Annotated in this window: 54 protein-coding genes and 1 tRNA gene (2 of these 55 cut by a window edge); 32 read left to right on the top strand and 23 right to left on the bottom strand. The window is 54.5% G+C overall.

Annotated features, from left to right (window positions below; genetic code table 11):
- The 4 genes in view from AB1724_09490 to AB1724_09505 are tightly spaced (at most 60 nt apart) and all read left to right on the top strand, a layout consistent with a single transcriptional unit that may run on beyond the window.
- Positions 1-267, top strand: the 3' portion of a protein-coding gene (locus AB1724_09490; protein MEW6078032.1) for an NUDIX hydrolase. 267 nt of this gene lie to the left of the window's left edge; 267 of the gene's 534 nt are visible here — the last part of the coding sequence; its start codon lies beyond the left edge, outside the window; the stop codon is at positions 265-267.
- A gap of 10 nt (positions 268-277) precedes the next feature.
- Positions 278-1,096, top strand: a complete 819-nt coding sequence (locus AB1724_09495) for an SDR family oxidoreductase (protein MEW6078033.1) — start codon at positions 278-280, stop codon at positions 1,094-1,096.
- Between the two features lie 29 nt (positions 1,097-1,125).
- Entirely contained in the window at positions 1,126-1,578 is a 453-nt protein-coding gene (locus tag AB1724_09500; GenBank protein MEW6078034.1) for a DsrE/DsrF/DrsH-like family protein, read from the top strand.
- Between the two features lie 60 nt (positions 1,579-1,638).
- Complete coding sequence (locus AB1724_09505; GenBank protein ID MEW6078035.1) at positions 1,639-1,836, top strand: hypothetical protein; 198 nt, start codon at positions 1,639-1,641, stop codon at positions 1,834-1,836.
- Positions 1,837-2,583: 747 nt separating this feature from the next.
- On the opposite strand, the gene hgcB is transcribed toward AB1724_09505, so the two are convergent.
- The 5 genes from hgcB to AB1724_09530 all read right to left on the bottom strand — a co-directional run bounded on the left by hgcB (position 2,584) and on the right by AB1724_09530 (position 7,264).
- A complete protein-coding gene (gene hgcB / locus AB1724_09510; GenBank protein MEW6078036.1) occupies positions 2,584-2,904 on the bottom strand; it encodes a mercury methylation ferredoxin HgcB in 321 nt (106 codons plus the stop codon).
- 39 nt (positions 2,905-2,943) lie between these two features.
- Positions 2,944-4,032 carry a mercury methylation corrinoid protein HgcA gene (gene hgcA / locus AB1724_09515; GenBank protein MEW6078037.1) on the bottom strand — a complete coding sequence of 363 codons (1,089 nt, stop codon included), beginning with the start codon at positions 4,030-4,032 and terminating at the stop codon, positions 2,944-2,946.
- 106 nt (positions 4,033-4,138) lie between these two features.
- A complete protein-coding gene (locus AB1724_09520; protein MEW6078038.1) occupies positions 4,139-5,329 on the bottom strand; it encodes a hypothetical protein in 1,191 nt (396 codons plus the stop codon).
- 8 nt (positions 5,330-5,337) lie between these two features.
- The gene (locus AB1724_09525) at positions 5,338-6,180 is read right to left on the bottom strand and encodes a MoxR family ATPase (GenBank protein MEW6078039.1); all 843 of its coding nucleotides are present in this window, start codon (positions 6,178-6,180) and stop codon (positions 5,338-5,340) included.
- Between the two features lie 40 nt (positions 6,181-6,220).
- Entirely contained in the window at positions 6,221-7,264 is a 1,044-nt protein-coding gene (locus AB1724_09530; protein MEW6078040.1) for a hypothetical protein, read from the bottom strand.
- A 307-nt stretch (positions 7,265-7,571) separates the two neighbouring features.
- Here AB1724_09530 and tatA point away from each other — a divergent pair, with 307 nt between their 5' ends.
- Complete coding sequence (tatA, locus tag AB1724_09535; GenBank protein MEW6078041.1) at positions 7,572-7,769, top strand: twin-arginine translocase TatA/TatE family subunit; 198 nt, start codon at positions 7,572-7,574, stop codon at positions 7,767-7,769.
- Positions 7,770-7,980: 211 nt separating this feature from the next.
- Here the strand turns inward: tatA and ssb are convergent, their stop codons facing one another.
- A complete protein-coding gene (gene ssb, locus AB1724_09540) occupies positions 7,981-8,403 on the bottom strand; it encodes a single-stranded DNA-binding protein (protein ID MEW6078042.1) in 423 nt (140 codons plus the stop codon).
- A 188-nt stretch (positions 8,404-8,591) separates the two neighbouring features.
- Positions 8,592-10,856, bottom strand: a complete 2,265-nt coding sequence (locus AB1724_09545; protein MEW6078043.1) for a hypothetical protein — start codon at positions 10,854-10,856, stop codon at positions 8,592-8,594.
- 815 nt (positions 10,857-11,671) lie between these two features.
- Between AB1724_09545 and AB1724_09550 the strand changes: the two genes are divergently transcribed.
- The 8 genes from AB1724_09550 (at position 11,672) to AB1724_09585 (ending at position 22,094) form a co-directional block, all read left to right on the top strand.
- Positions 11,672-12,547, top strand: coding sequence for a methylenetetrahydrofolate reductase (locus AB1724_09550; protein ID MEW6078044.1), 876 nt, complete (start codon positions 11,672-11,674; stop codon positions 12,545-12,547).
- Between the two features lie 68 nt (positions 12,548-12,615).
- On the top strand, positions 12,616-15,651 hold the full coding sequence (locus AB1724_09555; protein ID MEW6078045.1) for an FAD-dependent oxidoreductase: 3,036 nt from the start codon (positions 12,616-12,618) through the stop codon (positions 15,649-15,651).
- A 52-nt stretch (positions 15,652-15,703) separates the two neighbouring features.
- The gene (locus tag AB1724_09560) at positions 15,704-16,465 is read left to right on the top strand and encodes a hydrogenase iron-sulfur subunit (protein ID MEW6078046.1); all 762 of its coding nucleotides are present in this window, start codon (positions 15,704-15,706) and stop codon (positions 16,463-16,465) included.
- 68 nt (positions 16,466-16,533) lie between these two features.
- Positions 16,534-19,563 (top strand): FAD-dependent oxidoreductase, encoded by a 3,030-nt coding sequence (locus AB1724_09565; protein MEW6078047.1) that lies wholly within the window; start codon positions 16,534-16,536, stop codon positions 19,561-19,563.
- Positions 19,553-20,002 carry a hydrogenase iron-sulfur subunit gene (locus AB1724_09570; protein MEW6078048.1) on the top strand — a complete coding sequence of 150 codons (450 nt, stop codon included), beginning with the start codon at positions 19,553-19,555 and terminating at the stop codon, positions 20,000-20,002. The genes AB1724_09565 and AB1724_09570 overlap by 11 nt, the downstream gene beginning before the upstream one ends.
- Before the next feature lie 32 nt (positions 20,003-20,034).
- The gene (locus tag AB1724_09575) at positions 20,035-20,703 is read left to right on the top strand and encodes a methylenetetrahydrofolate reductase C-terminal domain-containing protein (protein MEW6078049.1); all 669 of its coding nucleotides are present in this window, start codon (positions 20,035-20,037) and stop codon (positions 20,701-20,703) included.
- Positions 20,700-21,632 (top strand): methylenetetrahydrofolate reductase, encoded by a 933-nt coding sequence (locus tag AB1724_09580; GenBank protein ID MEW6078050.1) that lies wholly within the window; start codon positions 20,700-20,702, stop codon positions 21,630-21,632. Before AB1724_09575 ends, AB1724_09580 begins: the two co-directional genes overlap by 4 nt.
- 78 nt (positions 21,633-21,710) lie before the next feature.
- Positions 21,711-22,094 (top strand): response regulator, encoded by a 384-nt coding sequence (locus AB1724_09585; protein ID MEW6078051.1) that lies wholly within the window; start codon positions 21,711-21,713, stop codon positions 22,092-22,094.
- A 63-nt stretch (positions 22,095-22,157) separates the two neighbouring features.
- On the opposite strand, the gene AB1724_09590 is transcribed toward AB1724_09585, so the two are convergent.
- The gene (locus AB1724_09590; protein MEW6078052.1) at positions 22,158-23,654 is read right to left on the bottom strand and encodes an ATP-binding protein; all 1,497 of its coding nucleotides are present in this window, start codon (positions 23,652-23,654) and stop codon (positions 22,158-22,160) included.
- Positions 23,647-25,134 (bottom strand): ATP-binding protein, encoded by a 1,488-nt coding sequence (locus tag AB1724_09595; protein MEW6078053.1) that lies wholly within the window; start codon positions 25,132-25,134, stop codon positions 23,647-23,649. Before AB1724_09595 ends, AB1724_09590 begins: the two co-directional genes overlap by 8 nt.
- A 139-nt stretch (positions 25,135-25,273) precedes the next feature.
- Between AB1724_09595 and serA the strand changes: the two genes are divergently transcribed.
- The 11 genes from serA to AB1724_09650 all read left to right on the top strand — a co-directional run bounded on the left by serA (position 25,274) and on the right by AB1724_09650 (position 36,026).
- Positions 25,274-26,866, top strand: a complete 1,593-nt coding sequence (serA, locus tag AB1724_09600) for a phosphoglycerate dehydrogenase (protein ID MEW6078054.1) — start codon at positions 25,274-25,276, stop codon at positions 26,864-26,866.
- A gap of 60 nt (positions 26,867-26,926) precedes the next feature.
- Positions 26,927-27,250 (top strand): DUF1844 domain-containing protein, encoded by a 324-nt coding sequence (locus AB1724_09605; GenBank protein ID MEW6078055.1) that lies wholly within the window; start codon positions 26,927-26,929, stop codon positions 27,248-27,250.
- Between the two features lie 86 nt (positions 27,251-27,336).
- Positions 27,337-28,713: a DegQ family serine endoprotease gene (locus AB1724_09610; GenBank protein ID MEW6078056.1), complete on the top strand. Its 1,377-nt coding sequence runs from the start codon at positions 27,337-27,339 to the stop codon at positions 28,711-28,713.
- 45 nt (positions 28,714-28,758) lie between these two features.
- Positions 28,759-29,622, top strand: coding sequence for a 4-(cytidine 5'-diphospho)-2-C-methyl-D-erythritol kinase (gene ispE / locus AB1724_09615; GenBank protein MEW6078057.1), 864 nt, complete (start codon positions 28,759-28,761; stop codon positions 29,620-29,622).
- Between the two features lie 24 nt (positions 29,623-29,646).
- Positions 29,647-29,722, top strand: a tRNA-Gln gene (locus AB1724_09620).
- Between the two features lie 62 nt (positions 29,723-29,784).
- Positions 29,785-30,738 carry a ribose-phosphate pyrophosphokinase gene (locus AB1724_09625; GenBank protein MEW6078058.1) on the top strand — a complete coding sequence of 318 codons (954 nt, stop codon included), beginning with the start codon at positions 29,785-29,787 and terminating at the stop codon, positions 30,736-30,738.
- 51 nt (positions 30,739-30,789) lie between these two features.
- The gene (locus AB1724_09630; GenBank protein ID MEW6078059.1) at positions 30,790-31,452 is read left to right on the top strand and encodes a 50S ribosomal protein L25; all 663 of its coding nucleotides are present in this window, start codon (positions 30,790-30,792) and stop codon (positions 31,450-31,452) included.
- Positions 31,453-31,518: 66 nt separating this feature from the next.
- Positions 31,519-32,112 (top strand): aminoacyl-tRNA hydrolase, encoded by a 594-nt coding sequence (pth, locus tag AB1724_09635; GenBank protein ID MEW6078060.1) that lies wholly within the window; start codon positions 31,519-31,521, stop codon positions 32,110-32,112.
- A gap of 37 nt (positions 32,113-32,149) precedes the next feature.
- A complete protein-coding gene (locus AB1724_09640; protein MEW6078061.1) occupies positions 32,150-34,231 on the top strand; it encodes a sodium-translocating pyrophosphatase in 2,082 nt (693 codons plus the stop codon).
- Between the two features lie 255 nt (positions 34,232-34,486).
- Positions 34,487-35,074: a CarD family transcriptional regulator gene (locus AB1724_09645; GenBank protein ID MEW6078062.1), complete on the top strand. Its 588-nt coding sequence runs from the start codon at positions 34,487-34,489 to the stop codon at positions 35,072-35,074.
- Positions 35,055-36,026 carry an RluA family pseudouridine synthase gene (locus AB1724_09650; GenBank protein ID MEW6078063.1) on the top strand — a complete coding sequence of 324 codons (972 nt, stop codon included), beginning with the start codon at positions 35,055-35,057 and terminating at the stop codon, positions 36,024-36,026. The genes AB1724_09645 and AB1724_09650 overlap by 20 nt, the downstream gene beginning before the upstream one ends.
- Here the strand turns inward: AB1724_09650 and AB1724_09655 are convergent.
- The 9 genes from AB1724_09655 to AB1724_09695 form a co-directional block, all read right to left on the bottom strand.
- Positions 36,023-38,113 (bottom strand): FAD-dependent oxidoreductase, encoded by a 2,091-nt coding sequence (locus tag AB1724_09655; protein ID MEW6078064.1) that lies wholly within the window; start codon positions 38,111-38,113, stop codon positions 36,023-36,025. The two genes, AB1724_09650 and AB1724_09655, sit on opposite strands and share 4 nt — an antisense overlap.
- A gap of 35 nt (positions 38,114-38,148) precedes the next feature.
- A complete protein-coding gene (locus tag AB1724_09660; GenBank protein ID MEW6078065.1) occupies positions 38,149-38,724 on the bottom strand; it encodes an RnfABCDGE type electron transport complex subunit A in 576 nt (191 codons plus the stop codon).
- A 10-nt stretch (positions 38,725-38,734) separates the two neighbouring features.
- On the bottom strand, positions 38,735-39,337 hold the full coding sequence (locus AB1724_09665) for an electron transport complex subunit E (protein ID MEW6078066.1): 603 nt from the start codon (positions 39,335-39,337) through the stop codon (positions 38,735-38,737).
- 19 nt (positions 39,338-39,356) lie between these two features.
- Positions 39,357-39,947 (bottom strand): RnfABCDGE type electron transport complex subunit G, encoded by a 591-nt coding sequence (gene rnfG / locus AB1724_09670; protein MEW6078067.1) that lies wholly within the window; start codon positions 39,945-39,947, stop codon positions 39,357-39,359.
- Positions 39,947-40,906 carry an RnfABCDGE type electron transport complex subunit D gene (locus AB1724_09675; protein MEW6078068.1) on the bottom strand — a complete coding sequence of 320 codons (960 nt, stop codon included), beginning with the start codon at positions 40,904-40,906 and terminating at the stop codon, positions 39,947-39,949. The genes rnfG and AB1724_09675 overlap by 1 nt, the downstream gene beginning before the upstream one ends.
- A complete protein-coding gene (locus AB1724_09680) occupies positions 40,899-42,110 on the bottom strand; it encodes a 4Fe-4S dicluster domain-containing protein (GenBank protein ID MEW6078069.1) in 1,212 nt (403 codons plus the stop codon). The genes AB1724_09675 and AB1724_09680 overlap by 8 nt, the downstream gene beginning before the upstream one ends.
- Positions 42,111-42,234: 124 nt before the next feature.
- The gene (locus tag AB1724_09685) at positions 42,235-42,813 is read right to left on the bottom strand and encodes a cytochrome c3 family protein (GenBank protein MEW6078070.1); all 579 of its coding nucleotides are present in this window, start codon (positions 42,811-42,813) and stop codon (positions 42,235-42,237) included.
- Between the two features lie 231 nt (positions 42,814-43,044).
- The gene (locus AB1724_09690) at positions 43,045-44,046 is read right to left on the bottom strand and encodes a GGDEF domain-containing protein (GenBank protein ID MEW6078071.1); all 1,002 of its coding nucleotides are present in this window, start codon (positions 44,044-44,046) and stop codon (positions 43,045-43,047) included.
- Positions 44,047-44,394: 348 nt separating this feature from the next.
- On the bottom strand, positions 44,395-44,673 hold the full coding sequence (locus tag AB1724_09695; protein ID MEW6078072.1) for a PxxKW family cysteine-rich protein: 279 nt from the start codon (positions 44,671-44,673) through the stop codon (positions 44,395-44,397).
- A gap of 239 nt (positions 44,674-44,912) precedes the next feature.
- On the opposite strand from AB1724_09695, the gene AB1724_09700 reads away from it, so the two are divergent.
- A complete protein-coding gene (locus tag AB1724_09700; GenBank protein MEW6078073.1) occupies positions 44,913-45,812 on the top strand; it encodes an exopolyphosphatase in 900 nt (299 codons plus the stop codon).
- A gap of 45 nt (positions 45,813-45,857) precedes the next feature.
- On the opposite strand, the gene AB1724_09705 is transcribed toward AB1724_09700, so the two are convergent.
- Positions 45,858-46,919, bottom strand: a complete 1,062-nt coding sequence (locus tag AB1724_09705) for a branched-chain amino acid aminotransferase (GenBank protein MEW6078074.1) — start codon at positions 46,917-46,919, stop codon at positions 45,858-45,860.
- Positions 46,920-46,960: 41 nt separating this feature from the next.
- Positions 46,961-47,407, bottom strand: coding sequence for a PPC domain-containing DNA-binding protein (locus AB1724_09710; GenBank protein MEW6078075.1), 447 nt, complete (start codon positions 47,405-47,407; stop codon positions 46,961-46,963).
- A 195-nt stretch (positions 47,408-47,602) separates the two neighbouring features.
- Here AB1724_09710 and AB1724_09715 point away from each other — a divergent pair, with 195 nt between their 5' ends.
- Positions 47,603-48,394, top strand: coding sequence for a YkgJ family cysteine cluster protein (locus AB1724_09715; GenBank protein ID MEW6078076.1), 792 nt, complete (start codon positions 47,603-47,605; stop codon positions 48,392-48,394).
- 99 nt (positions 48,395-48,493) lie between these two features.
- On the opposite strand, the gene dapA is transcribed toward AB1724_09715, so the two are convergent.
- Positions 48,494-49,528: a 4-hydroxy-tetrahydrodipicolinate synthase gene (gene dapA / locus AB1724_09720; GenBank protein ID MEW6078077.1), complete on the bottom strand. Its 1,035-nt coding sequence runs from the start codon at positions 49,526-49,528 to the stop codon at positions 48,494-48,496.
- A 171-nt stretch (positions 49,529-49,699) separates the two neighbouring features.
- Between dapA and AB1724_09725 the strand changes: the two genes are divergently transcribed.
- From AB1724_09725 to AB1724_09750, 6 genes are all read left to right on the top strand, one after another.
- The gene (locus AB1724_09725) at positions 49,700-51,013 is read left to right on the top strand and encodes a YcaO-like family protein (GenBank protein ID MEW6078078.1); all 1,314 of its coding nucleotides are present in this window, start codon (positions 49,700-49,702) and stop codon (positions 51,011-51,013) included.
- Between the two features lie 149 nt (positions 51,014-51,162).
- Positions 51,163-51,783 carry a tetratricopeptide repeat protein gene (locus AB1724_09730; GenBank protein MEW6078079.1) on the top strand — a complete coding sequence of 207 codons (621 nt, stop codon included), beginning with the start codon at positions 51,163-51,165 and terminating at the stop codon, positions 51,781-51,783.
- A gap of 122 nt (positions 51,784-51,905) precedes the next feature.
- Positions 51,906-53,225, top strand: coding sequence for a dissimilatory-type sulfite reductase subunit alpha (gene dsrA, locus AB1724_09735; protein MEW6078080.1), 1,320 nt, complete (start codon positions 51,906-51,908; stop codon positions 53,223-53,225).
- A gap of 12 nt (positions 53,226-53,237) precedes the next feature.
- Positions 53,238-54,398, top strand: a complete 1,161-nt coding sequence (gene dsrB / locus AB1724_09740) for a dissimilatory-type sulfite reductase subunit beta (protein ID MEW6078081.1) — start codon at positions 53,238-53,240, stop codon at positions 54,396-54,398.
- 92 nt (positions 54,399-54,490) lie between these two features.
- Entirely contained in the window at positions 54,491-54,730 is a 240-nt protein-coding gene (locus tag AB1724_09745) for a dissimilatory sulfite reductase D family protein (protein ID MEW6078082.1), read from the top strand.
- Positions 54,731-54,783: 53 nt separating this feature from the next.
- A complete protein-coding gene (locus AB1724_09750) occupies positions 54,784-56,193 on the top strand; it encodes a cobyrinate a,c-diamide synthase (GenBank protein ID MEW6078083.1) in 1,410 nt (469 codons plus the stop codon).
- 47 nt (positions 56,194-56,240) lie between these two features.
- Here AB1724_09750 and AB1724_09755 read toward each other — a convergent pair whose 3' ends face one another.
- Together AB1724_09755 and tatC are read right to left on the bottom strand one after the other, a co-directional pair.
- Positions 56,241-56,729 (bottom strand): cytochrome c3 family protein, encoded by a 489-nt coding sequence (locus AB1724_09755; GenBank protein ID MEW6078084.1) that lies wholly within the window; start codon positions 56,727-56,729, stop codon positions 56,241-56,243.
- A gap of 110 nt (positions 56,730-56,839) precedes the next feature.
- Positions 56,840-57,671, bottom strand: the 3' portion of a protein-coding gene (gene tatC, locus AB1724_09760; GenBank protein ID MEW6078085.1) for a twin-arginine translocase subunit TatC. The gene runs 23 nt beyond the window's last position; 832 of the gene's 855 nt are visible here — the last part of the coding sequence; its start codon lies beyond the right edge, outside the window — the gene reads right to left on this strand; the stop codon is at positions 56,840-56,842.

Genomic DNA, 57,671 nt, shown 5'->3' on the forward strand with positions numbered 1-57,671 from the left:
CTGATTGAAGAGACCGGCTTTCGCGCCGGAACGTTCACTGCCATCGGCCCGATTTTCCCCGCGCCCGGGTATTCGGACGAACAGATTCATCTGTTCCTGGCCGGCGACCTGGCGCCCGACGTTCAGAACCTGGAGCCGGACGAGGTCATTCACGTTCGCCGGGTCCCTTTGCTCCAGGCACTGGGAATGATTGACAGCGGCGAGATCCGCGATGCCAAAACCATTGCCGGTCTGTTGCTGGCCGGCCGTCACAAACAAAGCATATAAGGATGGCGCGATGAACCGGTTTGTCGGGAAGGTCACGATCATCACCGGAGCCGGCTCCGGCATCGGTCGGGCACTGGCGGAAAAACTGGCGGCCCGGGGCGCGATTTTGGTGCTGGCCGACATCAACGGACCGCAGGTGACGCAGGTCGTAGACCAAATAAAAAAAACCGGGCGCCAGGCCCGGGCGGTCGTGCTGGATGTGACAGAACGGGAGGCGGTCCGGGAGGTGGTGGAAGCCACGGTGGCCGAACACGGCCGCCTGGATTATCTGTTCAACAACGCCGGCATCGCTGTCGGCGGCGAAGCCCGGGACGTTTCCTGCGACGACTGGAAGCGCGTCATCGACGTGGACCTGTACGGCGTGATCCACGGTGTTTGCGCGGCTTACCCGATCATGGCCGCGCAGGGCTTCGGGCACATCGTCAACACCGCGTCGATGGCCGGCCTGGCGCCCTTTCCGGGCGAGCTGTCCTACACGGCCGGCAAGTACGGAGTAGTCGGCCTGACTTTGGGCTTGAGAATCGAAGGCGCCGATCTGGGCGTCAAGGCCAGCGTGGTCTGCCCGGGTATCATCGACACGCCGATTTACCGGGTGAGCAAGGCCGTCAGATTCGACAAGGAGAACGCCCTGGCCGAACTGCCCCGGGGCATGACGCCGCAACGATGCGCTGAAGAGATCCTGCGGGGAGTGGAGAAGAACCGGGCGGTCATCGTGGTGACGTTCATGGCCAAATGCATGTACCTGATCCAGAGACTCAGCCCCGGACTGATGTTGTGGCTGTTCAGGCAGTATATGAAAAAAATGCGACGGTTTCGGATAGAAGCATAACAGTAACCGTAAAGGAAAGGAGACAGACCATGAACGAAATTCAAGGGCAGAAACAATCGGCCGCGTTTATCACCTCCAAAGACACCCTGGACGGCGTCTATCCGGGACTGATCTTAAGCATCAACGCCAGGCGCCTGGGAATGGAGGCCACCGTATTCTATACCTTCATGGGGCTCAACGTCCTGCGCAAGGGGTGGGTGGAAAAAGCCAAGTTCCAGCCTCCGGGATTCATGGGCGCCATCCCCGGCATGGCCGCCGTGGCCACCTGGATGATGAAGGGGAAAATGGAAGAGGCCAACGTGCCCACGCTGCCAGATCTTCAGGAAATGGCCCAGGCCGAAGGCGTCCGCTTCGTCGCTTGCAAAATGACGGTCGACATGATGAAATTCACGCAAAAGGACTTCATCGACGGCGTCATCATCCAGACGGCGGAAGATTTCTTAAAATATGCCATGAACTGCAAGATACTGCTTTATACTTAGTCTCCATCGGAAACGGTTTGGTTATGCTTTATACTGGACATTTAATTTAGGAGATCAATCATGACACACGGCAAAACCACTCACGCGCTGGCGGACTTCTGCAAAGACACCTGCCCGATCTGCACCCGGGCCCGGGAAAAGGGCGAGGGGTTGCTGCACAGTTTTGTCAAGCTGGAAGAGGGGATCTGCCCGGCCTGCCGCTCCTACAAGAAGGTATATGGCGTGCCGGCGCATGAGAAAATTCAGGAGAAAGAATAGCGAACTATTCTTTCTCTTAATCTTTAATAAGGTATTTTTTTATTTATATATACTTTTCTTTGGTGCAAAGAAAAGTACCAAAAGAAACATTTCCCGGCACCGCGGCTGATCCTGGTTGCGACCGTTTTTTCGGCGTGGGCAGGAACTCGCTTGGGAATCGGCTCTGGGAATAAATTTCCGGTGCTCTGTTGTTTTCCTTTTTTTCGTATTGCCCAAGGAATTTGGCGCTCAAACAGCCTGCCCACTGTTGCCGAAAAAACCTGGCCGCAACCAGGGCCGCGCTGCAACGGGCAAAAAATGTTCTGCTTTTCGAACGCCGACGTCAAGCGCGTCCATTATAAATGAAAGGCCTTGATTCGATTTCTGTTTGAAATGGCATCTGCAATCCGGAGATATGATGAATTTAGGGCAAAAGCCATCATTCTACCCGTACAATCAATAAAACCTTCCGCTAATTTTTAAAGGCAGTGGGCCTCCCCCTGCCCGTTGCAGCGCAGCCGAGCGCAGGCGGTTTTTTCGGAAACAGCGGGCAGACTGTTTGAGCGCCGAGCCCTGATGAATAGCTTCGAGGGGGGAATAATCAATTTCCGGAAAACCAACGTCGAGGGTGATTCCCGAGCGAGTTTCTGCCCGCGCCGAAAAAACCGCCCGCGCGAGGGAAGCCACGCCGGTGGCGTGGCCAAGCTGCCGGACAATGTTTCTTTTGGTCCTTTTCTTTGCGCCAAAGAAAAGGACATTATAACCAGGCTAAAGATTTTGATCGGCAGCCGGGCACGACTTGCCCGGCTCAATCACGCAGCAACAGTCGCCCCCGGTCCTGCCCAGCATGGAATTGATGACGGCGGCGGCGCAGCCCACGCCGCTCTGGACGGTGATGGCGCCGGCCGGGCAATTCATGGCGCAGGCGCCGCATTCCATGCAGGCGTCCCGGTCAATTATCGCCGCCCGGCCGTTATCCAGCGACAGCACCCCGCGGGGGCAGACGTCGGCGCACAGGCCGCAGCCGACGCAGCGTTCCGCGTCCAGCGCCAGGGTGACCACGTCCTTCAGATAACGCAGTTTTTCCATAACGTCTCCTAACCCGAATATTTTCATGAAATATCCGGGCTAACCCACCAATAAGGCGACCAGCCAGCCGACGACGCCGACGATAGCGGCGATGATCTGCAGGGGAACCGCCCATTTCATCTCCGCTTTGACCCCGGAAAGGGAAGTATAGGTCGAAGCGCCGGTAAAATTCATCCCCAGATACGACGAAAACGCAGCCGAAACCGGAAGCAGCGGCAGGTATTTCCCCATTCCAACCGGCTCGGGCCAGGAGATGACGATCAGGACGGCTGTCAGCAGGCCGGCGACGGCGCCTTTGATGGAAAAAGACCGCCCCGGCAGCCAGGGCAGCAGCAGCGGCGTCAGCACCGCCCCGGCAATGATGGCGCCGGCCATAATCGCCGCGGCAAAAAGCCCGTTGGAAAGCACACCGGTCAGAAACGGCGCTCCCTTCTCAAGACCGCCCGCCAGGAAAGCGACCAGAAAGATAACCGGCGCCCATTTCAACGCCGGGATCAGTTCCATGGGCACCAGGGCGGCCCGGTCCCGCAGGGGAAACCGTTTCTGGCGCATTTCTTTCGTGGCCTTCAGGCCCGAGTCAAGAAACGCCGGCAGGTCTTCTGCTTCCACCGGGCCATAAACAGCCGAGAACCCGGTCTGTTTCCTGACCAGATGCGCGGCGACTCCCGGAGCGCCGAGCTGAGGCAGAATCAGCTGCCGTCCGGAAACGACCTGCTCCAGACGGCTGGACCCGATCCTTGTCACCAGTTCCCCGGTGCCGAAAGTCCCCTTACCGGCCGCGCACCAGACGTTCACGCCTTTGGTGTCCAGGACCAGAATCCAGGCATCCCGGCCCGGCAGGGCGGAACGGAGGCAATCAAAACTCATTTTATAATTGGCCGTCACCAGCACCGGAGCCTTTTCCGTGGGTGTTCCCAGCGCATAGAGCCCGGGGGAAACGGTATAATTCATCCGTCCGATTCCCCATCTGGCTTTTATGGTTCCCAGATAATCGGCCGCCGTCAGCATGGATGTGACTTGAGGGATCCCGCCCGGTTTCGTCTGAAGGGTGCCTTTGACAAAGGGCTGTCCGGAATCGGGGATTTCTATCTTTCCGGGGAAGGCCGCCGGCAGGCAGGACGGGGGCATGGACGGCAGGATTTCAATCCCGGCTCCGGCCGCCCGGACTTCTCCGGGTATTTTTTTCCGGCTTCTCATTGTTCTGCGATATGACTCCCCGTGCAGCTTGATAAAATCATTTGGCCATCAGGTGACTGACCGCTTCTTCCAGTCCGTCCAGAGACAGCTCGAACATGGGGAAAATCTGCTGTATAACCTGGATCGTGTGGGTGTAATTCCACATGCGTCCGGGAACGGGATTCAGCCAGGCCCGATGGGGGAAAAGATTGGCCAGAAACTTCAACTGGTCGATGCTGGCGTGGCGGCTCCTTTCATCCATGTAAATGGAGCCGTCCCGGGCCATGAGTTCATAGGGCGCCATGCTGGCGTCACCGACCAGAATCAGACGGGTGTCCGGATCCAGGCGGATAAAGTCGGAGACCTTGTGCGGCTCCTTGTACCGGGTATGATCCTTCCATAAATTATCGTAAATGGTGTTGTGGAAGAAGTAGGTCTTCACGTCCTTGAACTGGGCCTTGGCATAATCAAACAGGGTCTGGACCACCTCCACATAGGGGTCCATGGACCAGCCGCCGTTGTCGATGGCGAGGATCACCTTGAGCCGGTCCTTGAGGTTGCGGTCGAAGACGATTTCGATCTCCCCGCCGTTTCTTACCGTCTGGTAGATGCTCTTGTCCACGTTGACCTGGTCCATGGGGCCGGAGGGGATCAGGTTCCGCAGCCGTTTCAGGGCCTCGCCCACCTGGGCCTGGGTCAGGGGGCCGGTGCGGGAATAGTCCTTGTAACGCCGTTCCAGGGCGACTTTGACCGCGGACTTGCCGCCCGAGGCACCGCCCACGCGCATGCCGCCGGGGAAGCGGCCGGAATGGCCGACCGGCGAAGTTCCGCCCGTCCCGATCCAGCGGTTGCCGCCGTCATGACGCTCGGTCTGATCCTTCAACCGCTGCTTAAAATATTCGACCACCTCTTCCGGCGTCATTTTGGCCAGTTCGCCGGGATCCATGCCCAGCATGTCGGCCAGTTCCCTGGGGTCCTTCAGCCACTCCTCCAGCAGGCCGCGGATAATCTCATCCATCTGCCAGTCATCGGCATCCGGCAGATCGGCGCCCTTGAAATAATGGGCGAACATCTGATCAAACAGGTCAAAATACCGCTCGCTCTTGATCAGAATCGTCCGGCTGGTGGTATAGAACTCATCAAGTGAATTGACTAGACCGGCCGCAAAGGCCCGGTGCAGGGTCATAAAGGACGTGGGCGTCACCGGCACGTTGATTTCCTTGAGCCGGTAAAAAAAGTCGATAAACATGGCCTTGCCTAATAGGAGCGGGACCGGTCGACGGTTTCAGCCGCTCTTTCATAATCCCGGCTCTTCTTGAAGAGAATCCCCAGGAAAGGAATTTCCCCTTTGAGCAGCTGTTTGGGCTTAAAGTCCGGATCGGCCTTCAGGGACCGGATCCAGTTGATCAGCTCCCGGGTAGCCGGTTTCTTTTCAATGGCCTCCAGTTTGCGCAGCTTGTAAAACGTATCCACGGCGTTGTTCATGAGGTCGTCACTGATATCGGGAAAGTGAACGCCGAGGATCTTTCGCATCATCTTGGGATCCGGAAAGGCGATGTGATGGAAATTGCACCGGCCCAGGAAAGGGTCGGACAGGTCCTTCTTGGCGTTGGAGGTGATAATGATGACCGGCCGGTGACGGGCTTTAATGGTCCGGTCGATCTCCACGATATCAAAGGTCATCTGATCCAGAACATCCAGCATGTCATCCTGGAAATCGCTGTCGGCCTTGTCGATCTCGTCGATCAACAGAATGGTGCGTTCTTCGGCGGTAAAGGCCTGACCGATCTTGCCCATGCGGATATAGTCCTCGATCCGGCTGACATCCCGGGAAGAGTCCCCGAACCGGGCATCGTTGAGGCGGGTCAGGGTGTCATACTGGTAAAGGGCTTCCACCAGTTTCATGCTGGACTTGACGTTGAGCACGATCAGCGGCATGCCCAGGCTTTCGGCAATGGCGTACGCCAGCATGGTTTTACCCGTTCCGGGTTCGCCCTTCAACAGCAGCGGCATCTCCAGGGTCATGGATACATTGACGATGCTGGCCAGCTCGGCATCCAGAACGTATCGTGAAGCGCCTGTAAAGCGGTTATTGCTCATGATTCACCTCAACTTTTCTTTGTTTTGTTCTAATGCAAAGTTATTGTGCAAATTTCTTTGAATCTTCTCTATTCACTTCTCGAAGCCGACGTGACAATCCGGTCGTCAGCTCCAGCACCCGCCTGGCCGAATCCAGGTCAAGGGAACCGGTGCCGCAACTGGGGGTTATCAGAGATTGAGTGTTGATCCTCTCCCGGCCGATCCCCAGCGACGCCAATCGGCCTGCCTGTTCCCGCCATCTGGCAGCCAGGGAGTCCACGGTTTCGTTCCGGATCATTTCGGCATCCGAGGTGGGCACGATACCCCAGGCCAGAACACCGCCCCGTTGCAGGAACCGTTTTAGCGAATCGGCGTACAGCAGCAGTTTATCGAAAAAAGAATAGGCGTCAAAGCTGACGATATCGGCGGTGGAATCCAGCAGGACCGACCATTCCGCGTTGGCGCACACATGAACCCCGGCCAGGGCATTCTCGGCATGGACGGCCTCAAAGACTTCGTCGAAACAGGCCATGACGTCCTCCCGGGAGATGCTGATAAACGACGAGGACCCGAACGCCGTCAAACCCGGTTCGTCAAAAAAGATCATCACCGGTTTGCCCAGTTCAGCAAGACGACGGGCCTGCCAGCGGGCTTTCATGGCGATAAGCTTGACGGCGATGTCCCGCAACTGGTCATCATAAAAAACAACACGGTCGGCGGCATCGACCAGACCGGTCGTAAACGTAAACGGCCCGGTGATCTGTCCCTTGACGGCAAACAAGTCCGCCGCATGGTCCGGCGCCTGGCGCAGGAACTCGAAAAAGCCTCCGGCGCTTTCCAGGCCCAATGCAAACCGGGAGGGGATGAGGTCGGCTTTACCTTCCAGAACGGCCAGGTATTCTTCGTAGAACGCCACCACGTCGGCGTCAAAGGTCGCATGAGCGGTGTCAATATATGTCCGGCCCGCGTTATTGACTATACCGGGGAAACCGGGCAGGAATTGAGGGATCATACCCTCTTCCCTGAACACGGGCAACTGGACCCATAACGGAATTTCCGGCGCATATTCAAACATCAGCCGGGTGGCGGCCTGATGATCGTCCATCGGCAGGCTTCCGATTAACGCCGGTCGTAAAACGGGACAAAACGTATTTTTCATGTCGGCACCATCCTGAAAACGCATACTATATAATTTCCGCCAACGCGACAAGGCATTTGTCCCGGCTGGTTCCGGTAAGGCCCTATCACAGGATGCAGAGCAGCAAACCGGACATTGACTTTCAAAACCGGGGTGTGATAGTTTTAATAAAACTGTAAGGGTGACTTTTCCAGCTTAAACGATAAAACACACCCGGTAAGTTCAAGATCCAACTTCAGAATGAAAACCGCGTCATCCGCGGAAAGGAGGCATCATGTTTGGACTCGGCCTGCCAGAACTGATCATTATCCTGATAATTGTGCTTATTATATTCGGCGCTAAGAAACTGCCCGAAATCGGCGGCGGCCTCGGTCAGGGCATCCGCAACTTCAGAGATGCCACGTCCAAAGTGGACAAGGAAGATCAGAAAAAGATCGAAAAAGAGCAAACGACCGACAGCGAGAAGAAATAACTTTCCCGTCACTCCCTTGACGTTAGGCCAAAACAACAGAAACGGAACGCTGCGTCTCTTTGCCGTCAACAGCCAGGCATCTGCTTGTAAAACCGCGACTCAATTCATCTCACCCGGATGCATCATGCCGACGGATCACGAATGAAATCTTCTCAAATGGTTTGCTGACCGTTTTCCGACAGCGCCTGGCGGCAACAAATCGGATCTGCTTTTAGAAAGGGATATCATCATTGCCCGGACCGGCATCGCCCGGGATTGAATCGTCTGTCGGCGGCATATAGTAGTCACTCGCACCGGCTGAAGATTTTGATTCCAGCATTTGCATATTGGAAGCCACAATCTCGGTCGTATACCGCGTCACATTGTCTTTTTCCCAGGATCTTGTCTGCAACCGCCCTTCGATATATACCTGCCGTCCTTTGGCTAAATATTCACCGCATATTTCTCCCAGCCGGCCGAAAGCCACGACCCGATGCCATTCCGTCCGTTCTTTCTTCTCACCCGACTCCTTGTCTTTCCACTCCTCGGAAGTTGCCACGCTGAAATTAGCAATCGCACGACCGTCCTGCGTATAACGCACCTCCGGATCTCTGCCCAGCCTGCCGATAATAATCACCTTGTTGACGCCTGCCATAATTCCCCCATTCCGTGTGGATGTTAAACAAATGATTGCAAATTAAATAACGCCCTTCACTCATTTGCCTGTTTTCTTAACAAAAGAAAAAACAGAAGTCAAAAACTACAAAAGGCCCGCCTCCTGCAGGCCCTGGCAGAACTCATACACCGTATTGTTGTGAACAATATTATAAAATCTGTGCGGTTTCAATGCACTTTTGAGATCCAGCGCAAAATCGTATCCGTAACACTGGAAAACAGCGTCCCGACAAAACACCCCGAATCCTTGCCGTTATGATGAATGTTTACCGGAACCACATCATCGTCCCAGGAAGGGTCTTCGTCGTCACCACCGCCTTCATAGACGGTCAACGCCTGGAAGCCACCGGCACCGTCGGCAATATAGGAATAATCGCCAACCACAAAGATATCCTTAACCTCTCCGGCGCTGTGATAAGCACCGCTGCGCTGCGGAGGCACAGTCGCTGGCTTAATAAAAAAGCCCATATTCTCGTCCGGCATGGTGCCATTCGCCATCCATATCAAATCGACGCCTTCGCTGACGTCGGAACGGGCGGCATATATGCTCTGAACTTGCTCATAAGGTTGGGCGCTGTAATTCGCCAGCCATGACGGATTGGTCGTATCCAGAACATTAAGTATATAGAACCCTTCATTACCTGCGGCGACATAGGCCAACGTCCCGACGATACTGACATCGTAGGCACAGCCAGGAATATCATCCAGGTCATCGCCGTCTTCGATGTAATATTGTCCCGTCAGCACCGGCCGGCTCTTATCCGAAATGTCCACCACCTTCAAGCCGTTCCAGCCGTCAGCGACAAAGGCATAATCGGCCCTGACAATAACCTTCCTCGCGTCTGAAACATCTGTCCCGGCGATCTCACCGACGACTGTCGGTAGTGCCGGATCCGACACATCTACCACCTTCAGCCCGCCGGTCCCGGAGGCCACATAAGCATAACCGTCGATGACAAAAACGCCGTTGGCGTTACCTCCGGTAATCGGACAGCTGCCTTTTAATACCGGATTTACGGGGCCGGCCGTATCGGCAGAGAGCCCGGGATCGATGATCTTCAGTCCGGCACTGCCATCTGCTACAAACAGGTAGCCATTCAGATAGTAAATATCTGAAGCCTCCCCGTTGGTGGGGAACATCCCCTTGAGCAGGAAAGTGACATAGTCTTCCGAAACAACCGCAAAGAAAATCCGTACGCCCTCACTCATGCCCCCGGATGAAGGATCATCATCCACGGCAAACACATAACTGGAAGCCGCATCAACAAACACCGCTTCCGCGTCGGCGGGTGTCCCGGTATCATTAACCCCGGCAAGAAAATTCAGCGAAGCTGGATTCGACACGTCAACCTTCTGCAGGCCCTTTCTGCAATCGCCCACATACACAGTCTGGTTTGCTGAATCCAGGTATAAACGATAAGTACCCTGCGCATCATTGAAATACTGTCCTACCAGGCTGTTGTTGTTTATATCTTCAGGAGAAGAAATATCGGCGACCAGCAGCCCCAGGTCCACGTCTCCGATGTAAGCATAATTGGCACTGACTTCAACTGAAATGGCCTTGGTCAGGCTGCCGTCATACTGACAATAAGCAACGATAGGCAGAGAGTCCCTCTCCGGCGTGAAGGTCTCCGGGTTGATATTTACTACCTGCAAACCATATCCGGCGCAGACAAGATAGGCATAGTTTCCTGAAACAGCGACATCCAGTGCCGACGGGATATAACAAACCGCCTCAATTTCCGGCGTCGCCGGATTGCTGATATCAAACACGACCATACCGTTATAAAGATCCGCCACATAAACATAATCTCCGGCCAGCGTGAGGCTCTGCACCCTTTTCAGGTCCGCAAACGTGGGGGGAAGTTCAGCCTGACCGGCCATGAGAGGATTGGCAGGGTCTGAAACATCAATAACCTGGAGTCCGCTGTCATACCCCTCCTCGGTAAGCCAGTAATAGCCTATATAGGCAAGGCTACCGGACACGACCACATCTCTGACAACGGCCCGGCCATCCTCCTTTAAAACCAGGTAAGTGCCCTTCAGATTATCGGCTGAAAAAGTTGTAAGGTCAGCCGGGAGTTCATAAATCTGAAGCCCTTCATTGCCACAGGCCACGTAAAGAAAACCCCCGGCATAAAACACGCCCGAGATCCCTTCGGTACCCGAGACCTGACTATCTACAAGGTTTTCCTTTTCAGTCAAATGGATACTGACTTTAGCCACCAGCGTCAGAGCCGGATCAGCGGTCGTATCGTAAATGCTTATACATTCCCCGTCTCCGTAAATAACGTAGTTACCAACCTTGGTCATTACATTTGGCGCTGCCGTGGGCCAGCGGTTAATGTAGGTAATTTCAGCGTTGCCGGCCGCAAAAACGCAAGTAACCGGCAGAATAAGAAGGATGAATAGAAGTCTAATAAAAATTTTCATTACAGCCTCACTGAAAATAGAATCATTTTATAATAATTTGAGGAAAGACGATTTTTACCCGGTGCCCCGTACACATGTTTTTATTCTTTTTGGACGATAGATATAATTTCAATTACGCCAGGCACTTTTCAAACCCGTGCAATTAAAATTTCACCGCCTTCGGTCAGAAGTTCTCTGCGCTTGAGTGATTTTAGGTGTGATGAAGTCATTAAACATTATTTGTTAATTTAATAAAATTTTTCGGAAAAGTCAAGGTCAAAGCGCCCTCCAATACGTCCTGAGATATTATGGTTCCGGGACATACCACAATTCTCTACAAACATTATATGAAAACCTTGACATGTAAATAAAAAACCAATACACCTAAAAAAACCGGGCGGCGTGTTTTTTAAAGGATTCCCTGAACAACGGGTATCGTAGTATCAAAAAGAAAAAATAACGCCTTTGACGTATGAATAAAAATCCGGGTGAATGCGTTCGCGGTTGTTGATTATGCTGAGGGTGCGATATCGAATCATTAATTATTCTTCGGGATAGAGAATAATTATTGACATGATCCGAATGATCCTCTTATAAAATGATGTGCTGCTGAAAAAGGGGAGCGGTTTTCAGATCAAACAGAACCGTATTGCTGGCCGGAATCTGACCAGGAAATTTTCAGTGTCTTACTTATTCCGATATTCCAATAATCATCACTGCCAAACGTTTTCGCCTTTCGCCTGGAGTACGCTTTTCTATTCTATCTTATTTGTATTCAATATCGACCTGTATATGCTCGGCGCAGTCACCACCCATAACCATACGGAGGATTACGGATGCGATTAAAGGACAGGCTGGACGCTGGAGACTTCGCCATTCTCGCTGAAATGGAGCCCCCGAAAGGGGCTGACGCATCGAGAATGGTAACGATGGCCACCAGGGTAAAAGGGGCGGTTGACGCCTTTCTGGTCCCTGAAATGAGTAATGCCGTTATGCGCATGAGTTCTCTCGGGGGTGCTCTGGTTCTGCAGCAAAGGGGACTGGAGACCATCCTTCAGGCGAACTGCCGGGATCGAAACCGTCTCGCCCTGCAGGCCGATCTACTGGCTGCTTATGCCTGCGGCATTCATAATGTCATGGTCGTCGCCGGGGACGATCCCAGCGTCGGTGATCACCATCAGACGAAGCCGGTATACGACATTGATCTCCACCAGCTTCTGGATATGATCCAGCAGATCCAGAACGGCCATGACATGGCCGGCATCGAACTTTACGGGGCACCCCACTTTCTTGTCGGTTCAACCGTTACCCCGGCGGTGAAGGAATACCACCTGGATAAAGAAATCGAAGAGATGGAAAACAAAAAGGAACACGGCGTCCGGTTTTTCATTACGCCTCCCGTCTTCGATCTGGCCGCCATCAGGCCTTTTCTCAATGCCATTGACACCAGCAAAACTCACATTATCCCGACCGTTCTCCTGCTGAAGTCCGCAGGCATGGCCAGATATATCAATAAAAACATGGACCACATCAAAATACCTCCGGACATGATCAACCGGATTATGAAAGCCGGTGACAAGACCCGGGAATGTGTGTTGATCGCCAAAGAAATTGTTGCCACCCTGAAAAAAGAGAATTTTTCCGGAGTCTGCATATCCACTATTGGATGGGAAGACAAGCTCCCTGAAATTTTGGGAACCATCAGCGGATAGCCCGTAACCGGAAATACCCGTGTTACACTAAGCGCGGCGGAAGGTAATATTATACGAGGGAGAAATATATGGGCAGGGAGAATCAGGCAGAAAACATCACCAGCGGCGGAACGGATGTTTCGGGGGCGGTTATGGTTATCGGCGGCGGCATTACCGGAATGCAATCCGCTCTGGACCTGGCCAATGCCGGATACCGGGTTTACCTGGTTGAAGCTTCGCCGGCCATCGGCGGCGTCATGGCCCAGTTGGACAAGACCTTTCCAACCAACGACTGCGCCATGTGAATTATTTCACCCAAGCTGGTCGAGGTCGGCCGGCATCTGAACATCCAGTTGCTCACCTTGTCTGAAGTCCAGTCCATTGAAGGGGAAGCAGGCAATTTTACCGTGACGGTCAAGCAGTCTCCCCGTTTTGTAGACATGGACAAATGCATTGCCTGCGGCGCCTGCGCGGAAAAATGCCCCAAAAAAGTGGCCGATAAATATAATGAAGGTATCAGCGTCCGCAAGGCTATCTATGTCCCCTACCCCCAAGCGGTGCCCCTAAAATACGCGATCGACGCGAAAAACTGCATCTATTTTAAAAACGGCAAATGCCGGGCCTGTGAAAAATTCTGCCCGACAGAAGCGATCCGACTGGACGACACCGAAAAAGAAATCCGGCTGAATGTCGGGGCAATTGTTTTGACCACCGGACTGAAAACATTTGATCCGTCCAATTTGGATAATTACCAGTATGCCCAGTACGCCAACGTTGTGACCAGCATTGAATTCGAGCGGTTGCTGTCCGCCGGGGGCCCGACCAGAGGGGCGATCAAAAGGGTTTCCGACGGCAAAAAACCTTCGAAAATAGCCTGGCTGCAATGTGTCGGCTCCCGCGACCTGAATCGGTGCGACAACCCGTATTGTTCTTCGGTCTGCTGCATGTATGCGCTCAAGGAAGCCATGCTCGCCAAGGAACACGTCGGGGGTGATTTCCAGGCGACCATCTTTCTGATGGATATGAGGACCTACGGCAAAGACTTTGAAAAGTATTACGAACGCGCCAGGGCCGAAGGGGTCCGCTTTGTGCGTTCCAGAGTCCATACCATCACCGAGAAAGCGGATGGCACGCTCCTGTTCCGCTATGCTACCGAATCCGGACAAATCGTTGAAGAGGAGTTTGACCTGGCGGTTCTGTCCGTGGGAATGGAACCGGCGGCCGCGACCGGCAAACTGGCGGCAACCCTCGGGATCGAAGTCAACGCCTCCGGATTTATCAATACCGATCCGCTATTGCCGACCGCGACCTCCCGGTCCGGAATTTACGTCGCCGGTGTTGCCCGGGGATGCAAAGATATCCCCGAGTCGGTGGTGGAAGCCAGCGCCGCCGCGGAAAGCGCCGCCCGTCTGCTGGCCGGCGCCCGCGGATCTCTGACGCAACAGAAAGCGTTTCCCCCCGAAACCGACGTGGCCGGAAAGGAGGCCCGCATCGGGGTCTTCGTCTGCAACTGCGGTTCCAATATCGGCGGCATCGCCGATGTGCCGCAGATTGTCGAGTTCGCCAAAACACTTCCCGGGGTAACCTATGCCCAGGAAAACCTGTTCACCTGCAGCCAGGACACTCAGAACACGATGGCTCAGCTCATCCGCGAGCACAACCTGAACCGGGTCGTCGTGGCCGCCTGCACGCCGCGCACACACGAACCGTTGTTCCAGGAAACGATCCGGAACGCGGGTCTCAACCCCTTCCTTTTCGACATGGCCAACATCCGCAACCAGTGTACCTGGGTCCATTCAGAGCAAAAGGAAACGGCCACGGGAAAAGCCAAGGACCTGCTGGCCATGTCGGTTGCCCGCGCCAACCGGCTGGAGCCCCTGCCCGCCGCCCGGGTTGAAATCGACAAGCATGTCATCGTCATCGGCGGCGGCGTGGCGGGCATGACAGCGGCCATGTGCCTGGCCGACCAGGGCTTCCCGGCCATTATCATAGAAAAATCAGATAAATTGGGAGGGGTAGCCGCAAGCAGCTGCGACGAGGCCGTGGTGGCTCATGTGAAACGGCTGACCGAAAAGATTTCAACCCACCCCGGCATCGAAGTGCTTGCCTCGGCCCGGGTAACCGGCGTTTCCGGATTTCTGGGCAATTTTGACACGGAAGTGACGGCCGCCGGCCAGGCAAAAACGATCCGTCACGGTGCCGTCGTTATTGCCACCGGCGGTGCGGCGGCGGATACCGATGAATATCTCTACCATACCAGCGAACGGGTTACCCGCTGGCACGACCTCCGCAAGCACCCGTCCATCGACCAGGCCGGCAGCGTGGTCTTTATTCAGTGCGTCGGGTCCAGAGACGAAAAAAGACCTTACTGTTCCAAAATCTGCTGTACGGCGTCCATTGAAAACGCGATCTTTTTAAAAGAAAAGAACCCGGCAACGCAGGTCTTTATTCTCTACCGGGATATCCGGACCTACGGAGACAAAGAACTGTTGTACAAGAAAGCCAGAGAGCTGGGCGTCATTTTTATCCGCTACACCCCGGACCGGAAGCCCCGCCTGGAAGAAATCGCGGGAGGATTGTCGGTAACGGTATTTGACCCGGTTCTGGACATGGAGGTAGCCATCGAGGCGGATCTGGTCAACCTGGCCACCGCCATTGTGCCGGCCGATCATTCGGACGTTGCCCGGATGTTCAAAGTCTCCGCCAACGCCGAAAACTTCCTGACCGAAGCCCATGCCAAGCTTCGTCCAGTGGATTGCGCCACGGATGGCGTGTTTATCTGCGGGCTGGCGCATTATCCCAAATTTCTGGGAGAATCCATCGCCCAGGCCCAGGCGGCGGCGGCCCGAGCTGCCACCGTTCTGTCCCGGGAGCATATGGAAATCATGCCGATCGTATCGGAAGTCAATGAGGACCTGTGTATCGGCTGCGGATTGTGCGAAATTTCCTGCCCCTTCGGCGCCATACGGCTGAAAAAGGTCGAAGGCCGCGGATACCGGGCGGAGAATATTTCCGCCCTCTGCAAGGGGTGCGGCATATGTGCGGCGTCCTGCCCGCAGAAAGCAATCGATATGAAACATTTCCGGGACCGCCAGATCATGGCGGCCGTCGCTGCCGTGAGTTAGCCCGGGGCAACATCGGAAACGGATGAACCAACCCTTAATGGAAGAGAAGATTATGAGCGAAACTTATCAGCCCAGAATACTGGCCTTCCTCTGCAACTGGTGCGCTTATGCCGGAGCGGACCTGGCAGGGGTGTCTCGATTCCAGTATCCCGCCGCTATCCGCCCGGTTCGGGTCATGTGCTCCGGAAGAATCGATCCGCTGTTCATTGTCGATGGACTGGCCAAGGGATACGACGGCGCTCTGGTGGCGGGGTGACATCCCGGTGAATGTCATTACCAGGATGGTAATCTTTATGCTCAGAAACGAATAGCGGCTCTGTCCTTTCTTTTGGATCTATCGGGTATCGGTCACCACCGGCTGCAATTGAGATGGGTCAGTTCAGCCGAAGGCAAACTCTTTGCCGATTATGTCGGAGACGTCACGGACACCATCACGGGCCTTGGAAAATTCGACGTTGCGGCTCATCGGCTGCCGCTGGCGGCCATCCGCCGCACGCTTGAGACCCCCCGGGTCCGCTGGCTCACCGGCATGGAAAAGGAGTTGGTGGAGCACAAAAATGTGTACGGAGAAAAAATCGACCCGTCACGGTATCAGGATGTGCTCCACGGCGCCATTACCCATGAATACAATAAATCCCTGGTGCTGGTATCGCTGGCCGAAACCGAGGGCCAGGAGGTCAGGCAGCTGGCTGAAAAGACGGGTCTTGATCTGCTCACCGTATCCAACTGCCTGGTCGAACTAGAAAAGATTGGCCTGGCGGAACTGGAAGGATATGAGGGGCAGCACCCCAAATTCATCCGCACGGCCGCTTAACCCGGGTGCTTTACGGAAATTGATTTAGAACAGGTGTAAACAAACTTATCTTAACAGACAGGATGGTTATGGCAGACAGGATCGAAACCAAAGGCAGCGCGGTCGTGGTTGGCGCGGGTATCGCCGGTATGCAGGCCGCTCTTGATCTGGCCAATGCCGGATTTTATGTTTATCTGGTTGACCGCTTACCCACCGTCGGCGGATTGATGGCGCAGCTGGACAAGACCTTTCCGACCAATGACTGTACCATGTGAGTGATCTCACCCAAACTGGTCGAGGTCGGCCGGCATCTGAACATCAAGATCATCACCAACACCGAAGTGGATTCCATATCCGGCGAACCGGGAAATTTCCGGGTCACCCTGATCAATCGCCCGCGGTTTATCGATCCCGCCAAATGTACCGGCTGCGGTGAATGCAGCCGGGCCTGCCCCGTCAAGGGAGCGGATGAGTTCAACTGCAGCTTGTCCAAAAAATCGGCCACTTACATCAGGTACGCCCAGTCAGTGCCGCTCTCCTATGCCATTGATCCCGCCCTGTGCATCGGCTGCGGGCTATGTGAAAAAGTCTGTATCGCCGAAGCCATCACATACAGTGACGCCGTCAGGCAGACGGAAGTGGAGGCGGGAGCGGTCATCCTGGCCGCCGGCACCACCCCTTTCGATCCATCTCAACTGGATTTTTACGGCTACGGAAAATCACCGAACATCCTCACCAGTCTGGAATTTGAGCGGATCTTAAGTGCCACCGGCCCCTATCAGGGCCATCTGCAGCGCCCGCTGGACCTGAAGCTGCCGAAAAAAATCGCCTGGCTGCAATGCGTCGGATCAAGGGACAGGAACCGCTGCGGCAACGGCTATTGTTCGTCGGTCTGCTGCATGTACGCGACCAAAGATGCCATGATCGCCAAAGAACATGCCAAAGGCGATCTGGAATGCACCGTCTTTAACATGGATATGCGAACCTTCGGCAAGGAGTACGAGGCCTATTACAACCGGGCCAAAAGAGAGGGGATCCGCTTCGAACGGGCGAGGGTCCATACGGTCGACCCCATCGATGACAGCGGCGATCTCAGGATGCGCTATTCCACCGAAGCCGGAGAGGTCCGGGAGGAGGATTTTGACATTGTGGTCCTGTCCGTCGGGCTGCAGCCATCTGAAACCACCGTGGCAATGGCCAATCGACTGGGCATCGACCTGAATTCCTATAGATTCGCCGCCACCGGCCAGTTTACGCCGGTGGAGACATCCCGCCCGGGGATTTACGTCTGTGGCGCCTTCCAGGGGCCTAAGGATATCCCTGATTCCGTAACCCAGGCCAGCGCCGCCGCCTGCCGCGCCGCCATGCGTCTGGCGGAAGCCCGCAACACCTGCACCGTGACCCCGAAAACGCCGGATGAAATGGACATCGCCGGCCAGGAACCGAGGATCGGCGTCTTTGTCTGCAAATGCGGCATCAATATCGCCGGGGTGGTGGACGTCCCCCGGGTGGTGGCGTACGCGAAGCAACTTCCCTATGTGGCCTATTGCGACACCAATCTGTTCACCTGCTCCCAGGACGTGCAGGACAAAATGAAGGAGATCATCCTGGAAAACCGGTTAAACCGGGTGGTGGTGGCCTCCTGTTCACCCAAAACCCACGAACCGATATTCATGGAAACCCTGGAAGCCTGCGGACTGAACCGGTACCTGTTTGAAATGGCTAACATCCGCAATCAGAATTCATGGGCCCATACCGATACGCCGGAAAAGGCCACCCGGAAAGCCATCGATCTTGTCCGTATGGCCGTGGCCCGGGCGAGCCGGCTTTATCCGCTCCATGACAAGCAGATCCCGGTTACCCCCGCCGGTTTAGTGGTGGGTGGTGGTATCGCCGGAATGAACGCGGCCCTGGCCCTGGCCGACCAGGGGTTTGAAACCATTCTGGTGGAACAGGAAAGCCAGCTCGGCGGCATGGCCCGCAACCTTACCCATACCATTGACGGCTCCGATATCGGCGCTTATCTGAATGGCCTGATCGAAAAAGTGACCGGCCACCCCAATATCCAGGTATTGACCAACGCGCTGATCGTCGGCTTCTCCGGATTCAAAGGCAACTTTGAAACCGAAGTGCTCATCGGGCCGGCCATGTATGAAAGAAAAATCAAGCACGGCGTGGTAATTCTGGCCACCGGCGCCGGGGAATACCAGCCGACGGAATACTGCTATGGGCAAAGCCCGGTCGTCATCACCCAGACGGAACTGTCCCGGCGTCTGGAAGAAACTGGCGCCGACAAACTGGAACAGGTGGTCATGATCCAGTGCGTCGGTTCCCGGAACGACGAGCATCCCAATTGCTCCCGTTACTGTTGCCAGGCTGCGGTGAAAAACGCCCTGGCCATCAAAAAACGCAACCCGGACACCGATGTTTATATCCTCTATCGTGACATGAGAACCTTTGGTTTTATGGAGGATTATTTCACGGAAGCCCGTCAGAAAGGCGTTCTGTTCTTCCGCTACACCCCGGAGGATTTGCCTCTGGTGGAAAAAGCGGGAGGCGGGGTAGCGGTTACCTTCAGGGATCATGTACTCGGCCGACCGCTCCAGGTGACGCCGGATCTTCTGGTCTTAAGCGCCGGGATGAGGCCCACGGACACGCAGGAACTGGGATCTATCATGAAACTCGGTCGCAACCGGGAAGGCTATATGATAGAGGCCCATGTCAAACTTCGCCCGGTGGAAATGGCCACGGAAGGGATTTACGTCTGCGGGACCGCTCACAGCCCGCGGCTGATCCCGGAAACCATTTCCCAGGCCCTGGCGGCCGCGTCCCGTGCCGCCACCCTGCTCTCCAAAACCAGCCTGAAACTTTCGGCGGTCATCGCCCAGGTGGACCAGGACAGATGCGCGTCATGCCTCATCTGTGTCCGCAACTGCCCGTACAATGTACCGAAAATCAACAAAGAAGGGGTCAGTGAGATTGACCCGGCCTCATGCCAGGGTTGCGGCGTGTGCGCCTCGGAGTGCCCCGCCAAGGCCATACACCTGAACTGGTACGAGGATTCCCAGATAATCAGCAAAATTGAGGCCCTGCTGGAGGAGACGGCTTATGACGGATAGTTTTGAACCGGTAATCATCGCGTTCTGCTGCAACTACTGAGGGTACTCCGCCGCGGACCTGGCAGGTTCGATGCGACTGCGGTACCCGACCAGCGTTAAGATCGTTCGCGTTCCCTGCACCGGGAAAGTGGATATCATTCATATTTTGAGGGCGTTTGAGAAGGGAGCGGACGGCGTCTATTTGGTCGGCTGCATGGAAGGGGATTGCCATTATATCCAGGGTAATCTGAAAGCCAAAAGAAGAGTCCGGCAGGCCCAGAAAATACTCGAATCCATCGGTATCGAAGGCGAACGGGCGCAAATGTACAACCTCTCTTCCGGTGAGGGCCCCCTTTTCGCCCAGTTCGCCCAGGAGATGCATGACCGCGTCCTCAAGCTGGGGCCCAATCCTGTGAAGAAGAATAAAATCCGGGAAACGGCCGCGGCCGCGGAACGATAACCATCGTCACCAACCAATTAAGGATGATCAAAATGATTGTTGCCAGTAAAAAACCGATCGAGGAAATCATCGGCTATGTCAGTGGATCTCCCCGCATTCTTGTCCTGGGATGCAATGAATGCGTGACAGTCTGCGAGGCAGGCGGAAAAAAAGAAGTGGAGATACTGGCCTCGACGCTGCGAATGTACTTCCAGAAAGAGAGCGCCCAGGTAACTATTAATGAGATTACCCTGGAGCGTCAATGCGACCATGAATACCTGGAGGAAATCCGTGACCGCGTAGACGGTTATGACGCCATCCTCTCTCTGGCCTGCGGCGTCGGCATCCAGTTCACGGCGGAAAAATACCAGAACACCCCTGTTTTCCCGGGCGTCAACACCTGTTTTCTCGGAGCCACCGAAGAACGGGGCGTGTGGGGAGAGCGCTGCCAGGCCTGCGGGCAGTGCGTTCTGGCCCTGACCGGCGGCATCTGCCCCGTGTCCAGATGCGCCAAACGCCTGTTCAACGGGCCCTGCGGCGGATCCAGCAAGGGCAAGTGCGAAATCAGCAAAGACGTCCCCTGCGCCTGGCAGCTGATTATCGACCGCCTGAAAGCGCTCAACAGGCTGGAAGACTACGAGAAACTATTTTCCATCAAAGACTGGTCCACCGATCGCGCCGGTGGCCCCAGAAAAGTCATCAGGGAGGACCTACAGGGATGAATATAAAGACACCGAGCAGACTGGAAAAGATTATGGCCTCAGGTCAACTGGCCGTCACCTCCGAATGCGGCCCTCCCCGGGGAAGCGACCCGGAAGTGATTACCAGAAAAGGTGAGCTGTTGAGAGGGGTTGTGGACGCGGTGAATATCACCGACAACCAGACCTCGGTTACCCGCATGTGCAGCCTGGCGGCCTGTATCCGGCTCAAGCAAATGGGGCTGGAGCCGGTGCTTCAAATGGTTACACGGGACCGCAACCGCATCGCCATGCAAAGCGATATCCTGGGAGCCGCCTCCTTTGATATCCATAACATCCTCTGCCTGTCCGGAGACCACCAGAGTTTCGGGGACAATCGCACCGGCCAGAACGTGCATGACATTGACTCCATGCAGTTGATTCAGACCGTGCGGCGGATGAGAGACGAAGGAAAATTCCTGGGCGGAGACGCCATCTCCCGCCCTCCGGCCATGTTTGTCGGCGCCGCCGCCAATCCGTTTGCCGACCCGTTTGAAATCAGGGTTCCGCGCCTGGCCAAAAAAATCGCCGCCGGCGCGGAATTTATTCAAACCCAGTGCATTTACAACCTGGATAAATTCGAATTGTGGATGCAAGGCGTCAGGGACCGCGGCCTTCATGAAAAAGTTTATATTATGGCCGGAATAACGCCCATGAAATCCGCCGGCATGGCCAAATTCATGAAAAACCGTGTGCCCGGCATGGATGTACCGGATGAAGTCGTCAAACGGCTGTCGGACACACCCAAGGAAAAACAGGCCGAGGAAGGGATCAAAATCTGTATCGAATCCATCCAGCGGCTGAAAGAGGTGGAAGGTGTCCGCGGTTTTCATATCATGGCCATCGAATGGGAAGAAAAAGTACCGGAAATTGTGAAAAGTGCTGGCCTTTTACCCCGGCCTGAGGTAGCATAAATAAAAATTCATATTTTGCTGATGTCATCATCTCCATAACCATTTTGAATATTTATTTTATTTAAGGAGAACCCGCACATGTCGAGAAAAAGAGTTCTTGTAGTTGATGACGAACCGGATCTGGTGGTTGTAATTAAAAAATATCTGGAAGATGAAGGCTTTGCGGTGGAAACCGCCTACAACGGCGTTGAAGCCATTGCTAAAGTCAAGGCCAGCCCGCCGGATGCGATTGTGCTGGACGTGATGATGCCGGAAAAAGACGGATACGCGACCTGCGCGGAACTGAAAAACGACGAAAAGTATTCCGGCATTCCGATCATCCTGCTGACCGCCGTGGCCGACCATGTCAGTTCCACTCGTTATTCACACTTTGACGGCATGTCTACCCAGGCGGACGACTATCTGCCGAAACCGGCTTCCGCCCAGGCCATCTGCGAAAGCGTTAAAAGCCTTATCGGATAAAAAACACGCGGGCCAAAACCTGTTGTTTTGGCCCGCGTTATTTCCACAAAAAATTAACGGCAACTATTTATCAAAGGGGAGAAGGACGGTAAAGGTGGTCCCTTTCCCCGGTGCACTGACCAGTTTAATCTCACCGTTCATCTGATCCACTAGCCCCTTCACAATGGGTAGCCCCAACCCCGTCCCGGTGACAAACCGGGTGTTTTCATCCTTGACGCGGTAAAATTTCTCAAAGATCTTGTCGTGGTGCCGCTCTTCGATACCAAAGCCGTTGTCGGCGACATTAACCCGCAGATAGTTATTTTCCACATCCATGGATACCTCAATCCGCCCTCCCTGCCCGGTATAATTGATGGCATTGGTAATAAGATTACCAAAGATGCTTTCCAGGGCGAGGGGGTCGGCCGTCAACGGCGGAAATGACTCCCTGGCCAGGGTCAGAGAAAGGATCTGCTCCTTGGCCTTGGCCCGGGCCCCGAGGAAATCGACGATGCTGGTCAGCAGTTCATCCAGCGGAACCTTCTTGATGTTATGAGTCACGCCGCCGGCCTCGATGCGGGACAGATCCAGAAGGTCACCGATGAGTGAGATCAGGCCGCTGGTTTTCTCTTTAGCGCGGGAAAGGATATATTGCTCTTCATGGGATTCTTCATCCCGCCCCAGATCCTTGAGGACGACGCCCAACTGTTCATGAATCGTAGATAGCGGAGACCGAAGCTCATGAGAAACTTTGGCGACGAATTCCGATTTGAGTTGATCCAGTATCCTCAGGGATGAAATATCGCTCAACGTAACCACAGCGCCCAGACAGTCCCCGGACTCACCCAGCACGGGCCGCCCTCTGGCCATGAGAAATTTGTTGCTTCCGATCACCAGTTCATAGGTCGACTCCTCGCTTTTCTCGGAAAAATCGCAGCGGGAGATTTCATTGACCAGATCACAGAATCCCCTATCCTTTACATAAGTCGAGATATCCTCTCCGGCCGCTGCATCCGGGTCCAGCTCCAGGAGGAGTTTGAAGGCCGGATTCATCAGTACCACCTGACCGGAATTATTCGTGACCACGACGCCACTGGGCAGGGATTCCACGATGGCGCTGATACGGCTCTTTTCCGTATCCAGGTCGGCCAGCGTTTTCTGCCGCTCCTGCGCCAGAAGTTCCGCTTCTCTTTTAAGGCGAATCTTGTCCAGGGCTCGTTCGACGACCATCCGCAGCTGGGTCGGATCAAACGGTTTGGGGATAAAGTCATAGGCCCCGTGTTTCATGGCCTCAATGGCCGTTTCCACGGTGGCAAACCCGGTGATGATAATCACCAGAATTTCTTTTCCCTCCATCAGCTTGATTTCACGCAGCACATCCATCCCGTCCATGCCGGGCATTTTCAGGTCCAGCAGGACCACGGGGAAAAATTCCTTCCGAAGTACTTCAAGCCCCTCTATCCCGTTCGGAGCGGAAGAGACTTCGCATCCTTTTATCCGCTTAAGAACGCGGACACATCCTTCCCGGATATCCTTTTCATCGTCAATCACAAGGATTTTCATCGTCTCAAAGTCATCCACTATATTCCTCTCCTTTCCCCGATTGCGCGGGAAGTTCAATTATAAAATACGCTCCCTTATCAGGATTATTGCCTGCGGAAACGATCCCGCCATGCTCATCTATAATACTGTATACCAGGCTCAACCCCAGCCCCGTGCCCTTTCCCTCGTCCTTGGTCGTAAAGAACGGTTCAAAAATGTGAGAGATAATCTCTTTCGGGATTCCTGGCCCGGTGTCAGCGATCCGGATGAACACCCGATCCCCGGATGGCGTCAAGCCTGTCTGGATCGTCAGGCAGCCCTTTCCTTCCATGGCCTGGGCGGCATTAAGAATAATATTCATGAACACATGATTCAACTGCTGGGTATCGGCGCTGACAAAAAGCGGTTTTTCATAAAATGATTTTTTGATCTCAATATCATAAAACAAGGCCTGATTCTCAAGAAGAAACAGGGTCCTGGACACCGCCTGGTTGATATCCACCGGGATCCTTTTCAGCTGGGTCTGGCGGGCGAACTCCAGGAGTTCCTTGACGGTTTCGCTGCCTCTCTGCGCGTCCCGGATAATCCGGTTCACGTCTTCCCTGGCCTCTTCACTCAAGTCGTAATCTTCCAGCAGCAGTTTTGAATACAACATAATCCCGCCCAGGGGATTGTTCAACTGGTGGGCAACTCCCGCCGCCAGTTTCCCCAGCGACGACATCTTTTCCGCCTGAAGCAGCTGGGTCTGAGTCTTCTGCAAGTCGGCCTTCATCTTCAGTTCTTCCGTCAGATCATGGAAAAATCCGATGGAGGCAATTTCCTTTTCTCCTTCATAAACAACCGCGGCGTTCAGCCGAATCGGCGTCAGCCCGCCGTCTTTTCGCTTTGTTTTCACCTCGTAGGATTTCAGTTTTCCCTTTCCGCCATACTCTTCGCTCCTCAACTTCTTCATAATCTCGCGGGCGCCGTCTCCGGGATAGATATCTCTGATATCCAGTTGATTGAGGGCTTCCTCAACGCTGTAGCCGGTAATTTCCGCAGCGGCCTCGTTGAAGACGATAATTTTCCCGGTCATATCGGCGGCAATAACGCCATCCACGGAGCTCAAAATCAGGTTTCTCAAAAACGCATTGGAACGGTCAATCCGCCCCAGCATTTCGCTGACCGCGTCCAGGTCAAGGTCAAGCGTCACCATCGCCTCGATCTCTTTGCCGTTGAGAATCGGGTAGGAGTAATAGCACGAAGCGCCGCCGGAACCTTCAAACATTCCTTTTTTAAAGCTGGTCATGGCCTGCCGGCGGGTTTTTAACACACGTGCGGCGGCGCAACCATCGCAGGGTGACTGACGGCCATGGAACGCCTCATAGCAATATGCTCCCTTGACATCCGCTCTTCCCGCCAGTTGACGCGTATAGTCATTAGCGGCCAGGATGACAAATTCGGGAGAAATAATGAAAAACTTTCTCCTGGACGCATCCACCGCCTTGATCAGCAACTCTCTGCCCTGTTCGGTTCTCATGCCTCCCCCCTGTTCCCGATGCCTTGTATTCAGTCGTACTCCCATTATTATATTGTTTGACTTTCTATCCTAATCTTGCCATGTTTTCAATTACATTTTTCCCTTGAATTTTTAATATGCATCATATAAGGATGCCGGTATGAAAATTTTAATCGCAGACAATATTGATGCCATCGGGATCCAGTTGATCAACGGCGAGCCGGGTTTTGAAGCGGATGTCAAGACAGGCCTGGCTCCGGATGAACTGAAAAACATTATCGGCGGTTACGACGCGGTCATCATCAGAAGCGCCACCAAAATAACCGAAGAAATCATAAAAGCCGGCGCCCCCCGGGTGAAAGCCGTGGCCCGGGCCGGAATCGGCCTGGACAATGTCGATATCCCCGCCGCCACCCGACACGGCATCGCCGTCATGAATACGCCCCAGGGCAACACGGTTACAACCGCCGAACACGCCATCTCCATGATGATGGCCCTGGCCCGGAATATTCCCCAGGCGACGGCCTCCATGAAATCCGGCCAATGGGAGAAAAAGAAACTCCAGGGAGTCGAGATCTTCAACAAAACCCTCGGGCTCATCGGATTCGGGAAAATCGGCAGTATCGTCGCCGACCGGGCGCGCCAGTTTAAAATGCATGTCATTGTCGCCGATCCTAACATCCCGCCAGCGACGGTTGAAAACGAAGGACACGAATACGTCACACTGGACGAGCTGTTCCGCCGCGCGGATTTTATCACGGTTCATGTGCCCAAAATGAAACAGACCATGGGGCTTCTGAACAAAGACGCTTTCGCTAAAATGAAAGACGGCGTCATGGTCATCAATTGCGCCAGGGGCGGAATCATTAATGAAGCCGATCTCTATGAGGCGCTTGTTTCCGGAAAAGTGGCCGGCGCCGCGCTGGATGTCTTTGAAACCGAACCGCCGGGGGATTCGCCGCTCCTGAAGCTGCCCAACGTCATTGCCACCCCCCATCTGGGCGCCTCCACCAAGGAAGCCCAGGTAAACGTCGCCGAGGCAGCCGCCCGACAGATCATCGAATATCTGAAAAACGACACCATCATCAACGCCGTGAATGTGCCGGCCGTGTCCGGTGAACTGCTCTCGAAGCTGTCTCCTTTCACCACACTGGCTGAACGGATGGGCACCCTGCTGGCCCAATTCGCATCGGGTCATTTACAGGAAGTAACCGTCGAATATACCGGCGACTTCATGAACCTGGATCTGGAACCGGTGACAACCGCCGCGATAAAAGGGATTCTCACCCCCTTTGTTCAACACACGATCAACTTTGTCAATGCCACCGCCTTTGCGGCTGAAAGAGGCCTGAAAATAACGACCCGGATCGATCAGACGCCCACTGATTTCATTAATCTGATTACGATCATCCTGGCGTCAAGCTCGGGAACGAACACCATCGCCGGAACTATTTTCGGGAAAAAAGAGCCCCGCGTTATCCGCATCAATGACTTCCGTCTGGAAATGATCCCCACCCGGGGGTACTTTGCCATTATCCACAACCTCGACAAGCCTGGCGCGATCGGAAGCATCGGCGTGCTGCTGGGTGAGCACAACATCAATATCGAGCGGATGCAGGTCGGTCAAAAAGGCGATAATCAACGAAATGTTATTTTTGTGAGAACAAACCAGAAAATTTCCGGTAACGTCCTGTCCGCCCTGAAAAACCTCCCCGCAGTAAAAGACGTCACGGTGTTCGAGCTAACTGATTAAATCTTTTATTCATATATTTTTCAGTATTTCAAGCCAATTACCGTAAATCTGGAGAATGCCATGAATTCAGCAGATGATCAGGGCTTTATTTTAAAAAACAACGGCAAAACCCCATCCAAGACGACCGGCGACTTGCCGGCCATTAATTTTTCAACTTTTATCTTTTCCTTGAATTCTTCTGCCCTGGTTCATTTAGGGGTAGTTCCCGATCCGACTACTGGAGTCGTTCGCAGGGAATTGGTGATCGCCAAACAGACGATTGATATTCTGGCCATGCTGGAAGAAAAAACAAAAGGCAATCTCACTGACGAAGAGCAGAAACTACTCAGCCACATTCTGCATGACTTGAGAATCCAGTTCGTCACAGAAAAAAACCGTCAGTAAAGGAGGACGCTGACATGCGCTATAACAAATCAACCTCGTTGTCTTTATTAACATTGGTGGTCATGTTGCAGTTGGTCGGAATGTCTATGGTTTTCATCCCGAATGAGGCTTTCGCGGCCGTTTCACAGAACATCAATATGGTTCCGGAATCTTTCAGCGCCCTGGCGGACTCTGCCAGCCCGGCTGTCGTCAACATCCGGACGGAAAGCACCACCGGAGAGGGGGGCAGAGTCTACCAGCATTTTTTCAATCAACCCTTCGGCCAGAATGACCCGTTGAATGAATTCTTCGAAAATTTTTTCAACTCCCCGCACCAAAGAGAATATAAACACCGTAGCTTGGGTTCCGGTTTTATCTTTGACGATGAGGGATATATTGTTACCAATAACCATGTTGTTGAAAACGCGGACGAAATAAGCGTCAAGCTGAAAGACGGTCAGGAATTTTCAGCCGAAAGGGTGGGCACGGACCCCAAAACCGATCTGGCCCTTTTAAAAATCAAGGCCGAAGGCAAACTTCCCTCTCTGGAGCTCGGGGATTCGGACAGTCTTAAAATCGGTGAATGGGTAGTGGCCATCGGCAGTCCCTTTGGCCTGGAGCAAACGGTTACGGCCGGCATCGTCAGCGCCAAGGGACGGGTTATCGGCGCCGGACCGTATGATGATTTTATTCAGACCGACGCTTCTATCAATCCCGGCAACAGCGGTGGGCCCCTGTTGAATCTGAAAGGCCAGGTCATCGGCATCAACACGGCCATTGTTGCCAGCGGACAGGGTATCGGCTTTGCCATCCCGGCCAATATGGCCAAAAACATTATCAACCAGTTGAAACAGAACGGTTCGGTCACCAGAGGGTGGCTGGGAGTAGCGATTCAACCGGTCAGCAAGGAAATGGCCGAATATTATCAGTTACAGGATAACCAGGGGGCCCTGGTAACCGATGTGTTCCCCGGAGACCCGGCCGATAAAGCCGGCCTCAAGCCCCAGGATATTATCCTAACGGTGAACGGCAAAAAAGTTACGGAAAGCCGCGACCTTTCCGCCCTTATCGCCGATATCCCCGTGGGAGAAAAAATTCCGATCGAATTCATGCGTGACGGCAAGCGGAAAACCGTTACCGCCACCATTGCCAAACGCGAAGAAACCGACGTCAGCCGTCAGGGTGAAAGCGGAAAACCGGAAACGGCCCTCGGCATAACGGTCGCGAATATAACGGATGACATTGCCCGGAAGTTGGGGGTCAGTTCCAGCGGAGGGGTATTTATTTCCGAGGTTGTCCGCGGCAGCAAAGGGGACATGGCCGGCTTGAGCCCGGGGGATATTATAATAGAAATCAACCATAAAAAAATTATCGATATCAAAGCATTTCAGGCCGTCATAGCCGATATCGATGAGGGTAATCCCCTGCAGATGATCGTCAGGAAAAGAAACGGCACTATTCTGATCGTAACCATGACCAAATAAATACACCTTCAAAAAAGTTGCGCGTCGGCACCGGTAGCCAGAACAATGCGGATCGTCTCACCAGCCAAAATCAATCTGTTTCTTCACATAACCGGCAAGCGGCGGGACGGATACCACGACCTGTTTACCCTCATGAGTTGCGTTAAGCTGGCTGATGTTATCCACCTTGATTTTGATACCGACCATATTTCCCTTTACTGCGAACATGATCAGGTTCCCCGGGATATTTCCAATCATGCTGTCCGTGCGGCGGCAATCTTCTTCGAGCAAGCCCGGATCAAACCCGGCGTGGCCATCACCCTTGAAAAAAATGTTCCGGTGGCTGCGGGGTTGGGAGGAGGCAGCAGCAACGCCGCGGCAGTGCTGAAGGCGCTGAACCGTCATTACGGCAGTCCTTTTTCCCAGCAGCAACTGCACCGTATGGCGACAGGTATCGGAGCGGATGTTCCCTTCTTTCTCTATGGGAAACCGGCTTTGGCGACCGGCATCGGAGACCGGTTGACCGCTTATCTGCCATTAGAGCAACTGCCTGTTATTATAATAAAACCAAATTTTTCCGTCTCCACAGCGGAGATATATAAAAGTTTTAGTTTAGGATTGACAAACGACAAAAAAACTATTACAGATTATTTTTTTACGGAAAAGACGGCATTTAACGCGGCAATTCATCTGGTCAATGATCTGGAACGAATTACCGCGGCGCGGCATCCGGAAATACACCAGATGAAACGGCGGCTTCTGGATCATGGGGCGACAGGCTCCCTGATGTCCGGTAGCGGTCCGTCCGTGTTTGGCCTTTTTTCCACTCCGGAAGCAGCGCAAAAGGCGTATGACGGACTGCGATGTTCCGAAAGGGACGAAAGGATATTTCTGACAAATTTGGTGACTGGGGACGATGCGACGAAGTGAAAACGGGTTGCCCGGTTATTCTCCTGGGGCGTCGTCAAGCGGCTAAGACACAGGATTTTGATTCCTGCATTCGGAGGTTCGAATCCTCCCGCCCCAGCCAATCGGGCAAAACGAAGACAAAGTAAGTTAACATATAGATATCGCAATCCAGAGAGACGGTTAATGAGTAACCATAACAATTCTTATAAAATTTTTTCCGGTAACGCCAACCCGGCACTGGCGGAAAAAATTTGCGCCTACCTGAACCAACCTCTCGGCAAAGCCAAGGTAAACAAATTCAGCGATGGGGAAATCCAGGTGGAAATCCTGGAAAATGTCAGGAGAAGAGACGTCTTTCTTATCCAGTCCACCTGTGCGCCCGTAAACGATAATCTCATGGAACTGCTGCTGATGGTGGATGCGCTCAAACGATCGGCAGCCAGCCGGATAACAGCGGTCATTCCCTATTACGGATACGCTCGTCAGGACAAAAAGGTGGCGCCAAGGGTACCGATCAGCGCCAAACTGGTGGCTGATTTGCTGACCCAGGCCGGTGTTGATAAAGTGATTACTCTGGATCTGCATGCCGGACAGATTCAGGGCTTTTTCAACATTCCGGTCGACAATCTGTTCGCCGCCCCGGTTATTCTGAAATATATCCAGACCAACTTCAAGAAAACCGACCTGGTGATCATTTCACCCGATGCCGGCGGGGTGGAACGCGCCCGGGCCTTTGCCAAGCGACTGGATGCGAGCCTGGCCATCATCGATAAACGTCGTTCGGCGCCGAACAAGGCCAAAGCCATGGCCGTTATCGGGGACGTCCGGAACAAAACAGCGATCATTCTGGACGACATGGTCGATACCGCCGGCACCCTCATGGAGGCAGCCAACGCCATCGCCGAACAGGGGGCCCACGAGGTGAATGCCTGTTGTGTTCATCCGGTTCTGTCCGGTCCCGCCATCGAAAGGGTTAAAGCGTCCGCCTTAAAAAATCTGATCGTGACGGATTCAATCCCGCTGCGCAAGGAAGCATCGGAATATGCGCCCATAAAAGTGCTGTCCATCGCCGAACTGGTGGGTGAAGCCATGCACAGAAGTTATACCGGGGATTCCGTAACGTCACTGTTTGTATAAACCCAATGGGACATAACACACTGATAATTTTGGGATGAAGGAAAACAATCTATGGAAATAAGAACCTTGAAATCAAATACCCGAACAACGGGAAGCGGACCGACCGTCAAAGCGCTGAGGAGAAACGGACTTATGCCGGCGGTGGTGTATGGCCAGGGGAAAACGCCTCTCACGCTGTCCATTGACATGAATGAATTTAAAAATTTATTGAACCATATCACCAGCCAGTCCCTCATATCGCTTCAAATTGAGGGCGATGCTTCTTTGGCCAAAACCGTAATGATCAAAGAACTGCAGCGCCATCCGGTTTCCCGCAACTTTGTACACGCCGATTTTTACGAAGTCGACATGAACAAAAAGATCCATATTCATGTGCCGGTCACCATTACCGGAAAATGCGAAGGAATCGAAAAAGGCGGTACTCTGCAGATTGTCAGGCGGAATCTGGAAGTCGTCTGCCTGCCCGGCAACATCCCCGAATCCATAACTGTAGACATCTCCGGCCTGGATATCGGCGACTCCATCCATGTCAGCCAGATCGTTACCGGCGATGATGTCAAACTGGCCTGGGATCCGGATGAGGAGGCCAATTATACCGTGGTTGCTGTTGTGGCCCCGACGGTAGAGAAAGAGCCGGTGGCGGCTGAAGAAGAGGCCGGCGCCGAAGGCGCCGCGGCGGAAGGCGAGAAGAAAGAAGAAAAAGAAGCCGACTAGCCGCCCCGGATACCGGATGCGTCAATTGGTTCCGGCCATTCGTTTTATCGATCGCGGGTATCGTCAATGGCAGCGAAATTATGTCTGGTGGCTGGTCTGGGGAACCCCGGGAAAGACTATGCGCGAACCCGCCACAACGTTGGTTTTATGGTGATCGACAACCTGGCGCGTCAACTGTCGATACCCATTGATAAAAAAAAATTTGAGGCTGAATACGGCGCCGCCGAGGTTGAAGGAGAAAAAATACTGCTGGCCAAGCCAATGACGTATATGAACAACAGCGGTTATCCGCTTCTGCGTCTGTACCGCTACTTCAATATGGAAAACGGGCGGATGATCATCGTTCATGACGATATCGACCTCACCTTCGGGCAGATAAAGATAAAAACTCATGGCGGCCATGGTGGACACAAGGGAATTAAGTCCATTATCGAGATTTTCGGAAAAGACGATTTCACCCGTATCCGCGTCGGCATAGGCCACCCCGGGGACAAAAACGGTGTGGTTGACCATGTCCTGGGAAAATTCTCAAAAGACGAGACAGAAGCGCTGGAACCCCTTATCGTCCGTGCAGCCGAAGCAGTGATTACCGTTATAAAAAAAGGAGATGGTGAGGCGATGAACCGATTTCACGGGCCATCGCCTGAAGGCATATCGTAACTGGATTTAACTGTAAACAACAACGTAAGGAGGAAAAATGGAGACTGTAAAAGCGTTAACCGGCAATCTGCCGCTGCTCTGCACGCTGACCGGAGTGGTAGGCATCCTTTACTCTCTGATCATGGCGGCAATCGTAAAGGGTTCTCCCGCCGGTGACGAGAAAATGAACAAAATCGCCGACGCGGTCAAGGAAGGCGCCATCGCCTATCTGAACCGTCAGGCCAAAAGCATGGGCATTACCGGCATCATTATCTGCGCCATCATCTGGGTGACCATGGGGACGCTGACCGCTATCGGTTTTGCCGTGGGCGCCATTGCGTCTTTCTTCGCGGGCTATATCGGCATGCGGGTTTCCGTTATCGCCAATGTCCGCACCGCCCAGGCGGCCAAAGGCGGCCTCTCCAAAGGCCTGTCCATGGCCTTTAAAGGCGGTTCCGTCACCGGCATGATCGTGGCCGGTCTGGCCCTGACCGCTGTCGCCGGCTACTACACCTTCCTGCTTCACAAAGGCCTCACCGGCGTCAATGCGGTTGTCCCTCTGGTGGCTCTGGGATTTGGCGGTAGCCTGATCTCGATCTTCGCCCGTCTGGGCGGCGGCATCTTCACCAAGGGCGCAGACGTGGGCGCCGACCTGGTGGGCAAGGTGGAAGCCGGCATACCCGAGGATGATCCCCGGAACCCGGCCACCATCGCCGATAACGTCGGTGACAACGTCGGCGACTGTGCCGGCATGGCGGCGGACCTGTTTGAAACCTACGGCGTCACCGCCGTGGCGGCCATGCTGCTGGGTGCGCTGGTCTTCAAGGCCAATGCCCAGGTGCAGACGATAGCCATCCAGTTTCCGCTGGTTCTCGGGGCGGTTTCCATCATCGCCTCTATTATCGCCATCTTCTTTGTCCGGCTCCGGGAAGGCAGCGACTACATCATGGGCGCCCTTTACAAAGGCATGTTCGGCGCGGCCATTATTTCAGCCGTGGCCTTCTACTTTGTAGCCAGAAAAATGCTCGGCGGCCTTGAAGGCATTAATGCCATGAACATCTATTATTGTTCATTGGTCGGCATCATTCTGACCGTTGTCATCGTCATCGTCACCGAATACTACACTGGCAAATACGGCCCCGTTAAGGGCGTGGCGGAGGCCTCTACCACCGGTCACGGCACCAACATCATTGCCGGTCTGGCCGTCAGCATGCAATCCACCGCTCTGCCGGTTCTGGCCATCTGCATCGCCATTTACACCGCCTTTTCCCTGGGCGACCTTTATGGCATTGCCATGGCCGCCATGGCCATGCTCTCCATGACCGGTATGGTCATTGCCATCGACGCCTACGGCCCCATTACGGATAATGCCGGCGGCATCGCCGAGATGGCCGGGATGGATGAAAGTGTCCGGGCCGTCACCGACCCCCTGGATGCAGTGGGTAACACCACCAAAGCCGTTACCAAGGGTTATGCCATCGGTTCCGCCGGCTTGGCCGCCCTGGTGCTGTTCGCCTCTTATGTCCTGGAATTTCAGCTGCATGAAGGCGATAAGGCCGCGGCAAAAATGGTATTCGACCTGGCTGATGTAAGGGTTCTGATCGGCCTGTTTATCGGCGGTCTGCTGCCCTTCCTGTTCGCCTCTATTGCCATGAAGGCGGTCGGACGGGCCGGTGGCGCGGTGGTTGACGAAGTCCGTCGTCAGTTCCGCGAAATACCCGGCATCATGGAAGGCACGGCCAAACCCGATTACTCCGCCTGCGTGGACCTGGTCACCAAGTTCGCCATCAAGGAGATGATGGTTCCGGCCCTGATCCCGGTTGTCGCCCCGATCCTTGTCGGTCTTCTGTTTGGAAAGGTCGGCGGTCCTTACGCTGTCGGTGGTCTTCTCATCGGCAGTATCGTCACCGGTATCTTCCTGGCCATTTCCATGACCACCGGCGGCGCGGCCTGGGATAATGCCAAGAAGTACATTGAAGACGGAAACTTCGGCGGCAAGGGCAGTGATGCTCACAAAGCTGCGGTTACCGGCGACACCGTCGGCGACCCCTACAAGGACACCGCCGGTCCGGCTATCAACCCCATGATCAAAATAGTCAACGTCGTGGCCCTGCTGATGGTTCCGGTTCTGTTCATGTAACCACGATTCGACTGTTCACGTATTAAATAAAAAAGGGTCAGTGGCTGCCACTGGCCCTTTTTTTATTGATTTTCTTTATAATATTTGTTATTAACAATTGTTCATGGTCTTTTTTACAACATGCCGCCACCCGACAGAAGTCGGGACCCGGAGCACAGTCAATCGCTCGGAACCATCAATTCTTCACCGACAGATCGATAAAATGAGCGATTTTTAAACTTTTTTTAATGAAGATACTCATTCTTAACGGTTGCTATGGCTAACAAAGCTGCCACACCCATAAAAAAACCCAAGAAAAAACCGGCCATCAATAAAATCGACGGCTTTCAGCCAGGCGATCTTGTCGTTTACCCGGCGCATGGCGTAGGCCGTATAGAAGCCATCGAGTCAAAAACCATCGGTGACACCATCGAAGATTTTTACATCATGAAAATCATCGAAACCAGCATGGTGATCATGATTCCGGTAAAAAATCTTAAGACCGTCGGCATCCGGGAAGTCATACCGAAAAAAGAGGTCTCCAAAATCTACAAAATAATCCAGCACCAGAGAGAAACCCCGTCACCGGCAGACAATCAAACCTGGAACCGACGATACAAGGAATACATGGACAAAATCAGGACCGGGTCTCTTTACGAGATCGCGGAAGTCTTCAGAGACCTTTTTATTTTGAAAATGACAAAAGATCTTTCCTTTGGGGAAAGGAAACTGCTGGATACCGCTCAAGGATTACTGGTCACGGAGCTGTCCATTGCCAAGGGGGCGAAAGAACGCTCCGTCATGTCGGAAATTGAGTCTTTTTTTCCTAAATCTCCGTCCCAGCATGCAGCAGAATCATCCTGACGACTTTATCCTGACCGCCGACAGCCGGCATAAAGACATGCGGCTGGATCAGTTTATATCCGAAGAAAGCATCTGTTCCAGAAGTCTGGCTGCCTCTCTGGTTAAAAAAGGCGTTATTCGCGTCAATGATCAGACGGCCAAACCCTCCCATAAAATAAAGCCCGGGGACAAGGTAACCGGACATGTTTCCGATGATTCATCCCATCAGATGGAGCCGGAATCGATTCCGCTGGAAGTGATCCATGAGGATCAACATCTGATCATCATCAATAAACCGCCCGGACTGGTCGTGCATCCGGCTCCCGGCCATTTCACCGGCACCCTTGTCAACGGGCTGTTGTCCCGATATCCGGAGATCCGTTTTATTGGAGACGAGTCCAGGCCCGGCATCGTGCATCGGCTGGACCGGGATACATCCGGCGCGCTGATCGTCGCCAGGTCAGAAGACTCCTTTGAAAAACTGACCGCCATGTTCGCTTCAAGAGCAATCGATAAAAAATATCTGGCGATCATTTACGGCTCACCGGAAAATGAAAGAGGATCCATCCGCCTTCCCATCGGTCGGCATGTCTCCGACAGAAAAAAAATGTCGGTCCACAGCAGCAAAACCCGTCAGGCAGAAACGGACTGGCACGTTCTGAAACGATTTGGTGACGCCAGTCTGCTGGAAATCACCATCAAAACCGGCCGCACCCATCAGATCAGGGTGCACTGCGCGGCAGCGGGAACGCCGGTGGTGGGAGACGACACATATAAAGCCAGATGGACCAGACAACCGGCTCATTTTAAAGACAGAGCGGTTTTCGATTTTCTATCGCAGGCACCCCGTCAGATGCTCCACGCCTGGAAACTGGAATTTACCCACCCGGATACCGGGGAAAGGGTGAGGTTTACCGCGCCGGTGGCAACGGACATGAGGCAACTGCTGAAGGATCTCAACCGATCGGGTTAATTTTTTTCCCGGTTGTAACAAAGACGGCAGCAATCCAGGCATCGCTCCGCTTCCTCGCGAGCGGTTTTCTCCGGAAGGACCAGATCCACTTCCTCAAAGGTTTTGATACGGCTGCCGACCTCCAGTTCAGGCATCACGGCCCGCTTCTTTGGGGTGACACCCTCCACGGAATTAAAGATAGAGCCCTCTATGGTTTTCTTAAAAAGGGATTTCTCCTCCGGCACAACCGGTTCGCCTTTGAGAAAGAGATCAATGGAGCGGGCGGCGCGCCTTCCGCCGCCGATCGCCTCCACCACCAGGGAGGCCCCGGTAGCCGCGTCGCCGGCCGTAAAGATATTGGGAACATGGGTTTGCAGGGTATCCGGATCCACCTGGTCAATGGTGTCCCAGCGGGTCGTTTTCAGCTCTCCGCCCCGCCGTCCGGCTTCGGCGGCTATAAAGGACACGTCCGGCCCCTGGCCAATGGCCAGAACGATCATGTCCGTTTCCAGAACCTGGACGGCGCCTTCCTTGGGAACAGGCTTGCGCCGGCCGCTGGCGTCAGGTTCACCCAGCTCCATTTCCTGGACTTCCAGACCCGCCACATAGCCCTTTTCGTCGCCGATAATCCGGTTGGGGGAAAACAGATATTTCAGATGAACGCCTTCATGTTCGGCGGCATCGATTTCGACCTTGTTGGCCGGCATTTCGTTCCGGGTGCGGCGGTATACGATGGACACTTCTTCCGCGCCCAGACGGATCAGCGTCCGGACGCAGTCTATGGCAGTGTTCCCGCCGCCGATGACAACGCATTTTTTCCCCACCGGAACCGGTTCCTTGCTGACCCCCTGCTGCCAGGCGGCGAATCGGGTCAGAAAAGAAATGCCGGTGTAAACGCCCTTTAAGTCATTGCCTTCGATCTTAAGACCGGAATCTTTCCAGGCGCCGATGCCCAGAAATATAGCGTCATACCCGGCCGCCACCAGGCTGTCGATATCAAAATCCCGGCCGAGCTTCATGTTCGGCTGGTGAGCAATGCCAAGGTTGAGAATCCCCTGGATTTCCCAGTCCAGGGATTTTTTGGGCAGCCGGTATTCCGGAATGCCGTACCGGATCATGCCGCCCAGTTCCGGCATGGCATCAAAAAGGGTGACGTCATGGCCCACCCGCCGCAGGAAATAGGCGCAACTCAACCCCGCCGGGCCACCGCCGACGACCGCCACCTTCTTTCCCGTTTCCGGGGCGCAGGATATGGGAAAGCGTTTGCCTGAATTCATTTCGTAATCCGCGACAAAACGCTTCAACTGATTAATCGACACCGGCTCGTCTTCCACCCCTCTGCGGCAACGGTCTTCGCAGGGATGAGGGCAGACTCGGCCGCAGGAAACCAGCAGAGGATTGCGTTCCCGGATGGTACCGACCGCCCCCTCGTAATCCCCCTCTCTGATCTGCCGGATATAGCGGGGAATATCGATCTGGGCCGGGCAGGTCTGAGCGCAGGGGGCATGGGTTCCGTCTTCCGTGTTCATGGCCAGCAGCCGCTCCGACATGGTTTTAACCGTGATAATGTCTTTGGGACAGGCTTTCTCGCAGGCCCGGCATCCGACGCACTTCTGTTCGTTGACAATGGGGAAACCGTCCGGTCCCATGTCGATGGCGTTAAACAGGCAGGCCTTGATGCAGTCGCCGTATCCCAGGCAGCCGACCTGACAGACCCGTTTGCCGCCGTACAAGGCAAATGCGGCCCTGCAGGACTGCACTCCCATATAAGTGTAGCGATTATCAGCGCGGTCACCGCCCAGACAGGCGTTTTCCGATACCGCGGGCTCGGCACTGCCCGCCGCCAGGCCCATAATGCCGGCAATGGCCGACGCCGATTCCTGGCCACCGACGACACAGACCCCCACGGGCGCCTTTCCCGCCACCACGGCGGCGGCAGCGGCGGCGCACCCGGCATAACCGCATCCGCCGCAGTTGGCGCCGGCTGTTTTGGCTTCAACCTGGGCAATGCGGGGGTCTTCATAAACATAGAACACGCGAGAGGCGACAGCCAGCATAACGCTGCTGGCCAGGCCCAGTCCCAACATGGAAAGAATTGCCTCAAACATTGTCTGCCCCTTACAATCTGGAACGATTAGTGATGTTACGCCATCCCTTTAAAAGCGAAAAAAGACAGAGCGATCATGCCGGCGGTCACCAGGCCGATGGAAGTGTCCTGAAGCGGTTTGGGTACCCGCGCCAGAGTAATCCGTTCCCGCAAACCGGCGAAAAGAACCAGCGCCAGCCCGAAACCGACGGAATAGAACAAAGAAGAGGCCACCATCTGCATGAAGCTGTATTCCTCTTTTATGTTTATCAGACAGACGCCCAGGACCGCGCAGTTGGTGCTGATCAGCGGCAGGAATATCCCCAGGCCCGCATAAAGGGCGGGAATACTCTTTTTCAGAAACATTTCGACAAACTGGACCAGTGCCGCGATGACCAGAATAAACGTCAGCGTTCTTAAAAATTCAATTTCGAACCGCTTCAACAGATAAACATCCAGAAGCCATGTGAGAATTCCGGCCAGCACCAGAACAAACACAACCGCCATGGACATGCCCACCGCAGTTTCCATTTTTTTGGATGTGCCCAGAAACGGACAGTTCCCCAGAAACTGGGCCAGCAGAATATTGTTGATCAGGATACAGCTGATGGCAAAGACCAGATACTCCGTCATTTCCGCTCTCCTATTTTCCGAACATGTTCATGACACACAGCATCAGGCCAAGGCAGATGAAAGCCCCCGGCGCCTGGACCAGAAACGAAAAAGGCATGAAGGCATCCCCGAACAGTGTAATGGTTTTCCCGAAAATGGTTAATGTTCCGGCTCCAAGGGGCTCACGCATCAGCGCGATGGCCGTCAACGAGAGGGTAAACCCGACACCCATCCCCAGGCCATCGGCAATGGACGGGAGAAGTGAGTTCTTGCTCGCAAAGGCTTCGGCCCTGCCCAGCACAATGCAGTTGACGACGATCAGGGGGATAAAAATGCCGAGTTGCAAAAAAAGGCTGTAGGTATAGGCCTGCATGACCAGTTCCACAACGGTTACGAAAGTTGCAATGATCACAATGAAGCAGGCGATTCTGACCTTGGAAGGGATAACATTCCGGAGCAATGAAATCAAAACATTGGAACCGACCAGCACAAAGGTAGTGGCCAGTCCCATGCCGATGCCGTTTTCCACTTTTGTCGTCACCGCCAGCGTGGCACAGATGCCGAGCACCAGCCGGAAAGGTGGAATTTCCTTCCATAACCCTTTGGTAAATTCCTGCATGACGGTTTTTGCCATATTCGACTCCCTGAGCTTATTATAAATTTCCTGTTTTGTTTTTTATTTCAGTTTCCAGCCGGCCATAGCGTTGTCCGGCGCTGGTGGCGGCGTTACAGACGCCACGAGAGGTAACCGTGGCACCGCTGATGGCGTCGATCTGACCGCCATCTCCTTTAACCTTAAATTCCTGGTTCGCGGCCAGGCCGACAAAACGGCCGACCAGGTCCGGTTCCGTCTTGGCTCTGGAGCCGATCCCCGGGGTCTCACTATGCGTCGTCACCCCCGCGGAAATAATCTTGCCGCTTTCAATATCCACGCCCACCATCAACCCGACATCTCCTCCGAAACCGCCCTTACCGCTGGAATTAAACGCCACATACCGTACCTTGCCGTCGACGGCTACGGGGAAAAGAACAATCGCTTCCTTCCCGTCCTGGAGAGTGAATCGGTCGGCGATCATGTCGTTGGAGGCTTTCGTGAACATCTGCTTCAGTACCGGTCCCTGCACAAAATTGAGCACCTGCAGTTCGATTTTTTCCTTGGTCGCATCCCTGACCCCGGCCAGCAGACCGCCTGAAGCCGCCGTCAAAACGGTGAGCACTACCACCATCTTAATTAATTCACGCATTATGCTACCTTCCCCATTGCTTTTGGTCTGATTTTATCGATAAGTGGATTGATCAGGTTCATCACCAGAATGGCAAACACCACACCGTCCACATACACCCCGATGTTTCTGATTAACACCGTCATCACTCCCCCGCCGACGCCGTAAATCAGCATGGGAGTCAAATTGACCGGAGAGGAGGAATCCTCGGTGGCGAAAAAAACGGCGCCGGCCAACGTATATCCGGCCAGCAGGTGAAATACCGGACCGGCGTATGCGTCCGGGTTTTTCATGTTGAATGCCAGGGCCGTAACCGCCACACCGACCAGAAAGGAAAGAACGATCTCCCAGCGAATGAAGCCCCGGATCATCAAATAAAAACCGCCGATGATGATGCCCAGGCCGAAAGCGGTACCAATGCCGCCGGCCTGTTTGCCCAGCAGAAGATCACCGGCCGTAAAAGAGGCAACCGTTTCCGGCCCGAAATATTTGGCCGACCAGAGGGGATCGACCATGTTAAAGCCAGTCACGTAATCGGCCAGCATATGATTAAAATCCATCAGCATGGGCCATCCCGTCATCAGCATGGCCGTACCCATGAGTACCGGGTTGAAGGGATTCGCGCCCAGTCCGCCGAAGATCTGCTTGCAGATGACCACCGCCAGGAAAGTACCCGTCACCACCACCCACCACGGCATGGTCGCGGGCAGGAGCATGGCCAGGAGCAGACCCGTCAGGGCGGCATTGCCGTCTCCCACCGTAACCGGACGCCGGGTGATCTTATTCATCAGAAACTCCCAGCCGATGGCCGTCGACACGGCCAGGGCGACGACGCCGAGAGCCGGGACACCGTAGGTCACGATTCCGGCGATAACCGGGATCAGCGCCGCCAGCAGAATATTGTAATGCCGGGCCGCGATCGAGCCGCCGTCATGCCAGAATGGCGCGTGTGAAACAACCAGTTTTCTCTCGCTATGCATGTTCCGCCTCCGCCGCATTATGTCTGGCAAATTCATACTTGCCGAGTTTGATGTACTGGAAAACCGGGATATTCGCCGGGCAGGCAAAAGCGCACAGTCCGCATTCGATACAGGAGAGAAGGTCGTATTGATCGGCTGCGGTGGCGTAATCCCCGGCACCCAGGTACCGGATCAGCATATTGACCGGAACCCGGGCCGGACAAATCCGGACGCAGTCGCCGCAGTTGATGCAGGACCGGTCCGCCACCCCGGGAATCTGCCCGGCGTCCTGGACAATCACGATATCCGTATCCGCTTCCACCGGATGGGATTCCGAAAAAACCGCCGAACCGGTCATGGGGCCGCCAAAAACAATGCGATCGTTCTCATTCACTTTTTCGGAACAGGCGGTCAGGACGTCTCCGACGGGTGTGCCTATCACGGCCGAAGCCATGACCTTTTCTCCGCTTTTCTTGATCACGGTAATCATTTTCCGGCTTGGCACCATGCCGGTATCGCGGGCTTTTCCCAGTGAAGCCACGGCCTCGGCGCTGATGAAACAGATACCAGCCTCTTCACAGGCGGATCCGGCCGGGACCGTGATTCCCAGGCAGTCCCGGGCCACCAGGCGGGGGTTGGCCGCCGGGTACTCGGGTTTCAGCGTTTTAATTTCCACGCCCGCGGTTCCTCCCTCGGAAGCCATGGCGCCGGGAATCGTCAGTACGATTTGCCTGGCCCCGGAAATCTTCCGCAGGACGTCAATCCCCTGTTTTAACGCCGCCATCTCGTGTTTGACGGTATACGCCCGGGTCACGCCCAGAACGTCTTCATCCGCGCCCTGAATAACAATGGTATGGATCTTATCCGCAAAAGCGAACAACCCGTCAGGAAGCCCTCCCGGTATACACCGCAGAAAATTCCCGGCCGTCTCGATCGTAATGTCCCTTCCCGCTTCCTGAAAACGGCTGCCGGCAGCCGTTTTGCCCTTATCAACGGTAATGGTAATCCCGGTGTATTTTTTACCGAAATTTCCAGTGTGGGAAAAAACTGACGTCACCGTTCCGCCCAGAGAGGCCTCGGCATATGCCAGGTTCCCCAGGACCGGCTGAATTTTCTGGCCGCTTTCAACCCCATCTCCGGTTTTAAAAGCCAACTGATCTCTTCGCACGAAATCCGCCTCAACAAAAAACGTGATCCGGGACGGTTCCGGAACTTTCTGCAGCATCGGAAAACCATCCGTTTTTTCATACCGGACGCAGGGCTTAACCACTCCAAAAAACGATCGTCTTATCATCGTCCAACCCTTATTTTCGTAAACATTATTTGTGTGCTGTCAGTCCGTCTTCAGGTTACTGGGCATGACAGGCTTCGCAGGCCGTCGGACCGGACCCCATCTCTTCATGACAGTCGATGCACTGGGCATGCATGGCATCCACGGATTTCTGATAGGTCATGATTTTCGCCTGACCCTCCACCTCCTCCGGGTCATGGCAGTCTCCGCAAGCGGCCGGAATCGTCTCACCTTCCGCCAGTTCATGACATTTCTTGCAGGTCCAGGTATCGGGTTCGTTCTCCATCAGCACGTGATGTTCATAATGAACATCCTTGACATGCTCATCTTTTGAAAGCGGATGGCACTCGGCACAGATCGCCGGCTCTTTTTTCGGCAACGCGGATAAATGGCAGGTGTCGCAGGCCCGGAAAGACGCTTCCTCGCCATGATGATGACAGACGGTGCAGTCCCCCTCATAGTCCGTATGGCCCTGGTGATCAAACAGAACGTTACCGGCCACGCCCATGAAAACCTTCCTGACGGGTGGTTCGTCAGGGAGACGGGCCGGCTCGCCGGCCGCGTAGCAGACGACCCCCACAATCAGCAGGACAATGGCCAGAGCATAGCTGAACTTCGTGTTTTCTTTTAATATCATCTGTCTACCTCATATTAGCATTAACCAGACCAATCCCAAATTAAAGTGTACTTATTAACACAATCATTATTCGGTTTTCCAGAATTTTTATTCGGAATCAGGAAAAAAATCACGGCCGGGGCGGCTTCCCCCGGATAACGGCCACAAAATGGGAATGCGGCAAGACGAGGCCGGGGACGGCCTGTATGAATTTTATCGGGGCATCGGTTGGCGAGAGAAGATTCGACCGCTTTATTCCAGGGGCGGCGCGATGACTACCCTCCGGTCTTCTTTGCGGCTCTTGGCTTCATATAGCGCCGCATCAACATGCTTGAGGAGGCGATTCAGGTCGGCCTTTCCTTCAGGAACGGCGGCTACGCCGAAGCTGACCCCGACCCTGACATCGCGTTCATCGGCCCAGCGCAGGAATTCACGCTGCAGCCGGAGCGCCACCTCTTCGGCCCCCGCCAGGTCCATGTCCGCCAGCATGAATACAAATTCATCTCCGCCGTAGCGGGCGACGATGTCTGACTTCCTCAACCACTCATCGGTCAGGCGGGCGAAAAACCGGAGCACCTCATCTCCAAAGGCGTGTCCCAGTTTGTCATTCACTTCTTTGAAATTGTCCAGATCCGCGAACATCACCACCAGGGGTATCTGCTTGCGATCATGCAGGGAAAGAAGATAATTCGCGGTGCGGATAAAGGCGTTCCGGTTATATAACTTTGTCAGCGGATCCTGCTGGGCCATCATTTCCGCTTCCTTTTTCATGCGCTCGATCCGCTTGAGCAGCAGGTAGACATAAAAAATGGCGATGGCGATGAAAAGTATTACAAACGCAAGCGGATATGGCACCGCCCGGAAAAACAAGATCTGCCGGACGGCAAAGACCGGAATACTTATCAGCAGAATGCTTAAGAACTGTTCCAGGAATATTTTCAGGCCGTGCTGCATGCCGTTGCCGAGGACGGCGATCATCACCAGCAGTCCTGAGGGGGGCACATCAAAAGGATCGACCAGTACGCCGGTGAAGGCGGCCAGAATATCAACCCAGGCGGCCAGCCGGATACCGGCCCAGCCCATTCCCCGGGAACGGTACCAGGCCCACCAGGCCATATGGAACAACAGGAAGGCGCCGATTACAGCCGCCACGCCGGCGGCGGATAAAATAAAGGGCTGAATCGGCATGGCAAAGAAATAAACCGCCGCCAGCACCCCCAGGACCACACGAATTGCCAGCTGGACCCGGGGCATATAAATACCAGGCTTCGCAATCCCGGCCGACACAACATCCGATCGAACCGCGTTTTCTTCAAAAGTGGTCGTCAATACAAAAGCTCTTATATACGTTAGCGATTTAGCGTCAACCCCGTTAATCACCATACCACAAAACGCGAAAGTTAAAAGGGTTTCTTTGATACCAGGCAGTTAGCGCCTCGGAACGGGACAGCGTGTTGCGGCCAATCCTGTTAAAACGATGTGTTGCCGATCCATTCAGGAGGGTTGCCCGACTGACGAACCTGGCTTGTATGAGGCTGGGGGAAAGGAGTTACAGGCGACAGTCAAGACCGGCGCAACGCCGGTCTTGACTGTCCGGCCATATTACTTCTGGCTTCGTTTGGATGCCTTCAGGGGATTGACTTTGGTCTTGGTCTCGACCGGCGTGGTTTCCACATGGGTGGCCAGGTTGCACGGTCCGTTTTTCCACTTCTTGGCGGGATCGGGCGTGGCGGAGCAATACCACCCGGTCGGGTATTCAACCGCCCGCTTGCACCCCTGGCAAGCCTCAACAATTGGAAGACAGACACCTCCCTTATATGAACAGCCCTTGGCGGTCATAAGCGGGCATTCCGTGTTGGTTTTGACTGTGGAACACTGCATGATTGACACCTCCTTTATAGTTCCGTTCCTTCCGGAATCAACTTAAAATCAATCTTTTAAAATCTTTAACGCACTGATGTCAAGTTAATTTTTTCATCCCCGACCGGTTCTTCGGCGCCGCCGTTCTATCCGATATTCATTCCTGCCGGACTCGACCGACAAGAAACGTATTGAATACGTAATATTAAACTGGTATAGCAACATGAAAATAAAACCGACCGGCAAAGGGGAATGCAAACATGCGGATCGTAACCCGTGCGGATTTTGACAGTGTCGCCTGCGCCGCCCTGCTGTATGATGTTCTCCCTATCGACCGGGGCATCAACTGGGTGGAGCCGCACCAGATGCAGAAAAAAGAGGCCGTCATCGAAGCCGATGACGTCATTGCCAATCTGCCTTATCATGAAAATTGCGCCTTGTGGTTTGATCATCACTACTCCAACCGGATCGATGTGCCGTTTAAAGGACTTTTCCGGATCGCGCCATCTGCCGCCGGACTGATTTACGAGTATTACCATGACCGATTCAGCCGCGATTTCAGTGAGTTGTCGGCCCAGGCCGATAAAATCGATTCGGCTGACCTGACGCAGGAAGAAGTTCTTTCTCCTGAAAGCCATCCTTATCTGCTTTTGTCCATGACCATCAATGGTCACGATCGACGTGATATGCCCTACTGGAATGATCTGGTCCGCCTTATCTGGAAACAACCGATCGGAGAAGTAATGGCGGATGACCGGGTGGATAAAAAATGCCGGGCAGCCATTCAGGAAAATTCTCGCTACAGGGATTTTCTTGAAAAATATACCCGCCTGGTCGGCCCGGTGGCCGTGACGGATTTCCGGTCATTGGGAAAAGCACCAACAGGAAACCGGTTTCTGGTGTACTCGCTTTTCCCGGAATCGGTGGTCAATATGAGGATACGTTACGATAGCGAAAAGCGGAACACGATTCTGGTCAGTGTGGGGCACAGCATTTTCAACCGCAACTGCCGTGTGAATGTGGGTGACATGCTCTCCCGCTTTGAGGGGGGTGGGCATGCCGCCGCCGGCGCCTGCAGCTTTGACGCCGCCAAAGCGGATGACTATATCCCGAAAATCATCGACATCCTGGTGAAAAACGAACCGGGCGGTGCCGATTAACATCAGCCCCGCCCGGGATTCATCGCCTGTTCAACATCTATCGGGCTATACCGGCACGATCCACCCTTCCGGCCCTCTGGCCCGGCCATACTGGATATCCGTCAGGGCGTCGAATATCTTCTTTGAAAACGATCCCGCCTGACCATCGCCGATGGTAAACACCTCCTGGCCGTATTTCATCACCCCCACCGGGGAAATCACCGCGGCCGTGCCGGAGCCGAAAACCTCCTTGAGATTGCCGCGATGGTGCGCCTCAACAACCTCATCGATGCTGATCCGTCTCTCGCTGACCGGGTGCCCCCATGAACGCACCAGTGTTATAACGGAATCCCGGGTGATGCCGGGCAGAATGCTTCCGCTTAAAGCCGGTGTAACGATTTCATCTCCCAAAATGAAAAAGATGTTCATGGAGCCGACTTCCTCCACATACTTCAGATTGACCCCGTCCAACCACAGCACCTGGGTATAGCCTTCATGATGGGCCACTTCGGTGGCATAGAGGCTGGCGGCGTAATTGCCGGCCGTCTTGACGTCGCCCACGCCGCCCCGCACCGCCCGGACATACTCTTTAGATACCCAGATCTTGACCGGATTGAACCCCTCCGGATAGTAGGCCCCCACCGGGCAGAGGATAATGGCCAACCGGTAGGTCGCCGATGTTTTCAGGCCGATATACGGGTCCGTGGCAATGATGAACGGCCTTATATATAATGATGTGCCGTTGGCCGCCGGCACCCAGGCCTTTTCCAGCCGGATCAGTTCGATGAGATATTGCAGCATCGCCGCCTCATCAAATTCGGGAATACACAGCCGCCGGGCCGAAGCGTTCAGGCGTTTCAGGTTCTGTTCGGGGCGGAACAGCTGGACCTCGCCTGTCTCGGTTCGAAAAGCCTTCAGCCCCTCGAAAATCGCCTGACCGTAATGCAGTACCATGGCCGCCGGGGAAAGCACAAAATTCCCGTAAGGCTCAATGCGGGGATTATGCCAGCCCTTTTCCGGGGTATAGTCCATGTTGAACATATGATCCGTAAAGACAGTGCCGAACGCCAGCCCGCTGTCCTGGGGATGAGGTTTTAATTGATTGGTCTTGGTAACAGATAAACCCATAATGCCTCCTTACTCATTGTCATAACGGCCGCCATGTCCCGTTATATCCCGGGGGTGCCCATATCCCAGAGCATCAGACCGGTGGTCCGGTCATATTCCCTTACCAAGGGCGGACCGATCAGTTCCGTGATCCGCGCCTCCCCGGCGAAAATCACCGTTCCCGGGAAGAGATGGCCGCCGATGGTTCTGCCCCCTTCTTCGCACAGAATCACATGGGCATGCGCAAACGGCTGGCCGTCCTTGACGGAAATATTGCCGGTACAGGAAAGGATCTCGAGACTGCCCTCGGCCGTAAAGGTGACATAAACCTGCTGCTTCTGGTCATAGGTTCCCAGGGTCGCCCTGGATACGGCACCGATCAGGGAAAACTCGGCGGTCTGGATATCATGACGGGCGCAGAAAGTCTCCAGCGTTGCCGCCAGATCCCCGCCATGGGGCAACCGGCCGACGAATCGCCTTCCGGCGGAATATTCTCGACAGTTCATCATTTCCATGATATCCCCCGCATCACCATCATGCGCGGTTAATCGTTAAAAAAAATAACGTACAGCGGGCGAGGGTGAAAAGCAAGTGTCATAAAATATTTTTTCCGCTGTGAAATATTTATGGTATATATCCCGCTGTGGATTTGTGCCGGTTTTTTTATAACCTTTTCGAACAGCAAGGTAAGGATATACGAATCAATGACAGATACACCCCCAGGCAATTCAGACAACATGGCCAAAGTCAGTCCGGTCAAGTTCGGACTCAACGACAGCTTCCAGTTCAGATGTCACCACGGGCTTTCCTGCTTCACGGAATGCTGCCGGAGCATCAACATCATTCTCACCCCCTATGATATCGTCCGCCTGAAAAACCGCCTGGGGCTTTCTTCCGGCGACTTTCTGTCCATCTATACCGAACCCCGCCTCCTGGAGAAGACCGATCTGCCGGTGGTCACCCTGAAACTCCTGGACGATGAGCGGCAGTCCTGTCCGTTTGTCCGGGACGATGGATGCATCGTCTACCAGGACCGGCCCACCACCTGCCGCTATTATCCCCTGGGCGTCGCCTCACTAAGCCACCGGGAAGAAGACCAGGAATTAGATCAGGAGGGTTTTTTCTTTTTCATCAATGAACCCCACTGCCGGGGGTTCGAAGAACCCGTAGAGTGGACGGTGGCTTCCTGGCGCAAGGACCAGGGAGTCGATATCCATGACGAGATCAACGCTGAATGGACGGATCTGGTGGTGAGAAAACGGTCATTCCCCCCCAATATCCGCCTGACCGAGGAGGCCAAAAAAATGTTTTTTATGGCCTCCTATGACATTGACCGGTTCAAACGATTTGTTTTTGAAAGCACCTTCCTGCAGCGCTATCCCGTGGATGAGGCAACCCGGCAGGCCATAGCCGGCAATGAGGTGGAACTGCTGAAATTCGCCTTCCGCTGGCTTAAATCCATCCTGTTCAAAGGCGCGGCCGCTCCCCCGGCATGAGCGTTATGACCGCCTGGTGCTGCCGTCTTTCTTTAGACAGTTCTAAACGGAAACGGCCGCGGCCAGGCGACCCCATCCCGGCGCACAATAACATCCCCCCTAATAGGATTCATAGACCAGTTGACGAATCCTCGCCGTATCATTCAACCGCGAGGCCACATCCACCTTGAAAAAATCCGCCATGGGAGCGAACAGCTCCGGTGAAGCGGAAAACATGGTCCGGGTCGCCGCGAGCAGTTTCTCCAGACCGGCAGCGGTCATCCGGCCCAGGGGCCGGCGACAGCTTCCCGACGGCATGCCCAGAACCGCCATCAGGGTCTTGACCGGCAGAGGATTTCTGGCCCGGCACGAAACCGGACCATGGGGGGTTGTTTCCGTAGTGGTGACCGTCACCAGTTCCAGCAGGGGCGATAACTGCTTTTCCAGCCCGAGGGCGACCTCGCCCCGTCCCCGGGCCATGGCCGCGACCATCTCCGACAGCGCCCGGGGGAAAATATTGGCATACACCGAAATCACGCCGCAGGCCCGGATCTGCGGATCACTCATCATGCGGCAGGTCAGGTTATCGTCACCGGACAGAATCGCCATCTTTTCGCCGCAGCAGTGGCGGATACGCTTCATGTTGTCAAAACTTCCCGTGGCGTCCTTAACGGCGCCGATATTCGGGAACCGCTCGGCGGCAAGCGCCAGATCTTCGGGCAGAAGCTGCGTACCCGTCCGGCCCGGCACCAGGTAGGGAATGATGGTTGTATCCGGAAACCGTTCGGCTACCGGCTCAATATACTCTTTTCTGATTTCAAGAGAACTGGGGCCGTTATAATAGGGATCGACCAGCAGCATGGCCCGGGCGCCGGCCTTGGCCGCGTGACCGGTGGCCTCCAGGGTTTCCACCGTGCTGTTGCTGCCGGATCCGGCAATACACATGCCCCGGCCCTTCATGGCGCGGACGATCCGCTCCGTCACCTGGTTGTGTTCCTGCCAGTCAAAAGCCGGGCTTTCGCCAGTCGTCCCCATGGCGACAATGCCGGTCACGCCGTTGGTCATCTGAAACTCAACCAGCCGGTCCAACCCTTCCTCATCCACCCGTCCCTTGTCAAGCGGCGTTATCAGCGCCGTATAGCATCCCGATATCATGACCTTTCTCCTGAATACATGCCGTTGATTATTTTTTTTTGTGTTACCATACCTGGCGGCCAATAACAATCAAAAACACGCCAAAAGAACCTTTCCCGCCTGATCACTTCAGGGTTGAACTGCCCGGTGCTTTACGATAATAACCAATGAAACCGTCGGAAAGAAGGGCCTATGAAATTTCAGAATACCGTCCGCAACGAATTTAACAAATGCGACACGCCGGACAATACCCTGAAAAGAATCAGGGACGGCTTCGCCACCCTGGGCTGTGATCCGGTCTACGAACCGGTCCGTGTCACGGAAACGCTGTTCTGGGGTCGGATCTGGATCGATGCCCTGCGCATCATCTGTGAAGGCAAAGGCGTCAGCGCCCGGCTGGCGGAAGCCAGCGCCCACGCCGAGCTGGCCGAACGATTCAGCGCCGGGCTCTACTATCCGGTATTCGAGGAGCAGGTCCGGTTCCACCTGCCGGCCATCTACAGCCGTCGGACCAACGATTTTCTAAACTATGCCTGGATGCCCGGGTATACCCGCGCCCGACAGGAGGAGATGGACCGGCCCCTTACCATAGACGCCCTGCTGGCCGGACAGCCGCACCTGAACGCAAAAACCATCGAAGACATCAAGGGTTGCGAAATGGCCGGCCACTGGGTCGACGGCTATTCCCTGCTGAAGGATCAAACCGTCAAGGTCCCGATAAAATTCGCCGCCTATATCCACGGCTCCAACGGCGTGGCCGCCGGCAACACGCTGGAGGAGGCCCTGATCCAGGCCAGCTGCGAAGTGCTGGAACGGTATGTCCAGATCAGCGTCATCAAGAATGAAACCATCGTGCCCACCATTGACCCCGCCACCATTGACGACCCGCGCATAAGGGAGATGATCGAATTCTTCAGGCGTTCCAATGTCCAGGTCACCATCAAAGACCTTTCCGGCAACGGCACCCTGCCGGTGATCGGGGTCCTGTTCACCAACCACAACCTCTCTCCGGACCGGATGGAATACCATACCCTGATTGCCGGAGCTTCCTTTAGCCCGGAAGAGGCCCTGACCCGGTGCTTCACTGAAGGCGTTCAGGGGAGAGAGACCCTGGCGTCTCCCCGGAAAGCTTTTGACCGGCCGGTAATCGCGGGGGACCGGGTCAAAGACTACTATTCCCTCATGAAGTGCGGCGTCTCCCCCAAAAATATATCATTTTTACTGCAAGGGGAGACTGTCCGATTTCAGAGACGACCGGGAGGGAAAAATCTGATGGAAGAAATCGACGCTCTCCAACAACTGGTTGCCCGCCTGAAAACCGATTGTATCGTCATGGATCTCACCCACCCGGTTCTCCGGTTTCCCGTTGTCCGGGTAATCATCCCCGGCATATCGGATTTTCTGAACTACCTGCCGCCGGATATCCTTTCCAACCCGAAAACCAGCCCGGCCACGGCCTGGAGAGGAGGAGCGTATAAAACCATCATGGATTCTTTTTTCCGGTAACCCCGGGCATTGCACTTTTTGCGAAGCCATCAAATTTTACTTGACAATATTTATTAGATGCTGGCTTAATAGCCACTTTATAACGAGTATTTGCCCTGACTGAACAGCAATCCGGGCCGATTATTAACCATTTGAATTTTTTATAAAAAATGAACCAGCAACCATCGACGCAAGATTATCTGATGCAGCAGCGGGAAAAAGTAGCGGCCAGTCCCGACTGTGCCATAACCCGGTACAACTACGCGGTGGCGCTGCTGGCCCAGAACCGGTTTGAAGAAGCGGAAAGAGAATTACTGGAAGCCGTCAGCTGCAGTCCCTCCCTGGCCGAAGCCTTTGTCCTTCTGGGAGGCATCCGCATGCATTTCAACGATATCAACGGCTGCCTGGAGTACAACCAGCGCGCCACTCAAGCCAGGCCGAGATTCGCCGAAGGTTACGGCAATATCGGTTTTGCCCATCTGCAGTTGGGCAACGTCGATGAGGCCATCACCGCCCTGGAAAAGGCGGTATCCTTCAACCCCAAATTCCTTCAGGCGTATACCAACCTTGGCAACGCCTATCTAATGAAGGGAATGGTGGATAAAAGCATCGAAACCAATTATAAGGTGCTGGAGATGGAGCCGGCGTTCGCCGTGGCCCACAACAATCTGACCATCGCCTTTCTGGAGAAAGGCGATAAAGTCAAGGCCGCGGAACATTGCCGCCAGGCCGAATCCATGGGCTTTGAAGTGGCGCCTCAAATTAAAAAGGAGATCGGAGAAAACCGTTAAGCACCGGATGGTCATCATCTCGCGGGAAAACGCTGAGAGTTTATATAGACGTAAAATTGATAGGTTTTTTACTGGGATTGCCGTGAACGGCAAAATGTTATTATCTTAAATGGAGGTAGACAATGGCAAAACACAAGACTCCCTTGCTGGATCAGCTTGAGTCGGGACCATGGCCGAGCTTTGTGTCCGACCTGAAGCAGGAAGCAGAGTCAAGAGCGAAAAACGAAAAAAAAGTCGAGTTCCAGATTCCGACCGACACGGTCGACGACCTGCTGGGCGTTCTTGAACTTTCCTTCAAGGACAAGGAAACCCACTGGAAACACGGCGGCATCGTCGGCGTCTTCGGGTACGGCGGCGGCGTTATCGGCCGGTACTGCGACCAGCCGGAGATGTTCCCGGGCGTGGCCCATTTCCACACCATGCGCATCTCCCAGCCGTCCGGACATTTCTATAAGTCCGACTACCTTAGAGATCTGTGCAATCTGTGGGAATTCCGCGGCAGCGGTATCACCAACATGCACGGCTCCACCGGAGATGTCATCTTCCTGGGCACCACCACCCCCCAGTTGGAAGAGATCTTCTTCGAACTGACCCACAACCTTAATCAGGACCTGGGCGGCTCCGGCTCCAACCTGAGAACCCCGTCCGACTGCGTCGGCGAAGCCCGCTGCGAATTCGCCTGCTACGACACCCAGTCGCTGTGCACGGCCCTGACCAATGAATACCAGGATGAGCTGCACCGGCCGGCATTCCCCTATAAGTTCAAGTTCAAATTCGACGGCTGCCCCAACTGCTGCGTGGCTTCCATCGCCCGGGCCGACCTCTCCTTCATCGGCACCTGGAGAGACGACATCCGGATCGATCAGGCCGCGGTCAAGGGCTATGTCGATAACGATCCGGACTTCCCGCCCAACGGCGGCGCCCACTCCGGCCGTAACTGGGGTAAATTTGACATCCAGAAGGAAGTCATCGCCCTCTGCCCCACCGAGTGCATGAAGTTTGAAGGCGGCAAACTGACCATCGATAACAGCGAATGCAACCGCTGCATGCACTGCATCAACGTCATGCCCAGAGCCCTGAAACCCGGCAAGGAAAAAGGTCTGTCCATTCTGGCCGGCGCCAAGGCGCCGATCCTGGACGGCGCCCAGATGGGCTCCCTGGTGGCTCCTTTCCTTCCCGTTGTTGAGCCCTATGATGAAATCAAAGAAGTCATCGAAGCCATCTGGGACTGGTGGATGGAAGAAGGCAAGAACCGCGAGCGCCTGGGCGAGCTGATGAAACGCCAGGGCTTCCAGAAACTGCTGGAAGCGACCGGCATTCCGGCCATGCCGCAGCATGTTATCGCGCCCAGAACCAACCCGTACATCTTCTGGAAAGAAGAAGAGGTCCCGGGCGGTTTTTCAATGGATCCTGTCAAATACAGAGAGCGTCATAAACGATAAGGGGGAAGAAACATGGCTTTTATATCTTCTGGTTATGATCCAAAAGAGCCGATGAAAAACAGAATTACCGACATCGGCCCGAGAAATTTTGCGGAATTTTATCCGCCAGTTATCGCAAAGAACAAAGGCAAATGGGCCTATCACCAGATTCTGGAACCTGGCGTCCTGGTTCATGTGGCCGAATCCGGAGACAAAATCTACACCGTCAGGGCTGGCGGCTGCCGTATCATGAGTGTTACCCATATCCGGGAAATATGTGATATCGCGGACAAATACTGTGACGGCTATGTTCGCTGGACCACGCGTAACAACATCGAATTCATGACCGACAGCCTGGAAAAGGCCGAGGCGTTGAAGAAAGACCTGGCCGGCAGAAAATTTCCTGGCGGCAGCCTCAAGTTCCCGGTCGGCGGCACCGGCGCCGGTATTTCCAACATCGTCCACACCCAGGGCTGGATTCACTGCCATACGCCGGCCACGGACGCTTCCGGTCCGGTCAAGGCCTGCATGGACGAACTGTTTGATTACTTTAAAACCATGAGCCTGCCGGCCCATGTCCGCGTTTCCATGGCCTGCTGCCTGAATATGTGCGGCGCCGTTCACTGCTCGGACATCGCCTTCGTGGGTTATCACCGCAAACCGCCCGTGATCGAACATGAATACCTGGACAAGATGTGCGAGATCCCGCTGGCGGTTGCCGCCTGCCCGACCGCGGCCATCAAGCCCAAAAAGGTCGAAGTCAACGGCACGGAAGTCAAAAGCGTTGAGATCAACAACGAGCGCTGCATGTACTGCGGCAACTGCTACACCATGTGCCCCGCCCTGCCCCTGGCAAGCGGCGAAGGCGACGGTGTGGTCGTGATGGTCGGCGGCAAGGTCTCCAACCGGATCAGCCCGCCCATGTTCTCCAAAGTGGTCGTGGCCTTCCTGCCCAACAACGTGCCCCGTTGGCCGGAACTGACCGATGTCATCAAACGCATCGTGGAAGTATACGCCAAAGACGCCCGCAAGTACGAACGGCTCGGCGAATGGGCCGAACGCATCGGCTGGGAAAAGTTCTTTGAAAAATGCGGTCTGGATTTCACCCATCACCTGATTGATGATTTCCGGGATCCGGCATACTACACCTGGCGGCAGACCAGCCAGTTCAAGTTTACCAACGCGATCAAGTAGTATAGTTTTAAAAGCTTTTATAACCACGCGGAAAGAGGAACAGGCCCCGGTAAGGGTCCTGTTCCTCACCGCTTTTTTTGAGGAGCTTGACAATGGAACAGGCAGAAGCCGTTAAACTCGTCACCGAAGAACTGACGAAAAAGCTGAAAGTAAAGTCAAAATTCTACTTTTCCGATATTCAGGAAATTCTGGGGATGAAACCCCGTGATGCCAAGAAATACGTCAATAAAATGGTCGAAGACGGTGTGCTGGAATTCTGGTCAAGCGGCAGCACCACCATGTACGGTCTGACGGGTACCGGAAAACAGGCCGCCGCGGAACACGAAGACTAAACAACAGACTGTTCTGCAGCGGGCAAGTTGTTCGTCGCGGCTGAAAGATTCCCATGCACGATCATATTACCTGCCCCCGGCTGGTGATTTCGGCGTTAAGGGGCGGCGCGGGCAAAAGCACCATTGCCATCGGCCTGACCGCGGCATTAAGGAATCAAGGGAAACGCACGGCCCCTTTCAAAAAGGGGCCGGATTACATAGATGCCGGCTGGCTTTCGCTGGCGGCCGGCTCTCCCTGCTACAATCTGGACACCTTTTTTATCCCCCCCGAACGGGTCCTTCACTCTTTCCATACTCATACACTAAACAGCGACATCGCGGTCATCGAAGGCAATCGGGGTCTGTTTGACGGCATTGATCTGGACGGCCGCACCAGTACGGCGGAAATCGCCCATATTCTCGGCGCGCCGATTCTCCTGTGCCTGGACTGCACCAAAACGACCCGGACCTGCGCCGCGGTTGTCAATGGCTGCGCGGCCTTTGACGACCGCATTAAAATCGCCGGGATTATTTTGAACCGCGTGGCCGGCAAACGGCACGAAACCATCCTGCGTCAGTCACTGGAGCACTACTGTCATATCCCGGTGATCGGCGCCATCCCCAAGCTGACCGACGATTTCCCCGAACGGCACATGGGACTTGTTCCCACGCCGGAGCATGGCTGGGCCCAGGAGGCCATTCAGGCGGCGGCTCAAACCGCGGCAAAATACATTAACCTTGACGCCGTAATGGATATCGCGGTCCTGGCATCCGATGTTCAGTTGCCGTCCGTGACTCCCGCCGTTGCCCCTCCGGCAGTCACCGAGCCGCGTCCGGTCATCGCCGTGGCCCGTGATTCGGCCTTTCAATTCTACTATCCGGAAAATCTGGAAGCGCTGGAAGCCGCCGGCGCGGCCCTTATCTTCACCAGTCCTGTCAATGACTCCCGCCTTCCGGATCATATCGACGCCCTGTACCTCGGCGGCGGGTTTCCGGAAACACACGCCCGACAGCTTTCGGCCAACACGGCCTACCGGTATCAGCTGGCGGAACTGGCGCGGGCGGGTCTGCCCGTTTACGCCGAATGCGGCGGATTGATTTATCTGGGGGAAAAAATTGTCGACGGAGACGGCACCCATGACATGTGCGGGCTTCTGCCGGTCACATTCGGCATCTCAGCCAGACCGGAAGGTCATGGTTATACGATTTCAACCGTTGTCGGTCAAAACCCCTATTTTGAAAACGGTACCGAACTGAAAGGACATGAGTTCCGGTATTCAAAAGTCCTGTCATGGGGAGGGAAAGATGAAGACATGGTATTTTCCACCGTGCGGGGCAAGGGATTCATGAACCAGAAAGACGGCATCCGCTTCAACAATGTCCTGGCCACCTATACCCATCTACACGCCCTGGGAACACCCTCCTGGGCGCCGGCCCTGGTCCGCATCGCCCGGGCCTATCATCAAATTAAAAAAGCGGAGTAACCTTTCGATTACCCCGCTTTCCAATCTGACTGATCTTCAGGCGTCCGCTATTCCTTGGCGCCCGGTTTTTTGGGATGGCATTTGGCGCAGGTAGCCGGAGCCGGGCCCTTGTTCTTATCGCCGGCTTTTTCGATGTTGAATTTCTCGTGACAGCCCTGGCAGTTTTCATGAATCGCGTCATAGTGGAACTTCAGTTCAGCCTTTTTGCGCTCGGCGGCCGGCAGGGAAGCCAGCGCCTTCTTGTCGGCTTTTCCTTTGACATGGCACTCCAGGCAGGGTTGAACATTGTCGCCGGCCTTCAGGGTCAAAGGCTTGCCGTCTTTGTCGTGATGGCAGTCACCACAACCGATCTTATATTCCTCGGTATGCTTTTTATGGGTAAAAGTTACAATACCCTGTTTATGCTCGTCATAGGCCTGCTTGTTCTCCATGGTGATGACATCCACGAACTTGGTACCGGCCACGGCAACTCCCGCCGCCAGTAAAACGGACAGGCCGACCATTACACACAACCGTTTCATGCCTTTTCTCTTCATGTTTTCTCCTCCTGAAATACATTTAACTTTATATGATGATATAGAGATTCTCTTATTCTCTTCAAGAAATTTTTTAATATCTTTTTCCCCTTTTGGTGTCAACGAAAAAGTCAGGATACCGTCTCTGTTTTCTTTTCTTTCTTATTCCTCCTGCTTTTTTTCTCTTTACCGGTCTTCCCTTCTTTTTCCTCTTCCCCCTTTTCTTCGCCTCTTTCAGCGGTTTCATCCGGAACACCGCTCTTTCTTCCGAAAATCCGCGCGCCCCAGATGCTCATTTCATAAAGGACCATCAGCGGTCCGGCCAGCAGCAGCTGGCTGATCACATCCGGCGACGGGGTCAAAACGGCGGCCGCGATAAAAATAATCAGAATGGCGTACTTGCGGTTTTTCCTTAAAAAGGTCACGTCCACCACGCCCATCCAGGCCAGCCCGGTAAGCACAATCGGCAATTCAAAGGATAAACCGAAGGCAAGAAGCATGATGGAGGCAAAACGCAGATATTCCTTCATGGAGGGCAGGGGCCGGATCGATTCCGAAGCAAACCCCAAAAAAAACTTGAACCCCACCGGAAAAACAAAAAAATAGGCAAACGAAGCGCCGACCGCAAAGAAAACCACCGAAATCAGAATAATGGGGAGGACGACCAATCGTTCCCGGCGGTACAGGCCCGGCGCGACAAACATCCAGAACTCATAAAAAATCACCGGCAGTGAAACAATAATGCCCGCGATCAGCGAAACTTTCAGATAGGTAAAAAACGCCTCCGGCAGGCCGGTGAACACCATGCTGTCCCGGGAGGTATCCAGGGCCATCACCAGCGGATGGACGAGAATTTCAAACAGACGTTCCTTGTAAGCGTAAGCCAGCCCGGTACCGATAGCGATGGCTATGAAACAGCGGATCAGGCGCTTTCTCAATTCCTCCAGGTGCTCGATCAGCGAG

This window comes from Thermodesulfobacteriota bacterium (assembly GCA_040753795.1).
Taxonomy (GTDB): domain Bacteria; phylum Desulfobacterota; class Desulfobacteria; order Desulfobacterales; family Desulfosudaceae; genus JBFMDX01.

What these genes read in the sequence shown, in the direction of transcription:
- AB1724_09605 (MEW6078055.1), top strand. Translation starts at nt 26,927, where the DNA reads ATGAATTCAGCAGATGATCAGGGCTTTATTTTAAAAAACAACGGCAAA.
- AB1724_09630 (MEW6078059.1), top strand. Translation starts at nt 30,790, where the DNA reads ATGGAAATAAGAACCTTGAAATCAAATACCCGAACAACGGGAAGCGGA.
- AB1724_09755 (MEW6078084.1), bottom strand. Translation starts at nt 56,729, where the DNA reads ATGAAGAGAAAAGGCATGAAACGGTTGTGTGTAATGGTCGGCCTGTCC.
- AB1724_09705 (MEW6078074.1), bottom strand. Translation starts at nt 46,919, where the DNA reads ATGGGTTTATCTGTTACCAAGACCAATCAATTAAAACCTCATCCCCAG.
- AB1724_09730 (MEW6078079.1), top strand. Translation starts at nt 51,163, where the DNA reads ATGAACCAGCAACCATCGACGCAAGATTATCTGATGCAGCAGCGGGAA.
- AB1724_09655 (MEW6078064.1), bottom strand. Translation starts at nt 38,113, where the DNA reads ATGTTTGAGGCAATTCTTTCCATGTTGGGACTGGGCCTGGCCAGCAGC.
- AB1724_09640 (MEW6078061.1), top strand. Translation starts at nt 32,150, where the DNA reads ATGGAGACTGTAAAAGCGTTAACCGGCAATCTGCCGCTGCTCTGCACG.
- AB1724_09585 (MEW6078051.1), top strand. Translation starts at nt 21,711, where the DNA reads ATGTCGAGAAAAAGAGTTCTTGTAGTTGATGACGAACCGGATCTGGTG.
- AB1724_09550 (MEW6078044.1), top strand. Translation starts at nt 11,672, where the DNA reads ATGCGATTAAAGGACAGGCTGGACGCTGGAGACTTCGCCATTCTCGCT.
- dsrA (MEW6078080.1), top strand. Translation starts at nt 51,906, where the DNA reads ATGGCAAAACACAAGACTCCCTTGCTGGATCAGCTTGAGTCGGGACCA.
- AB1724_09645 (MEW6078062.1), top strand. Translation starts at nt 34,487, where the DNA reads ATGGCTAACAAAGCTGCCACACCCATAAAAAAACCCAAGAAAAAACCG.
- tatA (MEW6078041.1), top strand. Translation starts at nt 7,572, where the DNA reads ATGTTTGGACTCGGCCTGCCAGAACTGATCATTATCCTGATAATTGTG.
- AB1724_09680 (MEW6078069.1), bottom strand. Translation starts at nt 42,110, where the DNA reads ATGCTGCAGAAAGTTCCGGAACCGTCCCGGATCACGTTTTTTGTTGAG.
- AB1724_09520 (MEW6078038.1), bottom strand. Translation starts at nt 5,329, where the DNA reads ATGTTTATCGACTTTTTTTACCGGCTCAAGGAAATCAACGTGCCGGTG.
- ssb (MEW6078042.1), bottom strand. Translation starts at nt 8,403, where the DNA reads ATGGCAGGCGTCAACAAGGTGATTATTATCGGCAGGCTGGGCAGAGAT.
- AB1724_09545 (MEW6078043.1), bottom strand. Translation starts at nt 10,856, where the DNA reads ATGAAAATTTTTATTAGACTTCTATTCATCCTTCTTATTCTGCCGGTT.
- AB1724_09525 (MEW6078039.1), bottom strand. Translation starts at nt 6,180, where the DNA reads ATGAGCAATAACCGCTTTACAGGCGCTTCACGATACGTTCTGGATGCC.
- AB1724_09500 (MEW6078034.1), top strand. Translation starts at nt 1,126, where the DNA reads ATGAACGAAATTCAAGGGCAGAAACAATCGGCCGCGTTTATCACCTCC.
- AB1724_09610 (MEW6078056.1), top strand. Translation starts at nt 27,337, where the DNA reads ATGGTTTTCATCCCGAATGAGGCTTTCGCGGCCGTTTCACAGAACATC.
- AB1724_09750 (MEW6078083.1), top strand. Translation starts at nt 54,784, where the DNA reads ATGCACGATCATATTACCTGCCCCCGGCTGGTGATTTCGGCGTTAAGG.
- AB1724_09725 (MEW6078078.1), top strand. Translation starts at nt 49,700, where the DNA reads ATGAAATTTCAGAATACCGTCCGCAACGAATTTAACAAATGCGACACG.
- AB1724_09505 (MEW6078035.1), top strand. Translation starts at nt 1,639, where the DNA reads ATGACACACGGCAAAACCACTCACGCGCTGGCGGACTTCTGCAAAGAC.
- ispE (MEW6078057.1), top strand. Translation starts at nt 28,759, where the DNA reads ATGCGGATCGTCTCACCAGCCAAAATCAATCTGTTTCTTCACATAACC.
- rnfG (MEW6078067.1), bottom strand. Translation starts at nt 39,947, where the DNA reads ATGCGTGAATTAATTAAGATGGTGGTAGTGCTCACCGTTTTGACGGCG.
- AB1724_09685 (MEW6078070.1), bottom strand. Translation starts at nt 42,813, where the DNA reads ATGATATTAAAAGAAAACACGAAGTTCAGCTATGCTCTGGCCATTGTC.
- hgcA (MEW6078037.1), bottom strand. Translation starts at nt 4,032, where the DNA reads ATGCCCCCGTCCTGCCTGCCGGCGGCCTTCCCCGGAAAGATAGAAATC.
- dsrB (MEW6078081.1), top strand. Translation starts at nt 53,238, where the DNA reads ATGGCTTTTATATCTTCTGGTTATGATCCAAAAGAGCCGATGAAAAAC.
- hgcB (MEW6078036.1), bottom strand. Translation starts at nt 2,904, where the DNA reads ATGGAAAAACTGCGTTATCTGAAGGACGTGGTCACCCTGGCGCTGGAC.
- dapA (MEW6078077.1), bottom strand. Translation starts at nt 49,528, where the DNA reads ATGATATCGGGATGCTATACGGCGCTGATAACGCCGCTTGACAAGGGA.
- AB1724_09660 (MEW6078065.1), bottom strand. Translation starts at nt 38,724, where the DNA reads ATGACGGAGTATCTGGTCTTTGCCATCAGCTGTATCCTGATCAACAAT.
- AB1724_09700 (MEW6078073.1), top strand. Translation starts at nt 44,913, where the DNA reads ATGCGGATCGTAACCCGTGCGGATTTTGACAGTGTCGCCTGCGCCGCC.
- AB1724_09580 (MEW6078050.1), top strand. Translation starts at nt 20,700, where the DNA reads ATGAATATAAAGACACCGAGCAGACTGGAAAAGATTATGGCCTCAGGT.
- AB1724_09675 (MEW6078068.1), bottom strand. Translation starts at nt 40,906, where the DNA reads ATGCATAGCGAGAGAAAACTGGTTGTTTCACACGCGCCATTCTGGCAT.
- pth (MEW6078060.1), top strand. Translation starts at nt 31,519, where the DNA reads ATGGCAGCGAAATTATGTCTGGTGGCTGGTCTGGGGAACCCCGGGAAA.
- AB1724_09530 (MEW6078040.1), bottom strand. Translation starts at nt 7,264, where the DNA reads ATGGACGATCATCAGGCCGCCACCCGGCTGATGTTTGAATATGCGCCG.
- AB1724_09695 (MEW6078072.1), bottom strand. Translation starts at nt 44,673, where the DNA reads ATGCAGTGTTCCACAGTCAAAACCAACACGGAATGCCCGCTTATGACC.
- AB1724_09690 (MEW6078071.1), bottom strand. Translation starts at nt 44,046, where the DNA reads ATGCCCCGGGTCCAGCTGGCAATTCGTGTGGTCCTGGGGGTGCTGGCG.
- AB1724_09710 (MEW6078075.1), bottom strand. Translation starts at nt 47,407, where the DNA reads ATGATGAACTGTCGAGAATATTCCGCCGGAAGGCGATTCGTCGGCCGG.
- AB1724_09495 (MEW6078033.1), top strand. Translation starts at nt 278, where the DNA reads ATGAACCGGTTTGTCGGGAAGGTCACGATCATCACCGGAGCCGGCTCC.
- AB1724_09665 (MEW6078066.1), bottom strand. Translation starts at nt 39,337, where the DNA reads ATGGCAAAAACCGTCATGCAGGAATTTACCAAAGGGTTATGGAAGGAA.
- AB1724_09715 (MEW6078076.1), top strand. Translation starts at nt 47,603, where the DNA reads ATGACAGATACACCCCCAGGCAATTCAGACAACATGGCCAAAGTCAGT.
- AB1724_09625 (MEW6078058.1), top strand. Translation starts at nt 29,785, where the DNA reads ATGAGTAACCATAACAATTCTTATAAAATTTTTTCCGGTAACGCCAAC.
- serA (MEW6078054.1), top strand. Translation starts at nt 25,274, where the DNA reads ATGAAAATTTTAATCGCAGACAATATTGATGCCATCGGGATCCAGTTG.
- AB1724_09595 (MEW6078053.1), bottom strand. Translation starts at nt 25,134, where the DNA reads ATGAGAACCGAACAGGGCAGAGAGTTGCTGATCAAGGCGGTGGATGCG.
- AB1724_09745 (MEW6078082.1), top strand. Translation starts at nt 54,491, where the DNA reads ATGGAACAGGCAGAAGCCGTTAAACTCGTCACCGAAGAACTGACGAAA.
- AB1724_09575 (MEW6078049.1), top strand. Translation starts at nt 20,035, where the DNA reads ATGATTGTTGCCAGTAAAAAACCGATCGAGGAAATCATCGGCTATGTC.
- AB1724_09650 (MEW6078063.1), top strand. Translation starts at nt 35,055, where the DNA reads ATGCAGCAGAATCATCCTGACGACTTTATCCTGACCGCCGACAGCCGG.